The sequence below is a fragment of the Streptomyces sp. NPDC048411 genome (assembly GCF_040704695.1).
GTDB lineage: Bacteria > Actinomycetota > Actinomycetes > Streptomycetales > Streptomycetaceae > Streptomyces.
In genome coordinates, this window is record NZ_JBEZKL010000009.1 from 1 (window position 1) to 55,646 (window position 55,646).

Below are 55,646 nucleotides of genomic sequence, written 5' to 3' on the forward strand. Positions count from 1 at the left end.
GGTGGTCGGTGCGTGCGATCGGCGTGCGGTGTCGCAGGTCATGTGGCGGAGCCACCTGTCCTGCGGCGCCGTGCGGCGAGCGTGCGTGCCGGGCGCCGGGGCGCAGGCGGGGAACTCAGAACAGGCCCTAGGGGGAGGACTCGCAGGGCGTCGGGAGCCCACTCCCTATCGCGGGGGAAACCGTCAGGCCGTGGGCCCCGAACCCGGCGCAGGACACCAGTCCTGCGCCCCCACCGCCTGCCGTGCCTCGGCCACCACGTCGGGATCGGTGACGAAGTGGGTGTCCTGCTCGGCCGACGCACCCCCGGCGCCTAGCGGTACCCAGCCGCCGCCACGCCGGGGCAGCGCCCTGGTCTTGGCGGAGAGGTGGACGGCGGCGGCTCCGGCGGAGGTCAGGGCCGGGATGTCGGCGGGGCGCACCCCGCCGCCGGCCATCACCTGCACCCCGGGGGCGGCGGCGGCCATCGCGGCGATCGTCTCCAGCCCCTCGGCCGCGGCGGGGGCGCCGCCCGAGGTGAGGACCCGGGTGAGGCCGAGCGAGGGCAGCAGTGCGGCGATGGCCACCGGGTCGGCGGACTGGTCGATGGCGCGGTGCAGGGTGATGTCCACCGGGCGGCCCGACGCGCGGGCCGCTTCGGCGAGCCGGGCGACCGCCACGGTGTCCAGGGCGCCGTCAGCGGTCAGCGCACCGATCACCACACCGGAGGCGCCGGAGGCGATGACGGACCGCACCTCGGCGGCCATCAGCGCGATCTCCTCCGCGTCATGGACGAAGTCGCCGGGCCGGCACCTGACCAGCACCTGTACCGGCAGCCCCGCCGCGGCGACCGCCTCCACCAGGGCTGCCGACGGGGTCAGGCCGCCCAGCTCCAGGGCGGCGCAGAGCTCGACGCGGTCGGCACCGTTCTCCCGGGCGACGCGGGCGCCGGCCGGTGACGTGACGGCGATCTCCAGGGCGGGGCGTGCGGTCACTCGTCGTCCCCGGTCAGCGGCTGGTCGAAGGCGGGGATGATGCGGGCCGACAAGTCCGGGTCGGCCATCTCGCGGTCGAAGGGGAACATCGGGCGGCGGATGCGATGGTGGCCCAGGCGTACCAGGTCCTGGTCCACACCGCCGGGGGTGAGCGCCATCTTCCAGCCGACCGACATGTCGAAGAGCTCGGGCTCCAGGTAGCCGATCTTCACGATCACGATGTCGGCGCCGCGCGGGTCGAGGTCCAGGTCGGTGAAGTCATGCTCGTGGTGGTAGGGCTTGCGCAGCTTGGTGAGGATCGCGTACACGCTGCCGACCCGGATGACGACCTCGGTCTCGGCGTCGCGGTCGCCGTGCCGAATGGCGTGCACCACACCGGTCAGGGTGACGGGGCCCGCGTGCCGGTCGTCCACCTCGGCACCGGCGGTGACCGTGACGGTGGCGCCGACGCCGGCGGCGACGGCGGTCTCGACGGCAGCCGGTCCGGGCACCGAGGCATAGATGACGGTCGGGCCGTCGTCCTTCTGGAACTCCGGGCGGCTCAGCAGCCGGGTCAGGCCCCAGGTCACGTCGCCGGCGCCGCCTGCGGTCGGGTTGTCCCCGGTGTCGCTGATGAAGTACGGGCGCTGGTCGGAGGCCAGGGCCTCGTCCAGGATGCCGTCGAAGGTGCCGGTCGGGGCAACGAAGTCGAAGTCGTCGCGGGCCTTCCAGAAGCCCTGGGCCAGGCGCTCGGAACCGGCCGACACGGCAGCCCGGTCGGTGCCGGTAACCACCACCACGGCGCGGTTGCGCGGCTCGTCGGCCCAGGCGTAGCCGACCCAAATCGCGGCGTCGATCACGCCGTCCATGGCCTCGACCTCGTCCACGGCCGCGTACACGCTCCTGGCCGGCTCGATCCGGGTGGAGGTCTGCTCGCCGGCCAGCAGCACCGGCACCGGCACCCAGGCCTTGACCGGGCGGGGCGCGCCGGAGACCAGCAGGTTCACCAGGTTGCGGACGGCCCGCTCCTTGGTCTCCATGTGGTCCTCGTGCGGGGCCATCCGGTAACAGGTGATCAGATCGCTGCCGTGGACGAGTTCGCGGGAGACGTTGCCGTGCAGGTCCATCGAGGTGGAGATGATCACGTCGGGGCCGACGGTGGCGCGGATGCGCTCCAGCAGGACCGCCTCGGCGTCGTCGACGCCCTCCACGGTCATGGCGCCGTGGATGTCGTACCAGAGGCCGTCCGGCTTGGGCAGCGCGGCGAGCCGCTCGATCAGCTCGTCGGTCAGCTCGGCCCAGGCAGCGGCGGTGACGGTGCCGCCCGGCAGCGACTTGCCGACCAGGGCGCCGTGCCAGTCGGCCGCCTCGCGCAGTTCCTCACCGGGCGTCAGGAAGGGGTAGCGGTCCAGCACCTCGGCGCCGCGCGAGGGGTGGAACGCGGGGGCCTGGGTGCGGGCGGGAGAGAAGGTGGACGACTCGATGCCGAGCCCGGCGATGGCAATGACCGGACGGGCTGCGGCGGTGCGGGATTGCGGCATGGCTCCTCGTAGGGGATGGGGTGTCAGGCGTGGCGGGGCGCCGGGGCACGGAATTGGTCGGTGCCGACGACGTCGCCCAGGGCGAGGGCCAGGGCGCGCTGCAGGGCGAACTGCCCGGCGCCGACCAGTCCGGCATCGGCGCCCAGGCTGGCCCGCTCGATGGTGAGGTGTTCGGTGACCAGCGGGTGGCAGCTCTCGTAGAGCTGGCTGCGCACGGCGGCGACGAACGGCTCCAGGGTGGAGAGGATGCCGCCGAGATAGACGGCGTTCGGGTTGAAGAAGTTGACGTTGGCGGCGAGCACTTGGCCGAGGTAGTCGCCGGCCCTGCGGACCGCGCGGGTGGCCTCCGGGTCCGCGTCGATCGCCAGTCGGGCCACGTCCTCGGTGCTGCTGACGTCGGCCCCGCGCTCGCGCAGGATACGGACCAGGGCGGCGCCGGATGCCACGGTTTCCAGGCAGCCGGTGTTGCCGCAGGAACAGGGGATGTCGGCGCCGCCGTCGATCCGGATGTGGGTGATGTCACCGGCGGCGCCGGTGGCGCCCCGGTAGAGACGTCCGTCGGCAATGACGCCGGCGCCGATCGCCGAGCCGATCTTCACCATGATCGTCTGCCGGTGCCCGGCGGGCCGTACGGTGTGCTCGCCGACCGCCATGCAGTTGGCGTCGTTGTCCACGGCGGCCGGGACGCCGAAGCGGTCCTCCAGCCAGGCGGTGACCGGGAAACGGTTCCAGCCCGGCATCCGGGACGGCAGGACGACCGAGCCCGACGCGATGTCCACCGGCCCGGGCAGCGAGAGCCCGACTCCGCGCAGCCGGCCGCGGCCGTGCTGCTCGGCCAGCGCCTCCAGAGTCTCGGCAAGCCGGGGCAGGGCCGCCTCGGGACCGTCGGCGATCACGAAGGGGACGGTCGAGACGTCGGTGAGACCGCCGCCGGGCAGCACCACACCGATCCGGGCGTGCCGGCCGCCGAGGTCGGCGGCGACGGCGAACTCGTCGCTGCTTCCCAGCCTCAGCGTTTTGCGGGGGCGTCCGCCGGTGGAGGACTGGGTGCCCTCCTCGGCGATCAGCCCGCGCTCCACCAGATGGGCCACGGTGAGAGAGATGGTGGAGGCGGCGGCCCCCAGCAGTCCGGCGAGTTCGGCGCGTGACGAGGCCTGGCCCGATGCGACGAGTTCCAGGACCCGCGTGGCGAGGGCCGGGGTGCCTTTCGTGGCCTTGCGGTCCCATGCACTTATTTCAGTCATGTACGAAGTAACTTCCGCAACGGTGTGTGTGGCGAAGACAATACGCCCGCGCCTGGCACGGGGGAACAGCTTCGCGAAGGAAGTGGGCCGCCCCTGAAACCCTTTCAATCCACCCAAATGCACCCATTGGAGAGGAGCGATCGGGGCGATCGGGCTTTTGTCAGAGCGGTAGTAACTTACTTGTTACTAATTCTTGTTTGTTTCTTCGGCGCGTCCGTCGTTAGCTGTCGTGAACGCAGTGCCGGTCCCGGGACAGATACGGGTCCTTTCACTCTGAGGAGAGTCATGTTCCTTGCTCGCACGGCGAACAGCCGCCGCTGGGCCCTCGTCGCGGGCGCCGCTGTCACCGCGGGCGCTCTGCTGACCGGTTGTTCCGGCGGCAACACGTCCTCGTCCGCGTCCGGCTCGTCGGACACCATCAACTACGCGCTGCCGGCCAACTTCACGCCGAACTGGATCCTCCCGGTCGGCACCGCCGCGCACCTGAACACCAACAACTCCTCCATATCCCAGGCCGTCTGGGAGCCGCTGATCGCGTTCGACGGCTCCACCGGCAACGTCGGCTGGAACAAGGACAACTCGCTGGCCACCGCCGCCGACTTCGCCAAGGACAGCAAGAGCGTCACGATCACGCTCGGCAACCGGCACTGGAGCGACGGCAAGCAGATCACCTCCCGCGACGTGGAGTTCTGGTTCAACCTGGTCAAGGCCAACAAGGCCGACTGGGCCAGTTACAGCCCGGGCAAGGCGCCTGACAACTGGACCTCGCTGAAGATCGTCGACGACACGCACTTCACCATCACTTTCGACCGGGCGTACAACCAGCAGTGGATGCTCGCCAACGAGTTGAGCATGATCCGCCCGATGCCGCAGCACGTCTGGGGCAAGACCAGTGACTCGGGCGCCGTGTCGGACCTCGACCGCACCACCGCGGGCGCCAAGAAGGTCTGGACGTACCTGAACGACGTTGCCAAGAAGATCTCCGGCTACGCCACCGACCCGCTCTGGAAGACGGTCAGCGGCCCGTACACCATCAAGTCGTTCTCCACGGCCGGCAAGGTCGAGCTGACCGCCAACGCCAAGTACGACGGCGGCGGCAAGGCCAACATCAAGAACGTGAACCTGCTTCCGTTCACCACCACGGACGCCGAGAAGAACGCTCTCCGGGCAGGCACGGTCGACTACGGCTACATCAACGCCACCGACCTCAGCCAGGAGTCGTCCTTCACCTCCAAGGGCTACACGGTGAAGCCGTGGTCCGGCTGGGCCATCACCTACATGCCCTACAACTTCAACAACCCCACCATGGGCCCGGTCTTCAAGCAGCTCTACGCCCGCCAGGCGATCCAGATGTCGGTGGACCAGACCACCCTCTCCAAGGTCGTCTTCAACGGCACCGCGGTCCCCACCTACGGCCCGATCCCGCAGGGCCAGGATTCGTCCTTCGTCTCGTCGGAGCAGAAGAACAACCCGTACCCGTTCTCCACCACCAAGGCGAGGAAGCTGCTGACCAGCCACGGCTGGACCGAGCAGAACGGCACCATGGTGTGCACCAGCCCGGGCACCGGCGACAGCCAGTGCGGCGCCGACGTGGACAAGGGCACCAAGTTCCGGATGCAGGTGCTCTCGCAGTCCGGTTCGACCGTGACCGACAACATGATGAGCGCTCTGCAGTCGTCGTTCGCCAAGACCGGCATCGACTTCACCATCAAGACCGCACCGGTCAACTCGGTCCTCTCGCAGGCCGGCCAGTGCACGGCCGACCAGGCCGGCTGCAAGTGGCAGCTGTCGTTCTTCGGTACCGCGGGCAGCTGGTACTTCCCGGCCTACCCGAGCGGTGACTCCCTCTTCGCCACCGGCGGCGGCTCCAACTTCGGCAGCTACTCCAACCCCGCCGTGGACAAGCTGATCACCCAGACCACCACCTCCTCCTCCAACGAGGCGGTGCAGAAGTACAGCGCCGCCCTGGCCAAGGACCTCCCGGTCATCTGGCTGCCGGAGCCGGACTACCAGGTCTCCGTGGTCAAGAAGGGCCTGGGCGGCTTCGCCCAGGACTCGCTTGCCAACTTCCACCCGGCCATGTGGAAGTGGACCACCAAGTGAGCCCGGTCGGTGACCGCGCGTTCCACTGAGCCGAAGCGACCGGAAAACACATGAGTACTTCCTCGTACCTGATCAGGCGGGTCCTCCAAGCCGTCGTGGTGATCGTCATCGTGACGATCGTGGTCTTCGGTCTGCTGCACGCCCTGCCCGGGGGTCCCGCTCGCGGGATCCTCGGCCCGCAGGCCACGGCGCAGCAGATCACGTCCTTCAACCACGAGCAGGGCCTCGACAAGCCACTCCCCGTGCAGTACTTCTACTACCTGAACCAGCTGCTGCACGGCGACCTCGGCACCTCGTACACCCTCAATGAGCCGGTCTCCCAGCTCATCACCGAGCGGCTGGGCAAGACCCTGGTCCTCACCGCCCTGTCGGCGATCGTCGGCCTCGTGCTGGCCATCCCACTGGGCATGTGGCAGGCCGTCCGGCGCAACAAGCCCGTCGACTACGTCATCACCACGCTGAGCTTCATCGCCTACTCCACACCCGTGTACTTCCTCGGGCTGATCCTGGTGCTGGTGTTCAGTCAGGCGCTGCCGTGGTTCCCGTCCCAGGCCCCGCAGGGGGACACGCTCGCCCAGGTGCTCTCCGACCCGCAGGCGCTGGTGCTGCCGGTGATCGCCGGTGCCGCCTCGATGATCGCGGTGTTCAGCCGCTACATGCGGGCGGCCACCCTGGAGAACCTCTCCGAGGACTACGTCAGGACGGCGCGGGCCGGCGGCTCCCGCTCCCGCGCCATCCTGTGGCGGCATGTGTTCCGCAACTCGCTGACGCCGGTGATCGCCATGCTCGGCTACTACGTGCCGGTGCTGTTCGGCGGCGCCCTGGTGGTCGAGCAGCTCTTCAACTACCCCGGCATGGGCCTGCTCTTCTGGACCGCCGCGCAGTCCTCCGACTACCCGGTGCTGCTGGGCTGTGTGCTGGTCATCGCGATCGCCACGGTGGTCGGCACGCTGCTCGCCGACATCGTCCAGCGGATCATCGACCCCCGAGTGAAGGCAGGCCGGGCATGAGCGCCGTCATCCAGCCGGGCCAGGCGTCCGGCACGGCCACCGCCGCCGCTGCGGTCTCCGGCTCCCGGCTCGCCGTCCGGCGCTTCCTGCGCAACCGGCTCGCCGTGGTCGGGCTCGGCGTCGTGGTCTTCTTCTTCCTGTTCTGCTTCGTCGGTCCGCTGGTGTACTCCACCGACCAGACCCACACGATGCTCCAGCAGGTCAACCTCGCCCCCAGCGGTTCGCACTGGCTCGGCACCGACGCGGTCGGCCACGACGAGCTGGGCCGGCTGATGTACGGCGGCAAGGTGTCGCTGATCGTCGGCCTCGCCGCGGGCATCCTGGCCACCGTCATCGGCACCCTGTGGGGCGCCGCCGCCGGCTATGCGGGCGGCTGGATCGACGCGGTCATGATGCGGATCGTGGACGCGGGGATCGCCATCCCGGCGCTCTTCATCCTGCTGGTGGTTTCGGCCATCACCACCCCGGGCCTGACCGGGCTGATCGTCATCCTGGGCTTCGTCTCCTGGCTGGTGCCGTCCCGGCTGATCAGGGCCGAGACGCTGACCCTGAAGAACCGCGACTACGTCCTGACGCTGCGGGCCATCGGCGGGACGCACACCCGGGCGATCACCCGGCACATCCTGCCGAACTCGGTCTCGACCGTCATCGTCGCGACCACCTTCCAGATCGCCGACGCCATCCTGCTGGTCGCCTACGTCTCCTACCTGGGCCTGGGCGTCCAGCCGCCCGCCACCGACTGGGGCGGCATGCTCTCGGCCGGTCTCACCGCCGCCTACTCCGGCTACTGGTGGCTCATCCTGCCGCCGGGCCTGGCCATCATCCTGGTGGTCTGGGCGTTCAACGCGATCGGGGACGGACTCCGCGACGCATTCGACGTGAGGGGACGCGGATGACCGCCACCCAGGGCTCCGCCGCCCCGTCGGCCGGGCCGATTCTCGAACTCGACGACCTCGGCGTCATCTTCACCACCGAGACCGGCGAGGTGCCGGCCGTCCGGAACGTCTCCCTGCACGTCAGCCCCGGCGAGACGCTCGCCCTGGTCGGCGAGTCGGGCTCCGGCAAATCCACCATCGCGCTGGCCGCGATGGGCCTGCTGGCCGGCAACGCCCGTACCACCGGCTGCGCCACCATCGCCGGCACCCAGGTGGTCGGTGCCCATGAGGCCGACCTGGCGGCGCTGCGCGGCCGGACCGTCTCCATGGTGTTCCAGGAGCCGGCCACCGCGCTGGACCCGCTGACCCGGATCGGCAAGCAGATCGCCGAGGTGATCCGCAACCACCGAGAGGTGTCCGCCAAGGACGCCGCAGCCGAGGCCGTCGAACTCCTCCGCAAGGTCGGCATCCCCGAGCCGGAGAGGCGGGCCACCGCCTACCCCTTCCAGCTCTCCGGCGGACAACGCCAGCGGGTGGTCATCGCCATGGCCATCGCCAACGAGCCCGCCCTGCTGATCGCCGACGAGCCGACCACCGCGCTGGACGTCACGGTGCAGGCCGAGATCCTCGACCTGCTGCGCCGGCTCGCCGTCGAGACCGGCACCGGCGTCCTGCTGGTCACCCACAACATGGGCGTGGTCGCGGACTTCGCCGACCGGGTCGCCGTGATGTACCACGGCGAGATCGTGGAGACCGGGCCGGTCGAGGACGTGCTGCTCCGCCCGTCCCACGACTACACCAAGCGGCTGCTGGCCGCGGTGCCCCGGCTGTCGGTCGCCGAGGCGGGCCGGCCGGCGGCGCCGGCCGCCACCACCCGCCCGGACACCCAGCCAGTGGTCGAACTCCGCGACATCTCCGTGGTGTTCGGCCGTGGCAAGGGCGCCGTGCGGGCTCTGGACGGGGTCTCGCTCGCCGTCCACGCCGGGGAGACCCTGGGCCTGGTGGGCGAGTCGGGCTCCGGCAAGTCAACGGCTTCCCGGGTCGCGCTCGGTCTGATCCCGCCGACTTCCGGCACCGTCTCGCTGTTCGGCACCGACCTGGCCGGCACCCGGTCCCGGGCCCGCCGGGCACTGCGGGCCGGTATCGGTGTGGTCCTCCAGGACCCGGTGGCCTCGCTGGACGCCCGGATGACGGTCGGCGAGTGCATCGCCGAACCGCTCAGGGTGCACCGCCGCGAGCTCTCCGCCAAGGACCGCCAGAGCAAGGTCGCCGCCGTCCTCGACCGGGTCCGGCTGCCGCGTGAACTCGCCCGGCGCGCCCCACGTGAGCTGTCCGGCGGTCAGCGCCAGCGGGTCAGCCTGGCCCGCGCCCTGGTCCTGGAGCCCCGGCTGCTGGTCGCCGACGAGCCCACCAGCGCGCTCGACGTGAGCGTGCAGGAGGCGGTGCTCGAAGTGATCTCCGAGCTCCAGGACGAGCTGGGCTTCGCCTGTCTCTTCGTCTCCCACGACCTGGCCGTCGTACAGCACTTCGCCCAGCGCGTCGTGGTGATGCGGGCCGGCCGGGTCGAGGAGCAGGGCGCCACCGGCGCGACCCTGCTGCACCCGGAGACCGACTACACCCGCCGGCTGCTGGCCGCCGTGCCGGTGCCCGACCCGGTGATCCAGCGCGGCCGCAGAGCCGAACGCCTGGCCACCCTCGCGGCCGGCCGGACGGAGGCCCAGGGATGAGCGCCCATGACCGTACGCTCTTCGCCGGAGTGGACATCGGCGGCACGACCACCCAGGTGGTGCTCTGCGACGAGGACCTGACCGTGCTGGACCGCGCCGAGGTGGCGACCCCGGCGGCCGACGGCGGCCAGGCCATGATCGGCGCGGCCCTGGGCGCGCTGGCCCCGCTGCTGGAGCGCACCCCCGGCCGCCTCGCCGGTGGCGGGGTCGGCGCAGCCGGCCTGGTGGACTCCGCCACCGGCCGCATCCTGGTGGCCAGTGACTCTTTCACCGGCTGGGCCGGCTTCGCGGTGACGGATGCCGTCGAGGAGGCGCTGGGCGTCCCGGTCTTCCTGGACAACGACGTCAACGCCTTCCTCTACGGGGAGGTGTCCGGCGGCGCCGTGCGCGGCGAGTCGGACGTCCTCGGGATGACCCTGGGCACCGGGGTCGGTGGCGCGCTGTGGACCGGCGGCGCGCTGTTCACCGGGCCGCACGGCGCGGCCGGCGAGATCGGGCACATCCCCGGCTTCGGTGATCTGCTCTGCTCGTGCGGCGGCCGGGGCCATCTGGAGACCCTGGCCTCCGGCCGTTCCATCGGCGCCCGTTACGCGGACCGCACCGGCCGCCGGCTGACCGCCCGCGAGGTCGCACAGGCCGCCGGCCGCGGTGACCAGGACGCCCTCGCGGTGTACCGGGCCGCCGGTGCCGGAATCGCCCGGGCGATCGTAATGACGGCCGGCGTCGTGGACATCACCACGGTGGTGGTCGGCGGTGGGGTCAGCCGCGCCTGGCCCCTGCTGGAACCCCTCATCCTGGAGTCGCTGGCCGCCGACCCTCCGGTCAGCGGCCACCCGGTCCGGCTGGTCAGGGCAGCCCTGGCTGCCGACGCGGTACCGGTCGGCGCCGCGGCCCGGGCCCGACGGGAGCTGGCGGCGAAGGTCGGGGTCTGAGGGCGCCCGGCCGAAACCGGCGAGCCGCGGATCAGGGCCGCCGTCGTCGAGGCCAAGGGCCGGCAGTCCTGACCACAGGATGTACGAAACGGGCCGGTGTCCGCCGCGGGGTGCGGACACCGGCCCGCAGCCCTTCCACGTGACCGACCCCACCCCCCACTGCGTCAAAACTCCCGCAACAATGAAACCGTGATCACTTCGCCGCCACGGAGCACCCACCGACGCGCCGAGCACGCTTCGACGCCGTACGTCGACCTGTCGCGCGCCGAGTGGAGCGCCCTGCGCGACAAGACGCCTCTGCCGCTGACCGCCGACGAGGTGGAGCAGCTGCGCGGGCTCGGGGACGTCATCGACCTCGACGAGGTACGGGACGTCTACCTGCCACTCTCCCGCCTCCTCAACCTCTACGTCCAGGCCACCTCCGGCCTGCGCGGCGCCCTGAACACCTTTCTCGGGGACGCGGGCAACGGCCACGGCGAGCAGCGGGGCACCCCGTTCGTCATCGGCGTCGCCGGCAGCGTCGCCGTCGGCAAGTCCACCAGTGCCCGTATCCTCCAGGCGCTGCTCGCCCGCTGGCCCGAGCACCCCCGGGTGGAGCTCGTCACCACGGACGGGTTCCTGCTGCCGATGAAGGAGCTCCGGGCGCGCGGGTTGATGTCGCGCAAGGGGTTCCCCGAGTCGTACGACCGGCGCGCCCTGACCCGTTTCGTCGCCGACATCAAGGCCGGCAAGGACGAGGTGACGGCGCCCGTCTACTCGCACCTGATCTACGACATCGTGCCGGGCGAGCGGCTCACCGTACGCCGCCCCGACATCCTGATCGTCGAGGGCCTCAACGTGCTGCAGCCCGCGCTCCCCGGCAAGGACGGCCGCACCAGGGTCGGGCTCGCCGACTACTTCGACTTCAGTGTGTACGTGGACGCGCGCGCCGAGGACATCGAGACCTGGTACCTCAACCGCTTCCGCACGCTGCGCGAGACGGCCTTCCAGAACCCGTTCTCGTACTTCCGCAAGTACACCCAGGTCTCCGAGGAGGAGGCCATGGAGTACGCCCGCACCATGTGGCGGACCATCAACAAGCCCAATCTGCTGGAAAATGTGGCACCCACACGCGGCCGTGCCACTCTGGTGCTGCGCAAGGGCCCGGACCACAAGGTCCAGCGTCTCTCGCTGCGCAAACTCTGAGTCCCCCGAGCCTCCCCCGGAGTGTCCGCGTGCTGCATCTGCGCCTGATCGTCCCTCACGGCCGCACGGACGAGGTGGTGCACGTCGTGCAGCACACCGTCGGCGCCACGCATCTGGTGGTCATGCCCGGTGTCGCCCTCGACCCCGCGGGCGATGTCGTGACGTGCGACGTGGCGCGCGAGGCGGGCGACGAGCTGATCGCATCACTGCGCGAGCTCGGCATCGACGAGTCCGGCTCGATCAGCGTCGAGGAAACGGACCTGACGCTCTCCGCGCATGCCGACCGGGCCGAGGAGGAGGCGCCGGGCGAGGGCGCGGACGCGGTGCTGTGGGAGGAGCTGGCGGACGCGACCCACGAGGAGTCGACGCTCAGCGTCACCTACCTGGCGTTCCTCACGATCGCCACGATGCTCGCGGCCTGCGGTGTGATGCTGGACAACGCGATCCTGATCGTGGGCGCCATGGCGGTGGGCCCGGAGTTCGGGCCACTGGCCGGCATTTCCACGGCGCTGGTGCAGCGCGCCCCGCGGCTGGTGTGGCGGTCGCTGTGGGCGCTGGTCGGCGGGTTCGCCGTAGCGATGGTCCTGACGGCCGGGTTCGCCTGGATGATGAACAGCCTCGGGCTGTTCACGGAGGCGATGATCGAGGCGAAGCGGCCCAATACGGCGTTCATCTGGCAGCCGGACTGGATGTCGTTCGTGGTGGCGTTCCTGGCGGGTATCGGCGGGACGCTCTCCCTCACCTCTGCGAAGTCGGGGGCGCTGATCGGCGTCGCGATCTCGGTGACAACGGTGCCCGCGGCCGCCAATGCGGCGGTGGCCTTCAGCTACCAGGACCTTTCCCAGACGTGGGGTTCGGTGGGCCAGCTGGCGGCGAACCTCAGCGGGATCGTGCTCGCGGGCACGCTGACCCTGCTGGTCCTCAAGGCGCTGTGGGCGATGCACCGGCGTCGGATCCGGGCTGCCTGACGCGACGGCCCGGAGCCGGCGACCGTCCTTCGGCTGTCGCCCGGCACCGGCCGCACACGACGCCGCCCGGCGCCCCTCCAGGAGGAACACCGGGCGGCACCTCACCCTCGTACGGCGAAACCTCGCACGGCGAAGGTCACCCCAGGGCGGACTTCACCACGTCGGCCAGCCGCCCTGCCACCGACCGTGCCTGCTCGATGTCGGCCGCCTCGACCATGACCCGCACCAGCGGCTCGGTGCCCGACTGGCGCAGCAGTACGCGCCCGGTGTCGCCCAGCTCGCGCTCGGCCTCCTCGACCGCGGCGGCCAGCTCCGGGGAGGTGTCGACCCGGGACTTGTCGACGTCCGGGACATTGACCAGGATCTGCGGGAGCCGCTGCATGACACCGGCCAGGTCGGCGAGCGTACGGCCGGTGGCGACGACCCGGGCCGCCAGCATCAGGCCCGTCAGTGTGCCGTCACCGGTCGTGGCGTGGTCGAGGACGATGACATGGCCGGACTGCTCGCCGCCCAGCGCGTAGCCCTCCGCCTTCATCGACTCCAGGACGTATCGGTCACCGACGGCGGTCTGGACGAGGTGAATGCCCTCCCGCTCCATGGCGATCTTGAAGCCGAGGTTGGACATGACCGTGCCGACCACGGTGTCCTTGCGCAGCTGTCCGGCCTCGCGCATGGCGAGGGCCAGCACGGCCAGGATCTGGTCGCCGTCGACCTCCTCGCCCGAGGCGTCCACGGCGAGGCAGCGGTCGGCGTCGCCGTCGTGCGCGATACCGAAGTCGGCGCCGTGCTCGACGACGGCGATCTTCAGCAGCTCCAGGTGGGTGGAGCCGCAGCCGTCGTTGATGTTCAGGCCGTTCGGATCGGCCCCGATGGTGACGACCTCGGCGCCGGCCCGGGCGAATGCCTCGGGCGAGACCCGGGCGGCCGCGCCGTGCGCCTCGTCGAGGACGACCTTCAGCCCGTCGAGCCGGTTCGGCAGGACCGCGACGAGGTGGGCCACGTACCGGTCGAAGCCCTCGGTGTAATCCGTGACCCGTCCCACACCGGCACCGGTCGGACGCGCCCACGGCTCACCGGTGCGGTGCTGCTCGTAGAGCGTCTCGATCCGGTCCTCCAGCGCGTCGGCGAGCTTGTGACCACCGCGGGCGAAGAACTTGACACCGTTGTCCGGCATGGCGTTGTGACTGGCGGAGAGCATCACGCCGAGGTCGGCGCCCAGCGCGCCGGTGAGGTACGCCACCGCGGGGGTGGGCAGCACACCGACGCGCAGGACGTCCACGCCCGCGCTCGCCAGACCGGCCACCACGGCGGCCTCCAGGAACTCTCCGGACGCGCGGGGGTCACGGCCCACCACCGCGGTCGGCCGATGCCCCTCAAGGATGCCCGTCTCGGCGAGCACATGCGCCGCAGCGACCGACAGACCGAGCGCGAGCTCAGCCGTCAGGTCCGCATTGGCAACGCCGCGCACGCCGTCGGTGCCGAAGAGTCGTCCCACTGGTGTCCTCCGAAGATGCTCCGAAACCGAACTGCGAAAACAAAACACGTCATGACAGGCATGACCCAGAACGACGCAAGGCAACAAAGAACCGTGCCAAGCACGGCGGGCCTATGAACGTCTGATGCCGTTATACGCCTGTGGGTGCCAATAAACGAACGCCCCGGGGGCACAGGGAGTGCCTCCGGGGCGAACGTGTACAGCAGATGAGCAGGCGGATTAGCGCTTGCTGTACTGCGGAGCCTTACGGGCCTTCTTGAGACCGGCCTTCTTGCGCTCGACCGCACGGTCGTCGCGGGAGAGGAAGCCGGCCTTCTTCAGCGGGGCGCGGTTGTTGTCCACGTCCGCCTCGTTCAGCGCACGGGCGACACCGAGGCGCAGGGCACCGGCCTGACCCGAGACGCCGCCACCCGCGATGCGGGCGATGACGTCGTAGCGGTTGTCGAGCTCGAGCACCTTGAAGGGCTCGTTGACTTCCTGCTGGTGCACCTTGTTGGGGAAGTAGTCCTCAAGGGTGCGACCGTTGATCTTCCACTTGCCGGTGCCCGGAACGATCCGGACGCGGGCAATGGCGTTCTTGCGACGGCCAAGGCCGGCGGCAGGCTGCGGCTCGCCGAAGCGGGACGCCAGCGACTCGCTGGTGTACTCGCCCTCGACGGGAACCTCCGATTCGAAGGTGGTCACCTCGGCGTAGACCTCTTCGCCCTCGGTGCCCTCGATGGGGTTCTCAACAGTGGTCTCGGCCACGATTCTCCTCAGATCTTTCTTTACGTCTTAGGGGGAGGCCGGAACTACTGCGCGACCTGGGTGATCTCGAACGGGACCGGCTGCTGCGCAGCGTGCGGGTGCTGGTCGCCCGCGTAGACCTTGAGCTTCGAGAGCATCTGACGGCCCAGGGTGTTCTTGGGGATCATGCCCTTGATGGCCTTCTCGACAGCCTTCTCCGGGTTCTTGGAGAGGAGCTCGTCGTAACGCACGGAGCGCAGACCACCCGGGAACCCGGAGTGGCGGTACGCCATCTTCTGGGTCTTCTTGTTGCCGGAAAGGTGAACCTTGTCGGCGTTGATGATGATGACGAAGTCGCCCATGTCCATGTGGGGGGCGTAAATCGCCTTGTGCTTGCCTCGGAGGAGGTTCGCAGCCGTGGTGGCCAGACGACCCAGGACGATGTCCTGCGCGTCAATGATGTGCCACTGGCGCGTCACATCGCCGGGCTTGGGGCTGTACGTACGCACTTCGTAGCCTTCGCTTCTTCAGTGGATGAGGTCCAGACACATGGCACCCCTGAAGCGATCATGCAGCTGGGGCTCACAATGCCGGGAACGCTGCCCGTATGCGAGCCACTGGTAACTGCTCCAGAGAACCTACGTAAGGGCTCTTCGCGTGAGAACGACGAAGCCGATACGTATAACAACCCCCGACAGTACCCGCCCCGCCCGGGACGGGTCAAAACGCGCCGGCCCTAGCGCTCCCGCTCCACCCGCCGCTCGTCCCACACCGGCTCCGCCGTCTCCCGCACCACCCCGTCCGACCCGAACACCAGGTACCGGTCGAAGGACTTCGCGAACCACCGGTCGTGCGTGACGGTCATCACGGTCCCGTCGTACGCCTCGAGCCCGTCCTGCAGCGCCTCCGCCGACTCCAGGTCCAGGTTGTCCGTCGGCTCGTCCAGCAGCAGCGCCGTGGTTCCCGCCAGCTCCAGCAGCAGGATCTGGAACCGCGCCTGCTGCCCGCCGGACAGCTTCTCGAAGGGCTGGTCGCCCTGCCGCTCCAGTTCGTACCGGCGCAGTACGGACATCGCCCCGCCTCGGTCCTTCGCATGCTCCGTCCACAGGATCTCGACGAGCGTGTGCCCCATCAGCTCCGGATGGGCGTGCGTCTGCGCGAAATGCCCGGGCACGACCCGTGCACCGAGCTTCCACTCCCCCGTGTGCGCGACGGGTTCCCCGGCCAGCAGCCGCAGGAAGTGCGATTTGCCCGACCCGTTCGACCCAAGGACGGCGACCCGCTCCCCGTAGAAGATCTCCAGATCGAACGGCTTCATCAGCCCGGTCAGCTCCAGCCCCTTGCAGGTCACCGCCCGCACCCCGGTCCGGCCACCGCGCAGCCGCATCTTGATGTCCTGCTCGCGCGGCGGCTCCGGCGGGGGCCCGGCCTCCTCGAACTTCCGCAGCCGGGTCTGCGCCGCCTGGTAGCGCGAGGCCAGCTCGTGGCTGATCGACGCCGCCTGCCGAAGGCTGAGCACCAGCTTCTTCAGCTGGGCGTGCTTCTCGTCCCAGCGTCGCTTCAGCTCCTCGAACCGGGCGAACCGGTCCTTGCGGGCCTCGTGGTACGTGTCGAAACCGCCGCCGTGCACCCACACGTCGCTGCCCGCCGGACCGGGCTCCACGCTGACGATCTTCTCCGCCGCCCGGGACAGCAGCTCCCGGTCGTGCGAGACGAAGAGGACCGTCTTACGGGTCTCCTTGAGCTTCCCCTCCAGCCACCGCTTGCCGGGCACGTCGAGATAGTTGTCCGGCTCGTCGAGCAGCAGCACCTCGTCGGGCCCGCGCAGCAGCGCTTCGAGCACGAGCCGCTTCTGCTCACCACCACTGAGCGTGCGGACCTCGCGCCACTGCGCCTTCTCGTACGGGACGCCGAGCGCGGCCATGGTGCACATGTCCCAGACGGTCTCGGCCTCGTACCCGCGGGCCTCCGCCCAGTCGCTGAGGGCCTGTGCGTACGCCATCTGCGCGGCCTCGTCGTCGACGGTGAGGATCAGCTCCTCGGCCTTGTCGACGGCCTGCGCCGCCTCCCGGATGCGGGGCTGGGCGACGGAGACGAGGAGGTCGCGGACCGTACGTTCGTCCCGCACCGAGCCCACGAACTGCGGCATCACGCCGAGTCCGCCGCTCACCGACACCGTGCCGCCGTGCGGCTGGATCTCCCCGGACAGCAGCCGCAGCAGCGTCGTCTTCCCGGCGCCGTTCGCCCCCACGAGGGCGACGACGGCCCCGTCCGCGACCCGGAACGAAGCATCGCCGAGCAGCACCCGCCCGTCCGGTAGGTAGTACTCCAGGTGGCCTGCTTCAAGATGTCCCATGCACAGCATTGTCACGGCCCGCGAAGCCCTGGCCCAACCGGTTTATGCCTCCTCTAGGATTCGCCGCATGAGCTTTGGGCAAGGGGGGCCCTCCTGGGGGCCCGGAGGCAATCACACTCCGGACTGGGCAGCGCTGGCCGATGCATCCGCCGCGCGGAGCCGTCGCAAGAAATGGCTGATGGTCGGCGGCGGCGCCCTCGCCACCGCCGCGATAGCGGCGATCGTCGCCACAGCCGTCATCTCGACCAACAACAACGACGGCTCCACCGGCTCGGGCAAGAACGCGAGCCAGTTGCCGCGACCCGCCGATCTGCCGACCGACTCGGCGGAGCCCGAGCCGTCTTTCTCCACGGTGGCGCCTCCGCCCCCGCCGGACCCGAAGGACTACATATCCGATGTGAAGAAGGACAGGGCGCCGATCTCCGTCGACTCCTTCTACCCCGGCAGGAAGCTGACGATGGGCGACCGCGTCTACGTCAAGGGCGCCACGCACCGCACGACGAACTGCGCCGCGACCACCCAGGGCGCGCTCGGCTCAGTCCTCACGAACAACGGCTGCGACCAGGTCATCCGCGCCACGTACAGCAAGGCGGGGGTCGCCGTCACCGTCGGCGTCGCGGTCTTCGAGACGGAGGCGCAGGCCAAGAAGGCGGCGCAGCAGGCGTCCGGCGGTCTGGCGTCGCTGAGCGGTGCGGGCGTGCCGACCTTCTGCCGCGGTGGTTCCGTCTGCCGCCGCACCGCCAACTCGTACGGCCGTTACGCCTACTTCACCATCGGGGGCTTCACCAACGGCAAGAACGTCACCAAGGCCGACAAGAACGTCTTCGCGGTCGGCGACGACCTGACGGATTTCACGTTCCGTCAGATCCGCCACCGTGGCGAGGTCCAGGCCTCGGCGGCGGCGACCGCGCCCACCAGCTGACAGGACCGCAGGAGTCGGTGGCGGCCGCCGCGGGCTTCGCCGACCAGCCCCACCTCCTCGGGGCGGCCGGCACCCTCATCGGCCGCGCCCCGGCCTCGCTCGGACGCGTTGCCGCACCGGAACGTCACCGACAGGGCCGACGCACGGCGGCGACGCGCGCATCGAGGAGGTCCGGAGGCAGCGGACGGCACCGCCCCTCAGCAGCAGCCGCCCCCCGGCAGCGTCCGCACGTTGCGTGCTTCCTTGTTGCGCGCGGCGAGCAACTCGTCAGCCGGGTAGGCGACTTCCTCCAGCGTCAGCCCGTGCGGCCGCACCACGTGCACCCCCGGGTCCCGCACCCCCACCGCCAGCACCTGGGCCGGCCACGGGTCGGGGCGGCGCCCGTCCCCCACGAACAGCATGGCGCCGACCAGCGCGCGCACCATGTTGTGGCAGAAGGCATCGGCCTGCACGGTCCCCGTGATGACTCCGGACGCCTCGTCCCGTACCCAACTCAGCTTCTGCAGCGTACGGATGGTCGTCGCACCCTCGCGCTTCCTGCAGTAGGCGGCGAAATCGTGCTCCCCGACCATCCTGGCCGCGGCCGCGTTCATCGCGTCCACGTCCAACGGCCGGTCGTGCCAGAGCACATGTCCGCGAGTCAGGGGATCCGCACCGCCGGGCCGGTCCGAGATCCGGTACGCGTACCGCCGCCACAGCGCCGAGAAACGTGCGTTGAACCCCGCCGGAGCCTCGGCCACCCGCCAGATCCGTACATCGGGGGCCATCCGGCCGGCCAACCGACGCAGCAGCAGCGCACCGTGCTCGGCCCACACCTCGTCCGGCAGATCGACATGCGCGACCTGACCGCGGGCATGCACCCCGGCATCGGTGCGCCCGGCGACCGTCAGGTCGTACGTCCGCTCGGACCGCGTCACGGTACGCAGCGCGTCCTCGATCTCCCCCTGCACCGTGCGCCGCGCCGTCTGCTTCGCCCAGCCGGAGAAGTCCTTGCCGTCGTAGGCCAGGTCCAGCCGCACCCGCACGAAACCGGGCTCTACTTCGTCACTCACCCAACGATCCTCTCAAGCCTGAACGTACGGAACGGGCCCGCACCGCCCCGAAGGGTGATGCGGGCCCGTCCAGTGGTCTCAGAACGCTCAGGCGTCCTTGGACTCCGCGTCGGCCTCGGCCGGCTTGGCGTCCTCGACGACCTCGGCGGACTCGTCCTTCTTGAGGGAGTCCTCCTTGACCGCACGCTTCGTCGCGGCCTCGGCCTCACCGGTGGCCTGCTGCGCCACGGTCAGCGCCTCGACCAGCTCGATGACGGCCATCGGGGCGTTGTCGCCACGACGGTTGCCGATCTTGGTGATGCGCGTGTAACCACCGGGGCGGTTCTCGTAGCGCGGGGCGATCTCGGTGAAGAGCGTGTGCACGATGCTCTTGTCCGTGATCGTCTGCAGAACGAGGCGACGGTTGTGGATGTCGCCCTTCTTCGCCTTGGTGATCAGACGCTCGGCGACCGGACGCAGGCGGCGGGCCTTGGCCTCGGTCGTCGTGATGCGGCCGTGCTCGAACAGCGACTTCGCGAGGTTCGCGAGAAGCAGACGCTCGTGCGCGGCGCTGCCGCCCAGACGGGCACCCTTTGCGGGACGCGGCATGGTGTTTCTCCTTGTGTGCTGCACCGGCCGTATCAGGTACCGGTGTCAGTTCCCGTGAAGCGGCCGCCTCACGGAAGATCATGGGCCATCCGGACACCAACCAGGCCGATGAGATCAGTCATCGGCCAAAATCGAGCCCGTCGAGGGGGTCCCCCCATGCCCTTGAGGCCATGGGGGAGATTGAGGACAAAACCCTCACCCCGGTCCGGGGCGCCCGAAAAAACCAGGCACCCCAGCCGGAGGCGTACTAGTACTGCTCGGTCTCGACGAAGCCCGCGTCCGCGTCGTCGTCGGCGCCGAAGGCGTCGGCGGCAGCGGTCGGGTCGAATCCGGGCGGGCTGTCCTTGAGCGCCAGGCCCATACCGGCCAGCTTCGCCTTGACCTCGTCGATCGACTTCGCACCGAAGTTGCGGATGTCGAGCAGGTCGGCCTCCGAGCGCGCCACGAGCTCACCCACGGAGTGGATGCCCTCACGCTTGAGGCAGTTGTACGAACGGACCGTGAGCTCCAGCTCCTCGATCGGCAGCGCCAGATCGGCAGCGAGCGCGGCGTCCGTCGGCGACGGGCCCATGTCGATGCCCTCGGCGTCGATGTTGAGCTCGCGGGCCAGACCGAACAGCTCGACCAGGGTCTTACCGGCCGACGCCATGGCGTCACGCGGACGCATGGCCTGCTTGGTCTCGACGTCGACGATCAGCTTGTCGAAGTCGGTGCGCTGCTCGACACGGGTCGCCTCGACCTTGTACGTGACCTTGAGCACCGGCGAGTAGATGGAGTCGACCGGGATACGGCCGATCTCCTGGCCCGCCTGCTTGTTCTGGACGGCGGAGACGTAGCCGCGACCGCGCTCGACGGTCAGCTCCATCTCCAGCTTGCCCTTGCCGTTCAGGGTGGCGAGGACCAGGTCCGGGTTGTGGACCTCGACACCGGCCGGCGGGGCGATGTCAGCAGCGGTGACCAGGCCGGGACCCTGCTTGCGCAGGTACATCACGACCGGCTCGTCGTGCTCCGAGGAGACGACCAGCTGCTTGATGTTGAGGATGAGGTCGGTGACGTCCTCCTTGACACCCGGCACGGTGGTGAACTCGTGCAGGACACCGTCGATCCGGATGCTGGTGACAGCAGCGCCAGGGATCGAGGAGAGGAGCGTGCGGCGGAGAGAGTTACCGAGGGTGTAGCCGAAGCCCGGCTCCAGCGGCTCGATCACGAACCGGGAGCGGAACTCGTCGACGACCTCTTCGGTCAGCGACGGACGCTGAGCGATAAGCATGCTGTGGTCCTTCAGTCGTGGGCGCCCACTATTTGACGCCCCCAGATACTGACAAGGGTACGGGCGGCACGACCCGAAAGAGCCGTACCGCCCGGACCCGCGAGCTCTCCTACTTGGAGTAGAGCTCGACGATCAGCTGCTCCTGCACCTGGGTGTCGATCACCTGGCGCTCGGGCAGGGAGTGCACGAGGATCCGCAGCGTCGACGGCACGGCTTCGAGCCATGCCGGGACGGTGCGCTCGCCGGCCTCGGCCTGGGCCACCTGGAAGGGGGTCAGGGCCTTGGACTTCTGGCGGACCTCGATGACGTCGTTCACGGCGACACGGGCCGACGGGATGTCGGTCTTCGTGCCGTTCACGGCGATGTGTCCGTGACGCACCAGCTGACGGGCGTGGTCGCGGGACTTGGCGAAGCCGGCCCGGTAGATCACGTTGTCGAGGCGGGTCTCAAGGATGCGCAGAAGGTTCTCACCGGTCTTGCCGGTCTTCTGGTTCGCTTCCTTGTAGTAGTTCACGAACTGCTTCTCAAGGACACCGTAGATCCGCGAGCACTTCTGCTTCTCACGAAGCTGAAGAAGGTACTCGCTGTCCTTGGTGCGCCCGCGTCCGTGCTCACCCGGGGGGTAAGGACGGATCTCGATCGGGCACTTCGCGCTCTCGCACTTGCTGCCCTTAAGGAACAGCTTCTGCTTCTCCCGACGGCAACGCTTGCAGTCGGCCCCGGTGTATCGCGCCATTTTCCAGTTGTCTCCGTTGCTTCAGTGCGTCAGACGCGACGGCGCTTGGGCGGCCGGCATCCGTTGTGCGGAGTGGGGGTGACGTCCTGGATCGAACCGACCTCGAGGCCAGTGGCCTGGAGGGAGCGGATCGCGGTCTCGCGGCCGGAGCCGGGACCCTTGACGAAAACGTCAACCTTGCGCATGCCGTGCTCCTGCGCGCGGCGGGCGGCCGACTCGGCGGCCATCTGCGCGGCGAAGGGGGTGGACTTGCGCGAGCCCTTGAAGCCGACGTGGCCGGCAGAGGCCCAGGAGATCACGTTGCCCGAGGGGTCCGTGATCGAAACGATCGTGTTGTTGAACGTGCTCTTGATGTGCGCGTGGCCGTGAGCAACGTTCTTCTTTTCCTTGCGACGCACCTTCTTGGCTGCGCCCTGACGTCCCTTGGGGGGCATGTCTTTACTCCAGATGGAGAGGGGAGGTGATCGGTCCTACAGCGAAGACCGCTGGATGCTGCGACGGCCCGGGGATCCGGACTGCCGCAGTGCGTCCGCTGAGGACTACTTCTTGCCCGGCTTCTTCTTACCGGCGATCGCGCGACGCGGACCCTTGCGGGTACGAGCGTTCGTGCTGGTGCGCTGGCCGTGGACCGGCAGGCCGCGGCGGTGACGCAGACCCTGGTAGCAGCCGATCTCGACCTTGCGGCGGATGTCGGCCTGAATCTCGCGACGGAGGTCACCCTCGGTGCGGAGGTTGGCGTCCACGTACTCGCGGATCTTGACCAGGTCCTCTTCGGCCAGGTCGCGAACGCGCGTGTTCGGGTTCACACCCGTGGTGGCGAGGATCTCCTTGGACCGGGTGCGCCCGATACCGAAGACGTAGGTGAGGGCAACCTCCACGCGCTTTTCGCGCGGGATGTCAACACCTGAAACGCGTGCCATTGAATGGCTCCAGTTGTTATGTCGGGGGTCTTCCGCAATACCACTCCCGGCCGCCGACCGCTCCCGAAAGGGAAGCGATGGTACGTCCGGGTCCCCGGCCCCCGCCGGAGGTGTCGTCAGCCGAAGCTTGGACGGGCACTGCGTATGTACGTATTACGTGCGTCGCGCGAAGTGCTGCGAGATGCAGGGGGTCGTGCGTCAGCCCTGGCGCTGCTTGTGGCGCAGGTTGTCGCAGATGACCATGACCCGACCGTGACGGCGGATCACCTTGCACTTGTCGCAGATCTTCTTGACGCTCGGCTTGACCTTCATGGGATGTCAGGTTCTCCGGGTCAGTGCCACCACCCCGCCGCAGCAGGGCGCGGGCAAGATCTACTTGTATCGGTAGACGATCCGGCCACGCGTCAGGTCGTACGGAGAGAGCTCCACCACGACCCGGTCATCCGGAAGGATACGGATGTAGTGCATCCGCATCTTGCCGCTGATGTGCGCGAGGACCTTGTGACCGTTCTGGAGTTCCACCTTGAACATGGCGTTCGGGAGGGACTCGATCACGGTGCCCTCAATTTCGATGGCACCTTGCTTCTTGGCCACGCTTCGCCTTTCGAATCGGCTACCTTGATCGACTCTCTGCTCCGCATGCGGACACACGGATGCACAAGAGCCGACGAGTCAGTCTACGTCAGCGGACCCCAAAAGACGAATCCGTCAAGTTTGCCCACCGGAGGAGATCCTTAGACCGACCGGGGGCGCGTTCTCAGCGGGTGGGGCCCTCAGCCCAGCGGGTCCGGCGCGGCCTGGATCCCGTACTCCGCCAGTTTCGCGCGGCCGCAGTCGGGGGCCGTCAGGACCAGTGGGCCCTGCTCGGTCAAGGCGATCGAGTGCTCCCAGTGCGAGGACCAGGTGCCGTCGGTCGTGATGACCGTCCAGTTGTCCTCGAGCACCTCGGTCCGCGGCGTACCGAGCGAGACCATCGGCTCGATGGCCAGGCAGACGCCGGGAACCAGCTTGATGCCCTTGCCGCGCTTGCGCGCGACGTAGTTCAGCAGGTGCGGGTCCATGTGCATCTCGGTACCGATGCCGTGGCCGCCGTAGTCCTCGATGATCCCGTACTTGCCGGTGGCCGGACGCGGCTGGCGGCGGATGTAGGACTCGATCGCCTTCGAGATGTCGACGAGGCGGTTGTTCACCTTCATCGCCGCGATCCCGGCCCACATGGACTCCTCGGTCACCCGGGACAGCTCGATGAGCTCCGGAGCGTGACCGGTGCCGACGAACGCCGTGTACGCCGCGTCGCCGTGCCAGCCGTCCACGATCGCGCCGGCGTCGATGGAGATGATGTCGCCGTCCTTGAGGACGGTCTTCTCGTCCGGGATGCCGTGCACGACGACCTCGTTGACCGAGGCGCAGATGGTCGCGGGGAACCCGCCGTACCCGAGGAAGTTCGACTTCGCACCGTGGTCGGCGATCACCTTGCGTGCGACCTGGTCCAGGTCGTGAGTGGTGGCGCCGGGCACCGCCGCCTCGCGGGTGGCGGCGTGAATGGCAGCGACCACCAGCCCCGCCTCACGCATCTTCGCGATCTGCTCGGGGGTCTTGATCTGCACCATTGCGCGGCGCCTCTCTGCATCGAACGGGAACGGGTGTGCGGCGTACTCCACGATACGGCGCAAACAGTCGGCCGCGGCGCCCAAGGACGCCGCGGCCGTCTGTACAGGTGTTGCGCGTGTTCCTCAGTCCTCGCGGACCTTCTTGAGGGCTTCCATCGACCGCTTGGTCACGTCCTCGACCTTGCCGAGCGCCGAGATCGTCACCACCAGGCCCTGGGCCCGGTAGTAGTCGATGATCGGCTCGGTCTGGGTGTGGTAGACCTCGAGCCGGGTCCGGACCGTGTCCTCCGTGTCGTCGTCGCGCTGGTACAGCTCGCCGTCGCAGGCGTCGCAGACACCCTCGGTCTTCGGCGGGTTGTACGTCACGTGGAAGACGTGCGCACTGTCGTTGCGGCAGATACGCCGGCCCGCGATGCGCTTGACGACCTCGTCCTCGGGGACCTCCAGGTCGAGAACCGCGTCCAGCGTCACGCCCTCGCTCTTGAGCATCTCGTCGAGCGCCTCGGCCTGGCCCACGTTGCGCGGGAAGCCGTCGAGCAGGAAGCCGTTCACGGCGTCCGGCTGGGACATGCGGTCCTTGGCCATCGCAATGGTGACCTCGTCCGGCACCAGCTGCCCCGCGTCCATGTAGGCGCGGGCCCGCTTGCCAAGGTCAGTGCCCTGGCTGATGTTGGCGCGGAAGAGATCGCCCGTGGAGATGTGCGGAATCGACAGGTTCTTGGCAAGGTACGCAGCCTGCGTTCCCTTGCCGGCACCGGGCGGCCCGACGAGGACGATTCGCATCAGCGGAGGAACCCTTCGTAATTGCGCTGCTGGAGCTGACTCTCAATCTGCTTCACGGTCTCCAGACCCACACCCACGATGATGAGGATGCTCGTCCCGCCGAACGGGAAGTTCTGGTTGGCTCCACCGAAGCCTGCCAACGCCATCGTCGGCACGAGAGCGATCAGACCCAGGTACAGCGAGCCCGGCCAAGTGATCCTGTTGAGCACGTAGCTCAGGTACTCGGCAGTAGGTCGACCAGCCCGGATACCCGGGATGAACCCACCATACTTCTTCATGTTGTCGGCGACTTCCTCGGGGTTGAACGAAATCGCCACATAGAAGAAGGCGAAGAACACGATCAACAGGAAGTACGCCGTGATGTAGTACGGGTGGTCGCCCTTGACGAAGTTGTCCTTGATCCATGTGGCCCAGCCCGCAGTGGAGTTGGAGAACTGGACGATCAGGGCCGGAATGTAGAGCAGCGAAGAAGCGAAGATGACGGGAATCACACCCGCCTGATTCACCTTCAGCGGGATGTACGTGGACGTACCGCCGTACGACCTGCGGCCGATCATGCGCTTCGCGTACTGCACCGGGATACGGCGCTGGGCCTGCTCGACGAAGACCACGAGGGCCACCATGACGAAGCCGACCAAGATGACGGTGCCGAACTCGATCCAGCCGTCCGCCAGCTTGCCGCTCTGCTTGATGGCCCACAGGGAGCCGGGGAAGCTGGCAGCGATCGAGATGAACATCAGGATCGACATGCCGTTGCCGATGCCGCGGTCGGTGATGAGCTCACCGAGCCACATGACGGCAGCGGTGCCCGCGGTCATGGTGATCACCATGACGACGGTCGTGAAGATCGAGTGGTTCGGAACGATCTGGTCGGCGACCGGGCAGCCGCTGAACAGCGCGCCGCTGGTGGCGGTGGCCACCAGGCCGGTGCCCTGGAGGATGGCGAGCGCGACGGTCAGATAACGCGTGTACTGCGTGATCTTGGCCTGGCCGGACTGCCCCTCCTTCTTGAGCGCCTCGAGTCGGGGAATGACCACGGTCAGCAGCTGAAGAATGATGCTGGCCGTGATGTACGGCATGATGCCGAGCGCGAAGATCGTGATCTGCAGCAGTGCACCACCGCTGAACATGTTCACCAGGCCGAAGAGGCTGTTGTTGCCCTTGCTGGCCTGGTCAACACAGGTCTGGACGTTCTCGTAGCTCACTCCCGGTACCGGGATGTGCGCCCCGAGCCGGTAGAGCACGATGATGCCGAGCGTGAAGAGCAGCTTCTTGCGCAGGTCGGGCGTCTTGAACGCCCGGGCGAACGCGGTGAGCACGGTGCCTCCTGCGACCCCCGCGCAGAGCGAGAGGTGACGGTCTTGAGGATCGACAAATACGAAAGAGTCAAAGATTCCCGGACATGCGCCCAGGGGTTACCACAGCAACAGTGCACGCCACCTTACCGGCGACCATGCCCACCTAGGAACGACCAACCGGGGATGCCCCAAATAAGAGGCATCCCCGGTCGGATGTTCAAGCCATCGAGTTGTCCGAGTTGTCTCAGACGAGCTCAGTGACGGTGCCGCCGGCGGCGGCAATCTTCTCCTTGGCGGAGCCGGAGACGGCGTCAACCGAAACCTGCAGTGCCACGGAGATCTCGCCCTGTCCGAGGACCTTGACGAGGTGGTTGTTGCGCACCGCTCCCTTGGCGACCAGGTCGGCCACGGTGACCTCTCCACCCTCGGGGTAGAGCGTCGCGAGCTTGTCCAGGTTCACGACCTGGTACTCGGTGCGGAACGGGTTCTTGAAGCCCTTGAGCTTCGGGAGACGCATGTGGAGGGGCATCTGGCCACCCTCGAAGCGCTCCGGAACCTGGTAGCGGGCCTTCGTGCCCTTGGTGCCACGACCAGCGGTCTTACCCTTGGACGCCTCACCACGACCCACACGGGTCTTGGCGGTCTTGGCGCCCGGGGCAGGCCGGAGGTCGTGGGCCTTCAGCGGGTTGTTCTCCGCCATGTCAGTCGACCTCCTCAACCGTCACGAGGTGGCGGACGGTGTGAGCCATGCCGCGGAACTCGGGACGGTCCTCCTTGACAACCACGTCGTTCAGGCGCTTGAGCCCGAGCGAACGCAGGGTGTCGCGGTGGTTCTGCTTGCTGCCGATGTACGACTTCGTCTGCGTGATCTTGAGGCGAGCCATTACGCACCCGCTCCCGCACGTGCACGAAGCAGAGCCGCGGGGGCGACGTCCTCGAGCGGCAGACCACGGCGAGCCGCGATCTCCTCGGGACGCTGCAGGCCCTTGAGGGCCGCCACGGTCGCGTGCACGATGTTGATCGCGTTGTCGGAGCCGAGCGACTTCGACAGGATGTCGTGAACGCCGGCGCACTCCAGAACGGCGCGCACCGGGCCACCGGCGATAACACCGGTACCGGGGGAAGCAGGCTTCAGCAGGACGACGCCCGCAGCCTTCTCGCCCTGGATCGGGTGAGGAATGGTGCCCTGGATACGCGGAACCTTGAAGAAGTTCTTCTTGGCTTCTTCCACGCCCTTGGCAATGGCCGCGGGAACTTCCTTGGCCTTGCCGTAACCGACACCGACAGTGCCGTCACCATCGCCCACCACGACCAGCGCGGTGAAGCTGAAGCGACGACCACCCTTCACAACCTTGGCGACGCGGTTGATCGCGACAACGCGCTCAACGTACGCGGTCTTCTCGGCGGCAGCTGCGCCGCCGTCACGGCCCTTCCGGTCCCGCCGCTCGCCGCCACCGGCACCGCTTCCGCGGCGCTGGGGTCCAGCCATTGGATTTACCTCTCTCTGTTACGTCCGCTGTGCGTAGGAACCGGGGCTTAGAACTTCAGCCCGGCTTCACGGGCGGCGTCAGCCAGAGCGGCAATCCGCCCGGCGTACTGGTTACCACCGCGGTCAAACACGACGGCCTCGACGCCTGCGGCCTTGGCACGCTCAGCGACCAGGGCGCCGACCTGCTTGGCCTGGGCGCTCTTGTCACCCTCGCCGCCACGGATGGACACGTCCAGGGTCGACGCCGACGCGAGCGTGTGGCCCGCGATGTCGTCGATGACCTGAGCGACCATGTGGCGGTTGGAACGCGTCACGACCAAGCGCGGACGCTCCGGCGAACCGGAGATGTGCTTGCGGACGCGGATGTGGCGACGCTTGAGGGCGGCACGCTTGTAGGCGTCGCCCTTGGCGATCTTTACGCCGTATGCCATGGCTACTTACCAGCCTTTCCGACCTTGCGGCGGATGACCTCGCCGGCGTACTTGACGCCCTTGGCCTTGTACGGGTCAGGCTTCCGCAGCTTGCGGATCTTGGCCGCGGTCTCGCCGACCTTCTGCTTGTCGATGCCCTCGACGGTGAACTTCGTGGGGGACTCCACCTTGAAGGTGATGCCCTCCGGGGCCTCGATCAGGATCGGGTGGCTGTAGCCCAGGGCGAACTCCAGGTTGGAGCCCTTCGCCTGGACGCGGTAACCGACACCACTGATCTCGAGCGCCTTGATGTATCCCTGGGTCACACCGGTGATCATGTTCGCCACCAGCGTGCGGGACAGGCCGTGAAGGGCCTTGTTCTGACGCTCGTCGTTCGGGCGGACGACGTTCAGGACGCCGTCCTCACCCTTGGTGACCTCGATCGGCGCGGCAACGGTGTGCGTGAGGGTGCCCTTGGGGCCCTTCACCGCGACCGTACGGCCATCGATGGTGACGTCCACACCGGCGGGAACCTGGATGGGGAGCTTGCCGATTCGCGACATGAGCTATTCCTCCGTTCCCGACTACCAGACGTAGGCGAGGACTTCCCCACCTACGCCCTTCTTGCTGGCCTGCTGGCCGGTCAGGAGACCGTGGGACGTGGAGATGATCGCCACGCCCAGGCCGCCGAGAACCTTCGGCAGGTTGGTGGACTTTGCGTATACACGCAGACCCGGCTTCGAGATTCGCTTGATGCCGGCGATCGAGCGCTCGCGGTTCGGGCCGAACTTCAGCTCGAGGACGAGGTTCTTGCCGACCTCGGCGTCCTCGACCTTCCAGCCGGTGATGAAGCCCTCCTGCTGGAGGATCTCCGCGATGTGCGACTTGATCTTGCTGTGCGGCATCACGACGGAGTCGTGGTACGCCGAGTTCGCGTTACGCAGACGCGTGAGCATGTCTGCGATGGGATCAGTCATGGTCATGAATTGGCCTTCGGCCTCTCTCGCCGGGGTTTCCTGTATGCGCCATCCCTCTCCCCACTCAGTGGCGGGACGGGTGCGGTGCGGGGACCTACGGCGTAGTAAGTCGGTCCAGGGCGGCAGGCGCCCAACCCTTCAAGCCTACGGCATGAAGAGCCGGGCTCCTGCCGACCAGATGCTTACCGAGAGCTTCCGGGTAGTCCCAACGCCCAAAGGGCGAAGGAGATTTACCAGGAACTCTTGGTCACGCCCGGCAGCTCGCCACGGTGAGCCATCTCACGAAGGCACACGCGGCACAGGCCGAACTTGCGGTAGACGGAGTGGGGCCGGCCGCAGCGCTGGCAGCGGGTGTACCCGCGGACGCCGAACTTCGGCTTACGGGCGGCCTTAGCGATCAGAGCCTTCTTCGCCACGGTCAGTTCTCCTTGAACGGGAAGCCGAGGTGACGAAGGAGGGCACGACCCTCGTCGTCATTGGTCGCCGTGGTGACCACGGTGATGTCCATGCCCCGGACCCGGTCGATCTTGTCCTGGTCGATCTCGTGGAACATGACCTGCTCCGTGAGACCGAAGGTGTAGTTGCCACGGCCGTCGAACTGCTTCGGCGACAGGCCACGGAAGTCACGGATACGCGGCAGCGCGAGCGACAGCGTACGGTCCAGGAACTCCCACATCCGGTCACCGCGGAGGGTGACGTGGCAGCCGATCGGCTGACCCTCGCGCAGCTTGAACTGCGCGATGGACTTGCGGGCCTTGGTGACGGCCGGCTTCTGGCCGGTGATCGTGGTGAGGTCGCGCACGGCGCCATCGATCAGCTTGGAGTCGCGGGCGGCGTCGCCCACACCCATGTTGACCACGATCTTGACCAGGCCGGGGATCTGCATGACGTTCTCGTACGAGAACTCCTCACGCAGCTTGCCGGCGATTTCCTCGCGGTAGCGCGTCTTGAGACGCGGCGCAGTGGTGGCAGTCATCAGATGTCCTCACCGGTCCGCTTGGCAACGCGGATCTTGTTGCCCTCGTCGTCAAAGCGGTAGCCGACGCGGGTGACGACCTTCTTGCCGTCCTTCTCCACAACCAGCTGAACGTTGCTGACGTGAATCGGGGCCTCGGTGGTGACGATGCCGCCGGTCTGCGAACCGCGAGCCGTCTGACCGGCCTTGGTGTGCTTCTTGACCCGGTTGACACCCTCGACGAGGACGCGGTCCTGAGCGGGGTAGGCCACGACGACCTTGCCCTGCTTGCCCTTGTCCTTACCGGTGATGACCTGAACCAGGTCGCCCTTCTTGATCTTCATGCTTACAGCACCTCCGGCGCGAGCGAGATGATCTTCATGAACTTCTTCTCGCGCAGCTCACGGCCCACCGGGCCGAAGATACGGGTGCCGCGGGGGTCGCCGTCGTTCTTCAGAATGACGGCGGCGTTCTCGTCGAAGCGGATGTACGAGCCATCCTGACGACGACGCTCCTTGACGGTGCGAACGATGACGGCCTTGACGACGTCACCCTTCTTCACGTTGCCACCGGGGATCGCGTCCTTGACGGTGGCGACGATGACGTCACCGATGCCCGCGTAGCGGCGACCCGAACCACCGAGAACACGGATGGTGAGGATTTCCTTCGCACCCGTGTTGTCGGCGACGCGAAGTCGCGACTCCTGCTGGATCACGTCTATCTCCTGATCGTCTGCCGGTTCCCGGCGGGGTTCGAACCCTGAACGGGTCGAACCCCACCGAGCCTGGCGGAACTTGCCTGAGGGGAATGCCCCTCAGGAATTACTTGGCCTTCTCGAGGATCTCGACGACGCGCCAGCGCTTCGTCGCAGACAGCGGCCGGGTCTCCATGAGGAGGACACGGTCGCCGACGCCCGCAGCGTTCTGCTCGTCGTGAGCCTTCAGCTTGTTCGTACGGCGGATGACCTTGCCGTACAGGGCGTGCTTGACGCGGTCCTCGACAGCGACGACGACAGTCTTGTCCATCTTGTCGCTGACGACGAGACCCTCACGGGTCTTGCGGAAACCGCGGTCGGTGTTCGTCTCAGTCACAGTCTTCTCGCTCATCAGACGCTCTCCACCGTCTCGATGCCCAGCTCGCGCTCGCGCATCAGGGTGTAGATCCGGGCGATGTCCTTACGGACGGACTTGAGCCGACCGTGGTTCTCGAGCTGTCCGGTCGCCGCCTGGAAGCGGAGGTTGAACAGCTCTTCCTTGGCCTCGCGGAGCTTGTTGAGCAGCTCCTCGTTGCCCAGCTCGCGCAGCTCGGACGCCTTGGTTCCGGCCGACATCACGCCTCACCTGCCTCGCGCCGAACGATGCGGCACTTCATCGGAAGCTTGTGAGCAGCGCGGGTAAGCGCCTCACGAGCAATCTTCTCGTTCGGGTAGGACAGCTCGAACATCACCCGACCCGGCTTGACGTTCGCGATCCACCACTCGGGAGAACCCTTACCGGAACCCATGCGGGTCTCGGCGGGCTTCTTCGTCAGGGGACGGTCCGGGTAGATGTTGATCCAGACCTTGCCGCCACGCTTGATGTGGCGGGTCATCGCGATACGAGCTGCCTCGATCTGGCGGTTCGTCACGTACGCCGGGGTCAGCGCCTGGATGCCGTACTCGCCGAACGCAACCTGCGTGCCACCCTTGGACATACCGCTGCGCTTCGGGTGGTGCTGCTTGCGGTGCTTGACCCTACGGGGGATCAGCATTTCGGTCAGGCCTCCGTTCCGGTGCTCTCAGCCGGAGCAGCGGCGGCGGGAGCGTCGGCCTTGGGGGCCTCGGCTGCCGGCGCGGACTGCTGCGGCTTGCGACCGCGACCGCCACGCTCGCCACCGCGGCCACCGCGGCCGGCCGGGCGGTCAGCGCCGCCACGGGCCGGGCGGTTGCCTGCGCGGGCAGCAGCGTTCTCGGCGCGGACCTCGGCGATGTTCTTGACGTCGCCCTTGTAGATCCAGACCTTCACACCGATGCGGCCGAAGGTCGTCTTGGCCTCGAAGAAGCCGTAGTCGACGTTCGCGCGGAGCGTGTGCAGGGGCACGCGGCCCTCGCGGTAGAACTCCGAGCGGGACATCTCGGCGCCGCCGAGGCGGCCACCGCACTGGATCTTGATGCCCTTGGCGCCGGCCTTCATCGAGCTCTGCATGCTCTTGCGCATCGCACGACGGAAGGAGACGCGGGAGGAGAGCTGCTCGGCGACGGCCTGGGCCACCAGCTGAGCGTCCACCTCGGGGTTCTTGACCTCGAGGATGTTCAGCTGGACCTGCTTGCCGGTCAGCTTCTCCAGCTCGCCACGGATGCGGTCGGCCTCGGCGCCACGGCGACCGATGACGATGCCCGGGCGGGCGGTGTGGATGTCAACGCGGACGCGGTCGCGGGTGCGCTCGATCTCAACCTTCGAGATGCCGGCCCGCTCCATGCCCTTCGTCATCATGCGACGAATGGCGACGTCTTCCTTGACGTAGTCCTTGTACAGCTTGTCGGCGTACCAACGGGACTTGAAGTCCGTGGTAATGCCGAGTCGGAACCCGTGCGGGTTTACCTTCTGGCCCATTACCGGGTTCCTTCCTTGCTGCTGACGACCACGGTGATGTGGCTGGTCCGCTTACGGATCCGGTAGGCACGGCCCTGAGCACGCGGACGGAACCGCTTCAGGGTCGGGCCCTCGTCCACGTACGCCTCGCTGATGACCAGCGAAGAGGCGTCGGTGTGGTCGTAGTTGTGTGCAGCGTTGGCAATGGCGCTGTCCAGCACCTTGCCAACCGGCACGCTCGCGGCCTGCGGGGCGAAACGCAGGACCGCCTGAGCCTCCGTGGCATCCATGCCACGGATGAGGTCCACCACGCGGCGGGCCTTCATGGGCGTGACGCGGATGTACCGCGCCTGGGCCCTGGCTTCCATGGTTGTCCCTTCGGTGTAAGTCATAGTCGTTCCACTCCGCGGTTAGCGGCGCTTCGACTTCCGGTCGTCCTTGACGTGGCCGCGGAAGGTGCGAGTCGGCGAGAACTCGCCGAGCTTGTGGCCGACCATCGACTCGGTGACGAACACCGGGACGTGGATCTTGCCGTTGTGCACCGCGATGGTGTGACCCAGCATGGCCGGGACGATCATCGAGCGACGGGACCAGGTCTTGATGACGTTCTTGGTGCCTGCCTCGTTCTGTACGTCCACCTTCTTGATGAGGTGGCCGTCGACGAAGGGCCCCTTCTTGAGACTGCGCGGCATCTAAACCCGCTCCTAGCGCTTCTTGTTCGTCTTGCGGCGGCGGACGATGTACTTGCTCGATGCCTTCTTCGGCGAGCGAGTACGACCCTCCTTCTGACCCCACGGCGAGACCGGGTGGCGACCACCGGAGGTCTTGCCCTCACCACCACCGTGCGGGTGGTCAACCGGGTTCATCGCGACACCGCGGACGGTCGGGCGAACGCCCTTCCAGCGCATACGGCCGGCCTTGCCCCAGTTGATGTTCGACTGCTCGGCGTTGCCGACCTCGCCGATCGTGGCGCGGCAGCGGGCGTCGACCAGGCGGATCTCACCCGACGGCATACGAAGGTGGGCCATGGTGCCCTCCTTCGCCAGCAGCTGCACGGAGGCACCCGCGGAACGGGCGAACTTCGCGCCGCCGCCGGGCCGCAGCTCGATGGCGTGGATGGTCGTACCGACCGGGATGTTGCGCAGCGCCAGGTTGTTACCGGGCTTGATGTCGGCCGTCGGGCCGTTCTCGACCCGGTCGCCCTGCGTCAGTCCACGCGGGGCGATGATGTAGCGCTTCTCGCCGTCCGCGTAGTGCAGGAGCGCGATGCGCGCGGTGCGGTTGGGGTCGTACTCGATGTGCGCGACCTTGGCCGGCACGCCGTCCTTGTCGTGACGACGGAAGTCGATCACTCGGTAGGCGCGCTTGTGGCCACCGCCCTGGTGGCGAACGGTCACACGACCGGCGTTGTTACGGCCGCCCTTGCTGTGCAGGGGGCGGACCAGCGACTTCTCCGGCGTGGACCGCGTGATCTCGACAAAGTCGGCGACGCTGGAGCCACGACGGCCCGGGGTCGTCGGCTTGTACTTGCGGATACCCATTTCTCAGTCCTCGTCCGATTCCGGACGACTCGACCTCCGTCAGGAGGTCGGGCCGCCGAAGATGTCGATACGGTCGCCCTCGGCGAGGGTCACGATGGCGCGCTTGGTGTCAGCGCGCTTGCCGAAACCGGTCTTGGTGCGCTTGCGCTTACCCTGCCGGTTGATCGTGTTGACCCCGGTGACCTTGACCGAGAAGACCGCTTCCACGGCCTGCTTGATCTGGGTCTTGTTGGAGCCGGGCGCGACGATGAACGTGTACTTGTTCTCGTCGAGCAGCGCGTAGCTCTTCTCGGAAACGACCGGCTTGACGAGAACGTCGCGCGGGTCCGTGAAGGTCTTGCTGGTTACGGTCGCCTCGCTCATCAGGCGTCGCTCCCTTCGGTCTCATCGGCCTTGGGGCCAGACACGAAGGACTCGAAAGCGGCCTGGGTGAAGACCACGTCGTCGGAGACGATCACGTCGTACGTGTTGAGCTGGCCCGGCTCCAGGATGTGCACCTGGGGCAGGTTGCGGGCGGAAAGCCACGCGGCCTCGTCGGCGCGGTCGACGACCAGGAGCAGGTTCTTGCGCTCCGAGATCTTGCCGAGCAGCGTCTTCGCGGCCTTCGTGGAGACTGCACCGTCGACCACGCCGGTGACGACGTGGATACGGGAGTGGCGTGCCCGGTCGGAGAGGGCACCGCGCAGGGCGGCGGCCTTCATCTTCTTCGGGGTGCGCTGCGAGTAGTCACGCGGCTGCGGGCCGTGGACGACGCCGCCGCCGACGAACTGCGGTGCGCGGGTCGAACCCTGGCGGGCGCGGCCGGTGCCCTTCTGGCGGTACGGCTTGCGGCCACCACCACGGACTTCGCCGCGGCGCTTGGTCTTGTGCGTGCCCTGACGGGCAGCAGCCAGCTGAGCGACAACGACCTGGTGGATCAGCGGAACGCTGGTCTTCGCGTCGAAGATCTCCGCGGGGAGCTCGACGGTACCGGCCTTGACGCCTGCCGGCGAAAGGATGTCAATGGTGCTCATTACCTCAAGCCCCCTTGGCCGCGGTACGGACCAGGACGAGGCCGCCGTTCGGACCGGGGACTGCGCCCTTGATGAGGAGCAGACCCTTCTCCGCGTCAACCGCGTGGATGGTCAGGTTCTGGGTGGTGACACGCTCGTTGCCCATGCGACCCGCCATGCGCATGCCCTTGAAGACACGGCCGGGGGTGGCGCAGCCACCGATGGAGCCGGGCATACGGTGCACACGGTGGGCACCGTGGGACGCCTTGCCACCCTTGAAGTTGTGACGCTTCATCACACCGGCAAAGCCCTTGCCCTTGCTCTTGCCCGTGACGTCAACCTTGACGCCGGACTCGAACACTGCGGCAGTGACCTCCTGGCCCAGCGTGTACTCGCTGGCGTCAGGGGTGCGGAGCTCCACCAGGTGGCGGCGCGGGGTCACGTCGGCCTTGGCGAAGTGGCCCTTGAGGGGCTTGTTCACCTTGCGCGGGTCGATCTCGCCGAAGGCGATCTGGACCGACTCGTAACCGTCGCTGTCGTTGGTGCGGACCTGGGTGACGACGCAGGGCCCGGCCTTGACGACGGTCACCGGGACGACCCGGTTGTTCTCGTCCCAGACCTGGGTCATGCCGAGCTTCTCGCCCAGGACGCCCTTAATGTTCTTAGCCATCTCGCGCGTCACCTCAGAGCTTGATCTCGATGTCGACGCCGGCCGGCAGGTCGAGACGCATCAGCGAGTCAACCGTCTTCGGCGTGGGGTCGAGGATGTCGATGAGGCGCTTGTGCGTGCGCATCTCGAAGTGCTCGCGCGAGTCCTTGTACTTGTGCGGCGACTTGATGACGCAGTACACGTTCTTCTCAGTGGGCAGCGGCACCGGGCCTGCGACCGACGCACCAGTGCGGGTCACCGTCTCGACGATCTTCTTCGCCGAGGAGTCGATGACCTCGTGGTCGTAGGCCTTGAGCCGGATGCGGATCTTCTGTCCCGCCATGGCTACTAGTAGTCCTGTCTCTCGTAACGCTCTGGAACCCGGGGGTTCTCGAAACTCCTCCTCCGACCCACGCGGTCGGGCGTGTCGCATCCCCTCTACGCAGATCTCCCGAAGGATTTCCCAACCAAGGGGGTGCGGGCCGTGGACCGCGCTGTGCTCAATCAAGAGCGTCGGGGGTGGAACACCCACCGGGTGCCTGGTCGGCGCCCCACTTACGCTTCCCGAAAGATTCCCGTACGTCCGGCCCACATGGGCCGACGAGTACTGTGGGACTCGCTTCCGGTCCTCCCGGCGGGAGGCGCGCAGCATTGACACTCAACCGAGCAACCTGGTCAGTGTGCCATACGTGGCGGGAGCCTGGCCAATCCGGCCGAAGAGGTTACCCCGCGGGTGTTGCGTGTCAAACCGCGCCTCACCCAACGCCCTGCGCCGCGGCCGCGGGCGCCGCGGCCGACGCGCAGGCTCCGGCCGCGGCACTGGGGGTGCCCGGCGGGGACGCGGAGGCCCTCGGCCGGCTGACGGCCGTCGGGCAGTCGGGGGACGTCCGGCTCTCCGGCGTACTGGCCGCGCGACGACCGGCTGGACGCCGCACTGGCCGCCGGCGGGACCGTGGTGTGGGACGCGACCTCACTCGATCAGCAGCAGCGTTCCCTGGTGCACTCCGTCGCCCGGCGCCGGGACGCACTCGTCACCCACGCCGTGGTGCTCGTCGACGAGGACGAGCCGGCCCGGCGCGACGCCGCACGCGAGCACCCGGTGCCGCCCCGTGTCCTCGCCGCCCAGCTGCACCGCTTCGGCCCGCCGTATCCGGGCCAGGCGCACCGCACCTGGTACATCGGGGCGAGTGGGACCATCGAGGAGGAGGCGTAGCCGTGCGCACCAGCGAAGAGATCTACCACCGGGTGTGCTGGGACGCGCGCTTCGACCCCGCCCGTTTCGTGGTCGGGATCAGCCAGCGCGGCGCCCCGCCCGAGCGCATCCCGCTGCCCGCGTTCGTGCCGGGCGGCGAGATCCCCTGGCACCGGGTGCTGTTCTTCGAGGCCGACGGCGAGATCGTATGGAACCGGGCCACGGGCGTCGACCGGATCGACGACACGGACGCCGGGAGGGTGCGGGAGGCGCGCCGGCTGCGGGTGCCGTTCTTCACGGCCCGCACGCCGTACGCCTGGGACGGCGCCGACTGGGTCCCCGCGCGGACGCCCCGGGCTGCCGGGCCCGCGGGACGGCTGCGCGTACTGACCTGGAACACCCTGTGGGACCGCTACGACGCCGACCGCATCGGTACCGCCGTGCGCAGACCGCTGCTGATGACCGCACTGCGCGACGCCGACGCCGACGTCGTCGCGCTCCAGGAGGTGGAGCCCTCGCTGCTCACGCTGCTGCTCCAGGAGCCGTGGGTGCGTGAGACGTACACCCTGGGGACGGAGCCGGCCTCGCGGGACGTCGACGAGTGCGGTGTGCTGCTGCTGAGCAGGCTGCCCGTGCGGGAGGCCGGACACCACGCGCTCGGGCCGCACAAGGCGGTGGTCGCCCTCGTCGTGGAGACCGGCGCCGGGCCGGTCACGGTCGCCGCGACCCATCTGAGCAGCAACCACTCGGAGAACGGCGCAGAGCGGCGGGACGCCGAACTGACCCGGATCGCCGAGGGTCTGGCAGCCCTCGACGGCGACCTCGTCCTCATGGGCGACTTCAACGACGGCACCGAGGCGCCGGGCACGGTGCTCGGGATGCGCGACGTGTGGAGCGAGGCCCACGGCCCGGAGGACGCGACGCCGACGTTCGACCCGCGCGTCAATCCGCTGGCCGCGGTCTCCTCGCTGAGCGGGCGGGCGTCCCGGCTGGACCGGGTGCTGCTGCGCGCGGACGGGCTGCGGGTGCGGCGCGCCGAACTTCGCGGCGACGTCCCCACGGCCGAGGGCCTGTACGTCTCCGACCACTACGGCGTGCTGGCCGAACTGGCCCCTGTGGTCACGGAGAGCGCCGAGGTGCTGGACGTACCACCCACGGCCCGTACGGCACTGGCGTGGATCCCGCCGCAGGAGCTCTGGCCGCCGCTGCAGGCGATCCGGCGGGACCACGACCCGCAGATCCGCCGCTGGCCGCCGCATGTCAATCTGCTCTTCGGCTTCGTCCCCGAGTACACCTTCGAGCAGGCGGCCCCGTTGCTCGCCGCCGCAGCCGCCGCGTGTGCGCCCTTCGATGCGCGGCTGGCAGGTGTGCAGTGGTTCGGGCACCGCGAGGGGGCCACGGTGTGGCTGGACCCGGCGGCCGGGGGCGAGGAGCCGTGGGCCGGCCTGTGGGAGGAGCTGGTGCGGCGGTTCCCCACCTGTCGCGGCCACCACAGGGGCTTCACCCCGCACCTCAGCCTGGGTCGGACCACGGACCCGCACGCCCTGGCCGCCGAGTGCGGTTGGCGGCTCGATCCGATGCCGGTCCGGGTCGGGGAGCTGGCGCTGCTGTCGCGCCGTGGCGACGAGCCGATGCGGGTACGGGCGACGGTGGCGCTGGGCACGGGCGAGGTGCGCTGGGTACCGGACGCACAGTCGGCGGACGAGCCCTCCGCGCCCGGCCACGGGAACCCCGGCCCGGCCTCGGGTGGCGCCCACCCGGTCGCGGACGCCACCGGTGTCGTACGCCGCGTCCGCGAGGCACTCGCCGACGGGGTCGTCCATGTCGTCGGCTTCTGGCGCATGGGCTGCGCCCTGCCCGGCGCGGATCTGGATCTGGTGGCGGCGTTGCCGGGCGACGCCGAACTGACCGTCGTACGCGCCAAGTTGGCGGCGGCGCTGCCGGAGGCGGCGGACATCCGGGAGGTGACCGGAGCGCGGGTCCCCGGTCTGCGGACGGACGTCGGCGGCCTGCGCGTGGACCTGGTCGTGGTTCCCACCGGTCCGATGGACCCGGCCGATGCGGTGGAGCGCCGAGCGGAGTTGGGCGAGGCGGCGGCGGTCGCGCTCAGCGCGGTGAGCGACGCGGAGGCGGTGCTCACCCTGGCGGGCGACCGGCAGGACGCTTTCGCGCGACTGGCCCGGGAGGTCAAGGCGTGGGCGAAGGCACGCGGCCTGGACTCGGCGCCGTTCGGAGGACTTCCCGGCCTGGCGTGGTCCGTCCTGGTGGCCCGTACGGTCCGCGGGGCGGATGACCTCTCGCCCGACGTGCTGCTGCGGCACTTCTTCGTGACCTGGGCGACCTGGGACTGGCGCGTGCCGGTGGGTACGGCGGGACCGCGGGCACCGCAACGGCCGGTCACGATCACGACTCCGTCGGAGCCCGTACGCCCCTGTACCGACCAGGTCACGCCGGGCATGCGCGACCTGCTCACCCAGGAGCTGTTCCGCGCCTGGGAGCTGCTGGAGACGGACTCCCCCGGGCTGCTGTCGCCGCCGCCGCTGCACCGCCGCCACGCGGCCTGGGCGGTCGTGGCCGTACGCCCGGGACCGGACGAGGGCCGGGTGTACGGCCGAATGCGCGCTCTGCTCGGCGACCTGTCGGACATGGCCCCCGAGTGCCACGCCTGGCCCCGCCCGTTCGGCACGGACCCGGTCCGCTACGCGATCGGTCTCGGTCCGGTCCCTCCGGACCGCGCACTGGTCGAAGGGGTCGCGGAGCGCCGGCTGCGGGGACTCACCGGGGTCACGCTCACGCGCGTCGACGGCGGGGCCGTGCCGACCCTGCACTGACCGGACCGGGCGAGGACCCGATCGATGTCTTTGTGGTGCGCCGGTCCGGCGTGTAGCCGCGACAAGCGACGCGACCGCTCAGATCCCGTCTAATCTGCCGCGGGAAGCGGCACTGACCGGCTGCTTCGACGGAGTGAGCGGACGGAGCACGGGGCGTGAAGGATCAATTCGGCCTGGAACCGGGCCGTGCCGGGGTGCGGCGGCGCAGCGTCGTGGCGGCCGCCGCCGCAGCCGCCCTGATGGGCGTCGGCGCCTGTTCCGTATCGGCCCCCCGGCGCAGTGACCCCATGGCGGATCCGTCGCCCGGAATGGTGATCGGCGACGCGCGGCAGTCCCTGCTGATGCAGATCCTCGCCCACCCGGACGACGACCTGTACTTCATGAACCCGGACACCCAGCAGGCTCTGGACGCCGGGACCCCGGTGGTCTGTGTGTACCTCACCGCCGGTGAGGCCGTCGGCATCAACCTGATTCCCGGTGCACCGCGGCCCGCCGCCGACAAGGCGGCGTACTCCTCCGCCCGGCACCAGGGGCTCCGCCAGTCGTACGCGATGCAGCTCGGGCTGCCGATGTTCACCGCCTGGCAGAAGTCCGTCATCACGCCGGCGGACGGGCTCCGGGCCGAGATCAACACCCTGACGCACGGCGGGCGCCGGGTCGAACTGATCTTCCTCAATACGGCGATGCACACCGGTCGCGGCCGCCTGGGGCTGCCCAGCCTCTGGCACGACCGGGAGCTCGACCTACTCACCGTCGTCGCCGAGGGCTCACCGCTGAAGCGGGTGGGCTCGTACACGTACGACAAGATGATCAACGTCCTCGTCGGGCTCCTCGACCACTACCGGCCGACCCTCGTCCACACCATGGATCCGGACCCGGACATCCAGCACAGCACCGAGGCCGTCCGCCGCCGGGACAGCGAGCAGCCCGGCTACTCCGACCACCCCGACCACACCGCGACCGCCTCGTTCACCTGGGCGGCGCTGATCCGGTGGGTGGCCCGCGCCACCGGGGACGGTGGGCCCGTGCCGCGGTTCGTCACCACGGCGTACCGCGGCTACTACAACCGACACTGGCCGAAGAACCTGCCGTACCGCGTGCTGAAGGAGAAGGCGGCGCACCTCGTCCCGTACGGGGGCGGCGCCGACTGGCGGTGCGGGAACGTGGCGGGCTGCGGGGACTACAACGTGGGCGGCAACAGGCCGCTGACCAATCGGAAGGGCTGGGTCCGCTCCACCCATTACCGCTACCCGGGCCCCCGCCCCACCCTCGCCGCCGGAACGGACGGGCGGCTCACCGCGTACGGAGTCCTCGGACTGCGGGCGGTGCGGTGGCGCGAGAGCGCACCCGGCAGCGGGGTCTGGGACGATCCGTACGATCTCGGCGGCGGACCGCTGGCACCGGTGCTCGGCGGGGCGACGACGGCGGACGGCAGGCAACTGCTGTTCGGGCTGCGCTTCGCGGCGCTCGGCGGGCACGGGGCGGCCGACGAGCGGGAGATCGTGCTCCTCGAACAGGGCTCCCCGGCAGGCGCCTTCCGCGCCTGGCGGGGGCTGGGCAACCCGGAGCGGGACCAGGACCGCGGCCGCAGGATCGGCGTCCCGGTGGCGGTTACGGCGCCCGACGGGCGGGTCCATCTCTTCGTGCGGAACGCGGACAAGAGCGTGAGCACACGGGTGCGGGAACCGTCCGGGCAGTGGAGCGACTGGCGGGACATGGGCGGCGGGGAGGTCCAGGACGGACTGAGCGCCGTGGTGGACGGACAGGGCCTGGTCCATGTGTTCGCCGCCGGGCATTACGCGGTGCACCACTGGACGCAGGAGACACCCGGAGCCGAACTGACCGCCCATCCGCAGATCGACGGGGCGCCGGTGCCGGGCGACGGGCCGACCGCGCAGGTCGTCGCGGACGGGTCCGTGGAGCTGCTGTACCGGGCGGCGGCGCGGGCCGCACTGACGGTCGTCCGCGCGGGGGCGGCGGAGGAACGCACCGACTTCGACGGGTACGGGCCGGTGACCGTGGCCGGTTCGCCGTTCGGGCAGGTGCTGCTGGGCCGTACCGAGGAGGGCCGGATCCAGCTCCGTACCGGCGCGGGGCTTTCCGTACGCACCCGGGGACGGGTGGCGCTCGACGGTCCCGCGCTGTACGCGGGGGGCAGGGGGCGCGCGGCGGTGGTGGGGCTGGGGCCGGATGCCCGCCCCTGGTTCTGGCGTCCCCAGCAGGCATGACGACGCAGGTGGGCACCTGCCCGAAGGCAGCGGCTGACATCCTTTGAGACCAGCGACAACGTGACCGAGGTCGGAACCGTCGAGCCGCCTGAGGCGGTGCCGTCGAAGTCTGTGGACGACCAGCTGATTGACGAGCTGGTGGGCCATGCCCAGGGCCGGACCCGGCACCCGGACACGCCCCGAGGCCCCGCACCGCAGCGGGACGCCGTGAGCTGACCAGGGACACACGCGACGTCGTCACACGCCGAAGGGCCCCGGTCCACCGCTTGCGCGGCGGGCCGGGGCCCTTCTTGGTGCTCTGTGCGGAGCTACCAGGTCAGACAGTCAGGTAATTACTTGACGATCTTGGTGACCTGGCCGGCGCCCACGGTCCGGCCACCCTCACGGATGGCGAACTTCAGGCCCTCTTCCATGGCGACCGGCTGGATCAGCACGACGTTCATGACGGTGTTGTCGCCCGGCATGACCATCTCGGTGCCCTCGGGAAGGGTCACAACGCCCGTCACGTCCGTGGTACGGAAGTAGAACTGCGGGCGGTAGTTGTTGAAGAACGGGGTGTGACGGCCACCCTCGTCCTTCGACAGGATGTAGGCCTGGGCCTCGAACTCGGTGTGCGGCGTGACCGAACCGGGCTTGATGATGACCTGGCCGCGCTCGACGTCCTCGCGCTTGATGCCACGGAGGAGCAGACCGACGTTCTCACCGGCCTGGCCCTCGTCGAGCAGCTTGCGGAACATCTCGATGCCGGTGACCGTGGTGGTGGTCTTCTCCTGCTTGATACCGACGATGTCGACGGTCTCGTTGACCTTCAGGACACCACGCTCGATACGGCCGGTGACGACGGTGCCACGACCGGTGATCGTGAAGACGTCCTCGATCGGCATCAGGAACGGCTTGTCGACGTCGCGCTCGGGCTGCGGGATCGACTCGTCGACGGCCTTCATCAGGTCGAGGACGGTCTGGCCCCACTCCTTGTCGCCCTCAAGAGCCTTGAGCGCCGAGACCTTGACGACCGGCAGGTCGTCGCCCGGGAACTCGTACTCGGAGAGGAGCTCACGGACCTCGAGCTCGACGAGCTCCAGGATCTCCTCGTCGTCCACCATGTCGGCCTTGTTCAGGGCGACGACGATGTACGGAACGCCGACCTGGCGGGCCAGGAGCACGTGCTCCTTGGTCTGCGGCATCGGGCCGTCGGTGGCGGCGACCACGAGGATGGCGCCGTCCATCTGCGCGGCACCCGTGATCATGTTCTTGATGTAGTCCGCGTGACCCGGGCAGTCGACGTGCGCGTAGTGACGCGACTCCGTCTGGTACTCGACGTGCGCGATCGAGATCGTGATACCGCGCTGGCGCTCCTCAGGAGCCTTGTCGATCTGGTCGAAGGCCGAGGCCTCGTTCAGGTCCGGGTACGCGTCGTGCAGCACCTTGGTAATGGCGGCCGTGAGGGTCGTCTTACCGTGGTCAATGTGACCGATGGTGCCGATGTTGACGTGCGGCTTAGTCCGCTCGAACTTCGCCTTCGCCACTGGGTCCTCCTGTGGAGTGGTTCTGTACGCCTTGCTTCATCGGCGCCAGGTGATCTTTGCTGGGATGCCGGGGCCAGGGGCATTCACCGCATTGCTTGCGCTCTGCGACGAATGCCCCATCAGGCTCCGGTGACAAGCCTAAAGCGTGAGCTCGGGAGAGTTACTCGCCCTTGGCCTTCGCGATGATCTCCTCGGCGACGTTCCGCGGAACCTCGGCGTAGGAGTCGAACTGCATCGAGTAGCTTGCGCGACCCGAGGTCTTGCTGCGGAGGTCTCCGACGTAGCCGAACATCTCCGAGAGGGGCACGAGGCCCTTCACGACGCGAGCGCCGCTGCGCTCCTCCATGGCCTGGATCTGGCCACGGCGGGAGTTGAGGTCGCCGATCACATCGCCCATGTAGTCCTCGGGCGTGGTGACCTCGACGGCCATCATCGGCTCGAGGAGCACGGGGGACGCCTTGCGGGCACCCTCCTTGAACGCCTGCGAACCGGCGATCTTGAAGGCGAGCTCGGAGGAGTCGACCTCGTGGTAACCACCGTCGAGAAGGGTGACGCGGACGCCGACCATCTCGTAACCGGCCAGGATGCCGAACTGCATGGCTTCCTGAGCACCCGCGTCCACCGAGGGGATGTACTCACGGGGGATGCGGCCACCGGTGACCTTGTTGACGAACTCGTAGGACGCGTCGCCACCCTCGATGGGCTCAAGGGCGATCTGCACCTTCGCGAACTGGCCGGTACCACCAGTCTGCTTCTTGTGCGTGTAGTCGATGCGCTCGACGGCCTTGCGGATCGTCTCGCGGTACGCGACCTGCGGCTTGCCGACGTTCGCCTCGACGCGGAACTCGCGCTTCATGCGGTCGACGAGCACCTCGAGGTGAAGCTCGCCCATACCACCGATGATGGTCTGGCCGGTCTCCTCGTCGGAGTGCACCTGGAAGGACGGGTCCTCCTCGGAGAGGCGCTGGATGGCGACACCCAGCTTCTCCTGGTCACCCTTGGACTTGGGCTCGATGGCGACCTGGATGACCGGCGCCGGGAAGTCCATGGACTCCAGGATCACCGGGTTCTTCTCGTCGCACAGCGTCTCACCGGTGGTGGTCTGCTTCAGGCCCATGACGGCGATGATGTCACCGGCGCCCACCGACGCGATCTCCTCACGCTTGTTCGCGTGCATACGGTAGATCTTGCCGATGCGCTCCTTCTTGCCCTTGACCGAGTTCAGCACCGCGGTGCCGGCCTCGAGGCGACCGGAGTAGATCCGGACGAAGGTGAGCTTGCCGAGGTGCGGGTCGCTCGCGATCTTGAACGCCAGGCCGGAGAACGGCTCGTCGTCCGAGGGCATGCGCTTGACGACAACCTCGGGGTCCTTGACGTCGTGGCCCTCGATGGCCTCGACGTCCAGGGGGGAAGGCAGGTAGCGGACGACCGCGTCGAGCAGGGGCTGGACGCCCTTGTTCTTGAACGCCGTGCCACAGAACACCGGGGTGACGGTGACGGAGCCCGCGCCGCCCTTCGATGCGAGGGTGATCCGACGGATCGCCTCGTGCAGCTGCTCCTCGGTGGGCTCGACGCCCTCGAGGTACAGCTCCATCATCTGGTCGTCGTTCTCGGAGACGGCCTCGAGCAGCTTGCCGCGCCACTCCTGAGCTGCCTCGATGTGGGTGTCCGGGATGTCGACGGTGTCGTACATCTCGCCCTTGACGGCCTCTTCCGGCCACACAAAGGCCTTCATCGACACGAGGTCGACGACGCCCTTGAAGTCGGCCTCGGCGCCGATGGGGAGCTGCATGACGAGCGGGACCGCACCGAGGCGGTCGACGATCATGTCGACGCAGCGGTGGAACTCGGCACCCGTGCGGTCGAGCTTGTTGACGAAGCAGATACGCGGAACGCCGTAGCGGTCCGCCTGACGCCAGACAGTCTCGGACTGCGGCTCGACGCCCGCCACACCGTCGAACACGGTGACAGCGCCGTCGAGGACGCGGAGCGAACGCTCCACCTCGACGGTGAAGTCGACGTGACCCGGGGTGTCGATGATGTTGATGGTGTGGTCAACATCATTGAGCGGCCAGTGGCAGGTCGTCGCGGCGGACGTGATCGTGATGCCGCGCTCCTGCTCCTGCTCCATCCAGTCCATCGTGGCTGCGCCGTCGTGGACTTCACCGATCTTGTAAGAAACACCGGTGTAGAAGAGGATCCGCTCAGTGGTGGTCGTCTTGCCCGCGTCGATGTGGGCCATGATCCCAATGTTGCGGACCTTGGCCAGGTCAAGCGAAGTGGTGGCCATAAGGCTCAATCTTCTCTCGGTCTCGATGTGGGTAGCGACTACCAGCGGTAGTGCGCGAAGGCCTTGTTGGACTCGGCCATCTTGTGGGTGTCCTCGCGCTTCTTGACAGCAGCGCCAAGACCGTTGGAGGCGTCGAGCAGCTCGTTCATGAGGCGCTCGGTCATCGTCTTCTCGCGGCGGGCGCGGGAGTAACCCACGACCCAGCGCAGCGCGAGGGTGGCGGCGCGACCGGGCTTGACCTCGATCGGCACCTGGTAGGTGGCGCCACCGACACGGCGGGACTTGACCTCGAGCGAGGGCTTGACGTTCTCAAGCGCGCGCTTCAGCGTGATGACCGGGTCGTTGCCGGTCTTCTCGCGGAGGCCTTCCATGGCGCCGTACACGATCCGCTCGGCGGTGGAACGCTTGCCGTTGAGCAGGATCTTGTTGATCAGCGAGGTGACAAGAGGAGAACCGTAGACCGGGTCGATGATGACCGGGCGCTTCGGGGCGGGGCCCTTACGAGGCATTCTTACTTCTCCTTCTTGGCGCCGTAGCGGCTGCGGGCCTGCTTGCGGTTCTTGACACCCTGGGTGTCAAGGGAGCCGCGGATGATCTTGTAACGAACACCCGGCAGGTCCTTCACACGGCCACCACGCACGAGCACGATGGAGTGCTCCTGCAGGTTGTGTCCCTCACCCGGGATGTAGGCCGTAACCTCGATACCGGAGGTCAGACGCACACGCGCGACCTTACGGAGGGCCGAGTTCGGCTTCTTCGGGGTGGTCGTGAACACACGCGTGCAGACGCCGCGGCGCTGGGGCGAACCCTCAAGCGCGGGCGTCTTGTTCTTCTCGACCTTGTCCTGCCGGCCCTTCCGGACCAGCTGCTGGATCGTAGGCACTACTTCTCCGGTTTCTGTGTGCCGTTCGTGAAACTAACCTGGAACGTCACCGACCCACGCGGTCGGGTGTGTCGAATGCTGCGGACTCCCGCCCGAGGGCAGAAGAGGCACAGATCACGGTGGCCACTGACGGGCTCGCCGTGCGGTTGAGGACACGCACACGAGCCCAGGCACACCCCAGGCACAAGGTCTGAGCGTACCTACCTCACGGACTCCGGTCAAAACAAATGCTGTCCGCCGGGACACGCGGGACAGAGCGTTGCGTCCCGTTCACCACCTGGTGCAAACCAGTCGTTCCTCGCACATGCCCCGGTCACTTTCATCAGCCTCTCGCCCCACCGGTCGGCGGGGCGCGCCGAGGGGTACTCCCCTCGCTGACCACCCAAAAACTCCCGGCTCACCCTGGACGGCATGCGGGAGCACCAACTCCGTGATCCAGGCCCAGATGGACCCGGCCGGCCCGTCGCTCGGCAGTGACGGAGAGCTACGAGCGGGAGGGGCCGAAGAAGCTCGCTCCGCGGGTGCTGAGCGACGTTCCGAACCAGCGGCTTCCAGGTGGACCCCGTAGGACCCCGCGACGCCACAGCTGCCGCTGGACGCCCGGGCGGGGCCGTGCACGGGAGCGGCTGGACCGGTCGCACGGCCCCGCCACCGTCCGACGAGCCGCGGCACCCCGGCCCGGCTGCCCTCCAGCCACCCCGGCTGCCCGACCCGGCTGCACCGCCTGCGGCCCTGTCCTCAGCCCGGACGCCGACCCCGCACACGCCGAAGGGCGGCCACCCCGTACGCAACGGGGTGACCGCCCTTCAGTCGTTCAGACCTTCGAACGACTCGCTTACTGGTTGTACGGACCGTAGTCGTAGTCCTCCAGCGGAACGGCCTGGCCGGAGCCCGTGCCGAACGGCGAGTAGTCGATGTCGTCGTAGCCGACGGCCGAGTACATCGCGGCCTTGGCCTCCTCGGTCGGCTCGACCCGGATGTTGCGGTAGCGGGACAGGCCCGTACCGGCCGGGATGAGCTTACCGATGATGACGTTCTCCTTGAGGCCGATCAGGGAGTCCGACTTGGCGTTGATCGCCGCGTCGGTCAGAACCCTGGTCGTCTCCTGGAAGGACGCCGCCGAGAGCCACGACTCGGTGGCCAGCGAGGCCTTGGTGATACCCATCAGCTGCGGACGGCCGGAGGCGGGGTGACCGCCCTCGGTGACCACACGACGGTTCTCGGTCTCGAACTTCGACCGCTCGACCAGCTCGCCCGGCAGCAGCTCCGCGTCGCCGGACTCGATGATCGTCACGCGGCGCAGCATCTGCCGGATGATGATCTCGATGTGCTTGTCGTGGATCGACACGCCCTGCGAGTTGTACACCTTCTGGACTTCGCCGACCAGGTGGACCTGGACCGCGCGCTGACCGAGGATGCGCAGCACGTCGTGCGGGTTGGTGGCACCCACGGTGAGCTTCTGGCCCACCTCGACGTGGTCGCCCTCGCCCACGAGCAGACGGGCACGCTTCGAGATCGGGAACGCCGTCTCGTCGCTGCCGTCGTCCGGAGTGACGACGATCTTCTTGGTCTTCTCGGTCTCCTCGATGCGGATGCGGCCGGCCGCCTCCGAGATCGGGGCGACACCCTTGGGCGTACGGGCTTCGAAGAGCTCGACGACACGGGGCAGACCCTGGGTGATGTCGTCACCGGCCACACCACCGGTGTGGAAGGTACGCATCGTCAGCTGGGTACCGGGCTCACCGATGGACTGGGCGGCGATGATGCCGACCGCCTCACCGATGTCGACCAGCTTGCCGGTGGCGAGCGAGCGTCCGTAGCAGAAGGCACAGGTGCCGACCGCGGACTCGCAGGTCAGGACCGAACGGGTCTTGACCTCCTCGACGCCGGCGCCCACCAGGGCGTCGATCAGGACGTCACCGAGGTCGACGTTGGCAGGCGCGATGACCTTGCCGTCGACGACGACGTCCTCGGCGAGCATGCGGGCGTAGACCGAGGTCTCGACGTCCTCCGTCTTGCGGAGCACACCGTCCGCACCCTTGACAGCGATCTTCAGCTTGAGGCCACGGTCGGTGCCGCAGTCCTCCTCGCGGATGATCACGTCCTGCGAGACGTCCACCAGACGACGGGTCAGGTAACCCGAGTCGGCGGTACGCAGGGCGGTGTCCGCCAGACCCTTACGGGCACCGTGCGTGGAGATGAAGTACTCCAGAACGGTGAGGCCCTCACGGAAGGACGCCTTGATCGGACGCGGGATGGTCTCGTTCTTGGCGTTGGACACCAGACCACGCATACCGGCGATCTGACGCATCTGCATCATGTTTCCTCGGGCACCCGAGTCAACCATCATGAAGATGGGGTTCGTCTTGGGGAAGTTCGCGTTCATCGCCTCGGCAACCTCGTTGGTCGCCTTGGTCCAGATCGCGATGAGTTCCTGCGTGCGCTCGTCCTTGGTGATCAGACCGCGCTCGTACTGCTTCTGGACCTTCTCGTCCTGAGCCTCGTAACCCGCGACGATGGCCTTCTTGGCCTCGGGCACGACGACGTCGGAGATGGCCACCGTGACACCCGAGCGGGTCGCCCAGTGGAAACCGGCCGCCTTCAGGTTGTCGAGCGTCGCCGCCACGATGACCTTGGGGTAGCGCTCGGCCAGGTCGTTGACGATCTCGGAGAGCTGCTTCTTGCCCACCGAATAGTCGACGAACGGGTAGTCCTCGGGCAGCAGCTCGTTGAAGAGCGCGCGGCCCAGGGACGTACGCAGCCGGAACGTGTCGCCCTGCTGGTACTCCTGCTCGCCCTCCTCGGCGACCGGCGGCACCCAGCCACGCGGCGGGATGGTGCCCACCGGGAAGCGGATGTCGACCTGCGCCTGGAGCGACAGCTCGCCGGCGTCGAAGGCCATGATCGCCTCGGCCGTGGAACCGAAGGAACGGCCCTGGCCGATGACCTTGCGCTCCTCCTCGTCCGTGGTGAGGAAGAACAGGCCCAGCACCATGTCCTGGGTCGGCATGGTGACGGGACGACCGTCGGCCGGCTTCAGGATGTTGTTCGAGGACAGCATCAGGATGCGGGCCTCGGCCTGCGCCTCCGCGGAGAGCGGCAGGTGCACGGCCATCTGGTCACCGTCGAAGTCCGCGTTGAACGCGGTGCAGACGAGCGGGTGGATCTGGATGGCCTTGCCCTCGACCAGCTGCGGCTCGAAGGCCTGGATGCCGAGGCGGTGCAGGGTCGGTGCACGGTTCAGCAGCACCGGGTGCTCGGCGATGACCTCTTCGAGGACGTCGTACACCACGGTGCGGCCGCGCTCGACCATGCGCTTGGCCGACTTGATGTTCTGCGCGTGGTTCAGGTCGACCAGGCGCTTCATCACGAACGGCTTGAAGAGCTCCAGCGCCATCGCCTTCGGCAGACCGCACTGGTGCAGCTTCAGCTGCGGACCGACGACGATCACGGAACGCGCGGAGTAGTCCACACGCTTTCCGAGAAGGTTCTGACGGAAACGACCCTGCTTGCCCTTGAGCATGTCGCTCAGGGACTTCAGCGGGCGGTTGCCCGGACCGGTGACCGGGCGACCACGGCGGCCGTTGTCGAACAGCGCGTCGACGGCCTCCTGCAGCATCCGCTTCTCGTTGTTCACGATGATCTCGGGGGCACCGAGGTCAAGGAGACGCTTCAGGCGGTTGTTGCGGTTGATCACACGGCGGTACAGGTCGTTCAGGTCGGAGGTCGCGAAGCGGCCACCGTCCAGCTGCACCATCGGACGCAGGTCCGGCGGGATGACCGGCACGCAGTCGAGCACCATGCCCTTGGGACTGTTGCTGGTCTGCAGGAACGCGGAGACGACCTTGAGGCGCTTGAGCGCACGGGTCTTCTTCTGGCCCTTGCCGGTACGGATGATCTCGCGGAGGCGCTCGGCCTCCTCGTCGAGGTCGAAGGACTCCAGGCGCTTCTGCAGGGCAGCGGCACCCATGGAGCCGTCGAAGTACGTGCCGAAGCGGTCACGCAGCTCGCGGTAGAGCAGCTCGTCGCCCTCGAGGTCCTGGACCTTGAGGTTCTTGAAGCGGTTCCACACCTCGTCGAGACGGTCGATCTCGCGCTGCGCACGGTCGCGCAGCTGCTTCATCTCACGCTCGGCACCCTCGCGCACCTTGCGGCGCACGTCGGCCTTGGCGCCCTCGGCCTCGAGCTCGGCCAGGTCGGCCTCGAGCTTCTTGGCGCGGGCCTCCAGGTCGGAGTCGCGACGGTTCTCGACCTGCTGACGCTCGACGGAGACGTGCGCCTCCAGCGAGGGCAGGTCACGCGTACGGCGCTCCTCGTCCACGAACGTGATCATGTACGCGGCGAAGTAGATGACCTTCTCGAGGTCCTTCGGCGCGAGATCGAGCAGGTAGCCGAGGCGCGACGGGACGCCCTTGAAGTACCAGATGTGAGTGACGGGAGCGGCAAGCTCGATGTGGCCCATGCGCTCACGGCGCACCTTGGCGCGCGTGACCTCCACGCCACAGCGCTCACAGATGATGCCCTTGAAGCGGACACGCTTGTACTTGCCGCAGTAGCACTCCCAGTCCCGGGTCGGACCGAAGATCTTCTCGCAGAAGAGTCCGTCCTTTTCGGGCTTGAGCGTGCGGTAGTTGATGGTCTCCGGCTTCTTCACTTCGCCGTGCGACCAGGTCCGGATGTCGTCCGCGGTGGCAAGGCCGATCCGCAGCTCGTCGAAGAAGTTGACGTCGAGCACTTGTCGTCAATCCCTCTTTCGGGGTCGAGTCTCAATCAATGGTCTGAACGGGTCCGGGGAGAGCCGGCCGCCCCTGAGCGGGGCGGCCGACCAGCCCGTCAGACCTCTTCGACGCTGCTCGGCTCGCGCCGGGACAGGTCGATACCGAGCTCCTCCGCCGCGCGGAAGACGTCCTCGTCCGTGTCACGCATCTCGATGGACATGCCGTCCGAGGAGAGCACCTCCACGTTGAGGCAGAGCGACTGCATTTCCTTGATGAGCACCTTGAAGGACTCAGGGATGCCCGGCTCGGGAATGTTCTCGCCCTTGACGATGGCCTCGTAGACCTTCACGCGGCCGGTCACGTCGTCGGACTTGATCGTCAGCAGCTCCTGGAGGGCGTAAGCGGCGCCATATGCCTCCAGCGCCCACACCTCCATCTCACCGAAGCGCTGTCCACCGAACTGAGCCTTACCACCCAGCGGCTGCTGGGTGATCATGGAGTACGGACCCGTCGAGCGAGCGTGCAGCTTGTCGTCGACGAGGTGGTGGAGCTTGAGGATGTACATGTACCCGACCGAAACCGGGTCCGGGAACGGCTCACCGGAGCGGCCGTCGAACAGCTTGGCCTTGCCGGAGGGCTGGACCAGGCGGTCGCCGTCGCGGTTCGGGATCGTGGCCTCGAAGAGACCGGAGATCTCGTCCTCGCGCGCACCGTCGAAGACGGGGGTGGCGACGTTGGTGCCGGGGGCGACCTGGTCGGCGCCGATGGCCTGCAGGCGCTTGGCCCACTCGTCACCGAGGCCGGAGACGTCCCAGCCGCGGCTGGCGAGCCAGCCGAGGTGGATCTCCAGGACCTGTCCCGGGTTCATTCGGGACGGGACACCCAGCGGGTTGAGGATGATGTCGACCGGGGTGCCGTCCTCCAGGAACGGCATGTCCTCGATCGGGAGGATCTTCGAGATGACGCCCTTGTTGCCGTGACGGCCGGCGAGCTTGTCACCATCGGTGATCTTGCGCTTCTGCGCGACGTAGACGCGGACCAGCTGGTTCACGCCCGGCGGCAGCTCGTCGCCCTCTTCGCGGTCGAAGACGCGGACGCCGATGACCTTGCCGATCTCACCGTGCGGCACCTTCAGCGAGGTGTCGCGCACCTCGCGCGCCTTCTCACCGAAGATCGCGCGGAGCAGGCGCTCCTCGGGGGTCAGCTCGGTCTCACCCTTGGGCGTGACCTTGCCGACGAGGATGTCACCGGCGACGACCTCGGCACCGATACGGATGATGCCGCGCTCGTCGAGGTCGGCGAGGACCTCTTCGGAGACGTTCGGGATGTCCCGGGTGATCTCCTCCGGGCCGAGCTTGGTGTCGCGGGCGTCGACCTCGTGCTCCTCGATGTGGATCGAGGAGAGGACGTCGTCCTGCACGAGGCGCTGCGACAGGATGATCGCGTCCTCGTAGTTGTGACCCTCCCACGGCATGAACGCCACGAGCAGGTTCTTACCGAGCGCCATCTCACCGTTCTCGGTGGCCGGCCCGTCGGCGAGGACCTGGCCCTCGACGACCCGGTCGCCCTCGGAAACAACAACCTTCTGGTTGACCGAGGTGCCCTGGTTGGAGCGCGAGAACTTGGCGATGCGGTACGTGGTGTACGTGCCGTCGTCGTTGGTGACGGTGACGTAGTCCGCGGAGACCTCCTGGACGACACCGTCCTTCTCGGCCTTCAGGACGTCACCGGCGTCGGTGGCGCAGCGGTACTCCATGCCCGTGCCGACGAGCGGAGCCTCCGACTTAATCAGCGGCACCGCCTGACGCATCATGTTCGCGCCCATGAGGGCACGGTTGGCGTCGTCGTGCTCCAGGAAGGGGATCATCGCGGTCGCGACGGACACCATCTGGCGCGGCGAGACGTCCATGTAGTCGACCTCGGCCGGCGGCACGTAGTCGACCTCTCCGCCACGGCGGCGGACCAGGACGCGGGGCTCGGTGAAGCGCAGTTCCTCGGAGAGGGTCGCGTTCGCCTGGGCGATGACGAAGCGGTCTTCCTCGTCAGCGGTGATGTAGTCGACCTCGTCGGTGACCTGGCCGTCGACGACCTTGCGGTACGGCGTCTCGATGAAGCCGAACGCGTTGACACGTCCGTACGAGGCGAGCGAACCGATCAGACCGATGTTCGGGCCTTCAGGGGTCTCGATCGGGCACATGCGTCCGTAGTGGGACGGGTGCACGTCACGGACCTCGAAGCCGGCCCGCTCACGGGAGAGACCACCCGGGCCAAGTGCCGACAGACGGCGCTTGTGGGTGAGACCCGACAGCGGGTTGTTCTGGTCCATGAACTGAGACAGCTGGCTGGTGCCGAAGAACTCCTTGATGGAGGCGACGACCGGCCGGATGTTGATCAGGGTCTGCGGCGTGATCGCCTCGACGTCCTGGGTCGTCATGCGCTCACGCACGACGCGCTCCATACGGGCGAGACCCGTACGGACCTGGTTCTGGATGAGCTCGCCGACGTTGCGCAGACGACGGTTGCCGAAGTGGTCGATGTCGTCGGTCTCGACGACGATCGTCCGGCCGGACTCGCCGACCGTCTCGGTCTCCCCGGCGTGCAGCTTGACCAGGTACTTGATGGTCGCGATGACGTCGTCGGTGGTGAGCACCCCGGCGTCCAGCGGCTCATCGGCGCCGAGCTTCTTGTTCACCTTGTAGCGTCCGACCTTCGCGAGGTCGTAGCGCTTCGGGTTGAAGTAGAGGTTCTCGAGCAGCGTCTGAGCAGCCTCGCGGGTGGGCGGCTCGCCCGGGCGCAGCTTGCGGTAGATGTCGAGCAGCGCGTCGTCCTGGCCCTGAGTGTGGTCCTTCTCCAGGGTGGCGCGCATGGACTCGTACTCGCCGAACTCCTCGAGGATCTGCTCGGTGGTCCAACCGAGAGCCTTCAGGAGAACGGTCACGGACTGCTTGCGCTTGCGGTCGATGCGGACACCGACCATGTCGCGCTTGTCGATCTCCATCTCGAGCCAGGCACCCCGGGACGGGATGATCTTGGCGGAGAAGATGTCCTTGTCGGACGTCTTGTCGATGGAGGAGTCGAAGTAGACACCCGGCGAGCGGACGAGCTGCGACACGACGACACGCTCGGTGCCGTTGATGACGAAGGTGCCCTTGTTGGTCATGAGCGGGAAGTCGCCCATGAACACCGTCTGGGACTTGATCTCGCCGGTCTCGTTGTTGGTGAACTCGGCCGTGACGAAGAGCGGGGCGGCGAACGTGAAGTCGCGCTCCTTGCACTCGTCGATCGAGTTCTTCGGGGGCTCGAAGCGGTGGTCGCGGAACGTAAGCGACATCGACCCGGAGAAGTCCTCGATCGGTGAAATCTCCTCGAAGATTTCCTCCAGGCCGGACTTGGTGGGGACGTCTTGTCCACTGTCCAGAGCAGCCTCGACGCGAGCCTTCCAGGCGGCATTGCCGAGGAGCCAGTCAAAGCTCTCGGTCTGCAGCGCGAGGAGGTTCGGAACCTCGAGGGGCTCCTTGATCTTTGCAAAAGAGATGCGCAGCGGGGCGGTGCTGGCACCGTTGTTCGTATTCGCGGTCGAGGCGTTGCGCGAGGCGGCCAAGAGGGGGTCCTTCCGAGGGCTCGGACTCACTACGCGCGTACCGGTCCCAAGTTGGACACGGAGACAGAAATCCCAGGTCAGAGACGTTCGGTCATCGGTGCTCAAGCGTGGGCATGCCCCTGGTGACGGGCAGGAGGCAGCTAACAGGCAGCGCAAAGGGTCAGTGTAGCCAAACGGCACACTGATGTCCAGTCCGGGTTCTCAGAGACCCTCGTCACTCGCAACAGCTGTTCTCAACACCTATGAATCGCCCTCGCGCGGGATGCGCTCTTCTTTACTGCCCTCTTCGTCATCGATCCATGCCTCGAATTCGGATCGATGTGACGACGCGTCCTGAGAATTGCGCGCCGCGTGCGGTTCGTCAAGGCCCCCCTGCCAGGACAGAGCCGCCGTGACCGTCACCCGCCGCCCCTCGGCATCGGCCGACGGCTCAGAGAGGCGTACGGCGAAGATCACCATACTCGTCAACCGCGGAAGAGCAAGGCAACCGCCTCGGGTACGC

The 55,646-nt window shown here is 68.1% G+C and carries 57 protein-coding genes and 1 pseudogene; 12 read left to right on the plus strand and 46 right to left on the minus strand.

The features are described from left to right. Positions 1-183 precede the first annotated feature (183 nt). The 3 genes from AB0915_RS05410 to AB0915_RS05420 are packed head-to-tail and all read right to left on the minus strand — an operon-like array spanning position 184 to position 3,736. Positions 184-972, minus strand: a complete 789-nt coding sequence (locus tag AB0915_RS05410; protein ID WP_366689834.1) for a copper homeostasis protein CutC — start codon at positions 970-972, stop codon at positions 184-186. Next, a complete protein-coding gene (locus tag AB0915_RS05415; RefSeq protein WP_366689835.1) occupies positions 969-2,492 on the minus strand; it encodes a M81 family metallopeptidase in 1,524 nt (507 codons plus the stop codon). The genes AB0915_RS05410 and AB0915_RS05415 overlap by 4 nt, the downstream gene beginning before the upstream one ends. Positions 2,493-2,515: 23 nt before the next feature. Beyond that, entirely contained in the window at positions 2,516-3,736 is a 1,221-nt protein-coding gene (locus AB0915_RS05420; protein WP_366689836.1) for an ROK family protein, read from the minus strand. Positions 3,737-4,021: 285 nt separating this feature from the next. Between AB0915_RS05420 and AB0915_RS05425 the strand changes: the two genes are divergently transcribed. From AB0915_RS05425 to AB0915_RS05455, 7 genes are all read left to right on the plus strand, one after another. Continuing rightward, positions 4,022-5,839, plus strand: coding sequence for a peptide ABC transporter substrate-binding protein (locus tag AB0915_RS05425; RefSeq protein ID WP_366689837.1), 1,818 nt, complete (start codon positions 4,022-4,024; stop codon positions 5,837-5,839). A 50-nt stretch (positions 5,840-5,889) separates the two neighbouring features. Beyond that, complete coding sequence (locus tag AB0915_RS05430; RefSeq protein ID WP_366689838.1) at positions 5,890-6,849, plus strand: ABC transporter permease; 960 nt, start codon at positions 5,890-5,892, stop codon at positions 6,847-6,849. Further along, positions 6,846-7,745, plus strand: a complete 900-nt coding sequence (locus AB0915_RS05435) for an ABC transporter permease (protein WP_366689839.1) — start codon at positions 6,846-6,848, stop codon at positions 7,743-7,745. The genes AB0915_RS05430 and AB0915_RS05435 overlap by 4 nt, the downstream gene beginning before the upstream one ends. After that, the gene (locus tag AB0915_RS05440) at positions 7,742-9,451 is read left to right on the plus strand and encodes an ABC transporter ATP-binding protein (protein WP_366689840.1); all 1,710 of its coding nucleotides are present in this window, start codon (positions 7,742-7,744) and stop codon (positions 9,449-9,451) included. The genes AB0915_RS05435 and AB0915_RS05440 overlap by 4 nt, the downstream gene beginning before the upstream one ends. Further along, complete coding sequence (locus AB0915_RS05445; protein ID WP_366689841.1) at positions 9,448-10,383, plus strand: ROK family protein; 936 nt, start codon at positions 9,448-9,450, stop codon at positions 10,381-10,383. The genes AB0915_RS05440 and AB0915_RS05445 overlap by 4 nt, the downstream gene beginning before the upstream one ends. Positions 10,384-10,572: 189 nt before the next feature. Then, the gene (gene coaA, locus AB0915_RS05450) at positions 10,573-11,568 is read left to right on the plus strand and encodes a type I pantothenate kinase (protein WP_366689842.1); all 996 of its coding nucleotides are present in this window, start codon (positions 10,573-10,575) and stop codon (positions 11,566-11,568) included. Between the two features lie 29 nt (positions 11,569-11,597). Next, on the plus strand, positions 11,598-12,536 hold the full coding sequence (locus tag AB0915_RS05455; RefSeq protein WP_366689843.1) for a DUF389 domain-containing protein: 939 nt from the start codon (positions 11,598-11,600) through the stop codon (positions 12,534-12,536). A gap of 136 nt (positions 12,537-12,672) precedes the next feature. Here AB0915_RS05455 and glmM read toward each other — a convergent pair whose 3' ends face one another. From glmM to AB0915_RS05475, 4 genes are all read right to left on the minus strand, one after another. Next, positions 12,673-14,031 (minus strand): phosphoglucosamine mutase, encoded by a 1,359-nt coding sequence (gene glmM, locus AB0915_RS05460; RefSeq protein WP_366689844.1) that lies wholly within the window; start codon positions 14,029-14,031, stop codon positions 12,673-12,675. A gap of 219 nt (positions 14,032-14,250) precedes the next feature. Next, positions 14,251-14,778 carry a 30S ribosomal protein S9 gene (gene rpsI, locus AB0915_RS05465; RefSeq protein WP_358861585.1) on the minus strand — a complete coding sequence of 176 codons (528 nt, stop codon included), beginning with the start codon at positions 14,776-14,778 and terminating at the stop codon, positions 14,251-14,253. A gap of 44 nt (positions 14,779-14,822) precedes the next feature. Further along, positions 14,823-15,266: a 50S ribosomal protein L13 gene (gene rplM, locus AB0915_RS05470; protein ID WP_018960214.1), complete on the minus strand. Its 444-nt coding sequence runs from the start codon at positions 15,264-15,266 to the stop codon at positions 14,823-14,825. A gap of 227 nt (positions 15,267-15,493) precedes the next feature. Next, on the minus strand, positions 15,494-17,122 hold the full coding sequence (locus AB0915_RS05475) for an ATP-binding cassette domain-containing protein (protein WP_366689895.1): 1,629 nt from the start codon (positions 17,120-17,122) through the stop codon (positions 15,494-15,496). Positions 17,123-17,180: 58 nt separating this feature from the next. Here AB0915_RS05475 and AB0915_RS05480 point away from each other — a divergent pair, with 58 nt between their 5' ends. Next, on the plus strand, positions 17,181-18,035 hold the full coding sequence (locus AB0915_RS05480; RefSeq protein WP_366689845.1) for a hypothetical protein: 855 nt from the start codon (positions 17,181-17,183) through the stop codon (positions 18,033-18,035). 197 nt (positions 18,036-18,232) lie between these two features. Here the strand turns inward: AB0915_RS05480 and truA are convergent, their stop codons facing one another. The 32 genes from truA to rpsJ all read right to left on the minus strand — a co-directional run bounded on the left by truA (position 18,233) and on the right by rpsJ (position 36,218). Continuing rightward, complete coding sequence (gene truA / locus AB0915_RS05485) at positions 18,233-19,087, minus strand: tRNA pseudouridine(38-40) synthase TruA (protein ID WP_366689846.1); 855 nt, start codon at positions 19,085-19,087, stop codon at positions 18,233-18,235. Positions 19,088-19,174: 87 nt separating this feature from the next. Continuing rightward, a complete protein-coding gene (gene rplQ, locus AB0915_RS05490) occupies positions 19,175-19,675 on the minus strand; it encodes a 50S ribosomal protein L17 (protein WP_266982582.1) in 501 nt (166 codons plus the stop codon). Between the two features lie 247 nt (positions 19,676-19,922). After that, positions 19,923-20,945: a DNA-directed RNA polymerase subunit alpha gene (locus AB0915_RS05495; RefSeq protein ID WP_024755423.1), complete on the minus strand. Its 1,023-nt coding sequence runs from the start codon at positions 20,943-20,945 to the stop codon at positions 19,923-19,925. Positions 20,946-21,054: 109 nt separating this feature from the next. After that, positions 21,055-21,681, minus strand: a complete 627-nt coding sequence (gene rpsD / locus AB0915_RS05500) for a 30S ribosomal protein S4 (RefSeq protein WP_366133251.1) — start codon at positions 21,679-21,681, stop codon at positions 21,055-21,057. A gap of 29 nt (positions 21,682-21,710) precedes the next feature. Then, complete coding sequence (gene rpsK, locus AB0915_RS05505; protein WP_003956432.1) at positions 21,711-22,115, minus strand: 30S ribosomal protein S11; 405 nt, start codon at positions 22,113-22,115, stop codon at positions 21,711-21,713. Positions 22,116-22,220: 105 nt separating this feature from the next. Continuing rightward, entirely contained in the window at positions 22,221-22,601 is a 381-nt protein-coding gene (rpsM, locus tag AB0915_RS05510) for a 30S ribosomal protein S13 (RefSeq protein ID WP_018519286.1), read from the minus strand. Positions 22,602-22,799: 198 nt separating this feature from the next. Continuing rightward, complete coding sequence (gene rpmJ, locus AB0915_RS05515) at positions 22,800-22,913, minus strand: 50S ribosomal protein L36 (RefSeq protein ID WP_003956441.1); 114 nt, start codon at positions 22,911-22,913, stop codon at positions 22,800-22,802. 60 nt (positions 22,914-22,973) lie between these two features. Beyond that, the gene (gene infA, locus AB0915_RS05520; RefSeq protein ID WP_003956442.1) at positions 22,974-23,195 is read right to left on the minus strand and encodes a translation initiation factor IF-1; all 222 of its coding nucleotides are present in this window, start codon (positions 23,193-23,195) and stop codon (positions 22,974-22,976) included. Positions 23,196-23,374: 179 nt separating this feature from the next. Continuing rightward, positions 23,375-24,211 (minus strand): type I methionyl aminopeptidase, encoded by an 837-nt coding sequence (map, locus tag AB0915_RS05525; RefSeq protein WP_358856907.1) that lies wholly within the window; start codon positions 24,209-24,211, stop codon positions 23,375-23,377. Positions 24,212-24,334: 123 nt separating this feature from the next. Continuing rightward, positions 24,335-24,994: an adenylate kinase gene (locus AB0915_RS05530; protein ID WP_366689847.1), complete on the minus strand. Its 660-nt coding sequence runs from the start codon at positions 24,992-24,994 to the stop codon at positions 24,335-24,337. Beyond that, positions 24,994-26,313, minus strand: a complete 1,320-nt coding sequence (gene secY / locus AB0915_RS05535) for a preprotein translocase subunit SecY (protein WP_358856905.1) — start codon at positions 26,311-26,313, stop codon at positions 24,994-24,996. Before secY ends, AB0915_RS05530 begins: the two co-directional genes overlap by 1 nt. Positions 26,314-26,536: 223 nt before the next feature. After that, positions 26,537-26,992, minus strand: a complete 456-nt coding sequence (gene rplO, locus AB0915_RS05540) for a 50S ribosomal protein L15 (protein WP_037688017.1) — start codon at positions 26,990-26,992, stop codon at positions 26,537-26,539. Position 26,993: 1 nt separating this feature from the next. Next, positions 26,994-27,176 (minus strand): 50S ribosomal protein L30, encoded by a 183-nt coding sequence (gene rpmD / locus AB0915_RS05545; protein WP_030914154.1) that lies wholly within the window; start codon positions 27,174-27,176, stop codon positions 26,994-26,996. Further along, the gene (rpsE, locus tag AB0915_RS05550; protein ID WP_030914151.1) at positions 27,176-27,781 is read right to left on the minus strand and encodes a 30S ribosomal protein S5; all 606 of its coding nucleotides are present in this window, start codon (positions 27,779-27,781) and stop codon (positions 27,176-27,178) included. The genes rpmD and rpsE overlap by 1 nt, the downstream gene beginning before the upstream one ends. Positions 27,782-27,828: 47 nt before the next feature. After that, on the minus strand, positions 27,829-28,212 hold the full coding sequence (gene rplR / locus AB0915_RS05555; RefSeq protein ID WP_030914149.1) for a 50S ribosomal protein L18: 384 nt from the start codon (positions 28,210-28,212) through the stop codon (positions 27,829-27,831). A gap of 2 nt (positions 28,213-28,214) precedes the next feature. Then, complete coding sequence (gene rplF, locus AB0915_RS05560; protein WP_366689848.1) at positions 28,215-28,754, minus strand: 50S ribosomal protein L6; 540 nt, start codon at positions 28,752-28,754, stop codon at positions 28,215-28,217. A gap of 21 nt (positions 28,755-28,775) precedes the next feature. After that, positions 28,776-29,174 (minus strand): 30S ribosomal protein S8, encoded by a 399-nt coding sequence (gene rpsH, locus AB0915_RS05565; protein ID WP_037688013.1) that lies wholly within the window; start codon positions 29,172-29,174, stop codon positions 28,776-28,778. Between the two features lie 224 nt (positions 29,175-29,398). Beyond that, positions 29,399-29,584 carry a type Z 30S ribosomal protein S14 gene (locus AB0915_RS05570; protein WP_003948630.1) on the minus strand — a complete coding sequence of 62 codons (186 nt, stop codon included), beginning with the start codon at positions 29,582-29,584 and terminating at the stop codon, positions 29,399-29,401. Between the two features lie 2 nt (positions 29,585-29,586). Beyond that, complete coding sequence (gene rplE / locus AB0915_RS05575) at positions 29,587-30,144, minus strand: 50S ribosomal protein L5 (protein ID WP_037688009.1); 558 nt, start codon at positions 30,142-30,144, stop codon at positions 29,587-29,589. Then, a complete protein-coding gene (rplX, locus tag AB0915_RS05580) occupies positions 30,144-30,467 on the minus strand; it encodes a 50S ribosomal protein L24 (protein ID WP_351786066.1) in 324 nt (107 codons plus the stop codon). Before rplX ends, rplE begins: the two co-directional genes overlap by 1 nt. 2 nt (positions 30,468-30,469) lie before the next feature. Further along, the gene (gene rplN, locus AB0915_RS05585; protein WP_003966950.1) at positions 30,470-30,838 is read right to left on the minus strand and encodes a 50S ribosomal protein L14; all 369 of its coding nucleotides are present in this window, start codon (positions 30,836-30,838) and stop codon (positions 30,470-30,472) included. Positions 30,839-30,944: 106 nt separating this feature from the next. Beyond that, entirely contained in the window at positions 30,945-31,229 is a 285-nt protein-coding gene (gene rpsQ / locus AB0915_RS05590) for a 30S ribosomal protein S17 (RefSeq protein ID WP_030977953.1), read from the minus strand. Further along, complete coding sequence (gene rpmC / locus AB0915_RS05595) at positions 31,229-31,453, minus strand: 50S ribosomal protein L29 (protein ID WP_014047786.1); 225 nt, start codon at positions 31,451-31,453, stop codon at positions 31,229-31,231. Before rpmC ends, rpsQ begins: the two co-directional genes overlap by 1 nt. Next, positions 31,453-31,872 (minus strand): 50S ribosomal protein L16, encoded by a 420-nt coding sequence (gene rplP / locus AB0915_RS05600; protein WP_072485538.1) that lies wholly within the window; start codon positions 31,870-31,872, stop codon positions 31,453-31,455. Before rplP ends, rpmC begins: the two co-directional genes overlap by 1 nt. Positions 31,873-31,877: 5 nt before the next feature. Further along, positions 31,878-32,714: a 30S ribosomal protein S3 gene (gene rpsC, locus AB0915_RS05605; protein ID WP_037688007.1), complete on the minus strand. Its 837-nt coding sequence runs from the start codon at positions 32,712-32,714 to the stop codon at positions 31,878-31,880. Continuing rightward, on the minus strand, positions 32,714-33,061 hold the full coding sequence (gene rplV / locus AB0915_RS05610; RefSeq protein WP_004571827.1) for a 50S ribosomal protein L22: 348 nt from the start codon (positions 33,059-33,061) through the stop codon (positions 32,714-32,716). The genes rpsC and rplV overlap by 1 nt, the downstream gene beginning before the upstream one ends. A gap of 42 nt (positions 33,062-33,103) precedes the next feature. Beyond that, positions 33,104-33,385 (minus strand): 30S ribosomal protein S19, encoded by a 282-nt coding sequence (rpsS, locus tag AB0915_RS05615; RefSeq protein WP_003966956.1) that lies wholly within the window; start codon positions 33,383-33,385, stop codon positions 33,104-33,106. 12 nt (positions 33,386-33,397) lie between these two features. Beyond that, positions 33,398-34,234: a 50S ribosomal protein L2 gene (gene rplB / locus AB0915_RS05620; protein ID WP_266982598.1), complete on the minus strand. Its 837-nt coding sequence runs from the start codon at positions 34,232-34,234 to the stop codon at positions 33,398-33,400. 39 nt (positions 34,235-34,273) lie between these two features. Continuing rightward, positions 34,274-34,597: a 50S ribosomal protein L23 gene (gene rplW / locus AB0915_RS05625; protein ID WP_037688005.1), complete on the minus strand. Its 324-nt coding sequence runs from the start codon at positions 34,595-34,597 to the stop codon at positions 34,274-34,276. Continuing rightward, the gene (gene rplD, locus AB0915_RS05630) at positions 34,597-35,247 is read right to left on the minus strand and encodes a 50S ribosomal protein L4 (protein WP_366133247.1); all 651 of its coding nucleotides are present in this window, start codon (positions 35,245-35,247) and stop codon (positions 34,597-34,599) included. Before rplD ends, rplW begins: the two co-directional genes overlap by 1 nt. Positions 35,248-35,251: 4 nt before the next feature. Continuing rightward, entirely contained in the window at positions 35,252-35,896 is a 645-nt protein-coding gene (rplC, locus tag AB0915_RS05635; RefSeq protein ID WP_030914132.1) for a 50S ribosomal protein L3, read from the minus strand. A 13-nt stretch (positions 35,897-35,909) separates the two neighbouring features. Beyond that, the gene (gene rpsJ / locus AB0915_RS05640) at positions 35,910-36,218 is read right to left on the minus strand and encodes a 30S ribosomal protein S10 (RefSeq protein ID WP_003948644.1); all 309 of its coding nucleotides are present in this window, start codon (positions 36,216-36,218) and stop codon (positions 35,910-35,912) included. A gap of 573 nt (positions 36,219-36,791) precedes the next feature. Here rpsJ and AB0915_RS05645 point away from each other — a divergent pair. The 4 genes and pseudogenes from AB0915_RS05645 to AB0915_RS05660 all read left to right on the plus strand — a co-directional run. Next, positions 36,792-37,088 (plus strand): annotated as a pseudogene (locus AB0915_RS05645) (AAA family ATPase); the annotation flags it as partial. 2 nt (positions 37,089-37,090) lie between these two features. Further along, on the plus strand, positions 37,091-39,898 hold the full coding sequence (locus AB0915_RS05650) for a poly(A) polymerase (RefSeq protein WP_366689849.1): 2,808 nt from the start codon (positions 37,091-37,093) through the stop codon (positions 39,896-39,898). Between the two features lie 239 nt (positions 39,899-40,137). After that, positions 40,138-42,126 (plus strand): PIG-L family deacetylase, encoded by a 1,989-nt coding sequence (locus AB0915_RS05655; protein ID WP_366689896.1) that lies wholly within the window; start codon positions 40,138-40,140, stop codon positions 42,124-42,126. Positions 42,127-42,186: 60 nt separating this feature from the next. Further along, positions 42,187-42,342 carry a hypothetical protein gene (locus AB0915_RS05660; protein ID WP_366689850.1) on the plus strand — a complete coding sequence of 52 codons (156 nt, stop codon included), beginning with the start codon at positions 42,187-42,189 and terminating at the stop codon, positions 42,340-42,342. Positions 42,343-42,458: 116 nt separating this feature from the next. On the opposite strand, the gene tuf is transcribed toward AB0915_RS05660, so the two are convergent. The 7 genes from tuf to AB0915_RS05695 all read right to left on the minus strand — a co-directional run bounded on the left by tuf (position 42,459) and on the right by AB0915_RS05695 (position 55,603). Next, a complete protein-coding gene (tuf, locus tag AB0915_RS05665; RefSeq protein WP_266358734.1) occupies positions 42,459-43,652 on the minus strand; it encodes an elongation factor Tu in 1,194 nt (397 codons plus the stop codon). Between the two features lie 160 nt (positions 43,653-43,812). Further along, positions 43,813-45,942: an elongation factor G gene (fusA, locus tag AB0915_RS05670; protein ID WP_366689851.1), complete on the minus strand. Its 2,130-nt coding sequence runs from the start codon at positions 45,940-45,942 to the stop codon at positions 43,813-43,815. A 38-nt stretch (positions 45,943-45,980) separates the two neighbouring features. After that, a complete protein-coding gene (rpsG, locus tag AB0915_RS05675) occupies positions 45,981-46,451 on the minus strand; it encodes a 30S ribosomal protein S7 (protein WP_030977935.1) in 471 nt (156 codons plus the stop codon). Positions 46,452-46,453: 2 nt separating this feature from the next. Then, positions 46,454-46,825 carry a 30S ribosomal protein S12 gene (gene rpsL / locus AB0915_RS05680; protein WP_003948652.1) on the minus strand — a complete coding sequence of 124 codons (372 nt, stop codon included), beginning with the start codon at positions 46,823-46,825 and terminating at the stop codon, positions 46,454-46,456. Between the two features lie 835 nt (positions 46,826-47,660). Next, a complete protein-coding gene (locus tag AB0915_RS05685) occupies positions 47,661-51,560 on the minus strand; it encodes a DNA-directed RNA polymerase subunit beta' (RefSeq protein WP_358856900.1) in 3,900 nt (1,299 codons plus the stop codon). Positions 51,561-51,658: 98 nt separating this feature from the next. Next, complete coding sequence (gene rpoB, locus AB0915_RS05690) at positions 51,659-55,144, minus strand: DNA-directed RNA polymerase subunit beta (protein WP_366689852.1); 3,486 nt, start codon at positions 55,142-55,144, stop codon at positions 51,659-51,661. 240 nt (positions 55,145-55,384) lie between these two features. Next, the gene (locus AB0915_RS05695) at positions 55,385-55,603 is read right to left on the minus strand and encodes a hypothetical protein (RefSeq protein WP_366689853.1); all 219 of its coding nucleotides are present in this window, start codon (positions 55,601-55,603) and stop codon (positions 55,385-55,387) included. Positions 55,604-55,646: the final 43 nt, after the last annotated feature.

What these genes read in the sequence shown, in the direction of transcription:
- AB0915_RS05415 (WP_366689835.1), bottom strand. Translation starts at nt 2,492, where the DNA reads ATGCCGCAATCCCGCACCGCCGCAGCCCGTCCGGTCATTGCCATCGCC.
- AB0915_RS05420 (WP_366689836.1), bottom strand. Translation starts at nt 3,736, where the DNA reads ATGACTGAAATAAGTGCATGGGACCGCAAGGCCACGAAAGGCACCCCG.
- AB0915_RS05425 (WP_366689837.1), top strand. Translation starts at nt 4,022, where the DNA reads ATGTTCCTTGCTCGCACGGCGAACAGCCGCCGCTGGGCCCTCGTCGCG.
- AB0915_RS05430 (WP_366689838.1), top strand. Translation starts at nt 5,890, where the DNA reads ATGAGTACTTCCTCGTACCTGATCAGGCGGGTCCTCCAAGCCGTCGTG.
- AB0915_RS05435 (WP_366689839.1), top strand. Translation starts at nt 6,846, where the DNA reads ATGAGCGCCGTCATCCAGCCGGGCCAGGCGTCCGGCACGGCCACCGCC.
- AB0915_RS05440 (WP_366689840.1), top strand. Translation starts at nt 7,742, where the DNA reads ATGACCGCCACCCAGGGCTCCGCCGCCCCGTCGGCCGGGCCGATTCTC.
- AB0915_RS05445 (WP_366689841.1), top strand. Translation starts at nt 9,448, where the DNA reads ATGAGCGCCCATGACCGTACGCTCTTCGCCGGAGTGGACATCGGCGGC.
- AB0915_RS05475 (WP_366689895.1), bottom strand. Translation starts at nt 17,122, where the DNA reads ATGCTGTGCATGGGACATCTTGAAGCAGGCCACCTGGAGTACTACCTA.
- AB0915_RS05480 (WP_366689845.1), top strand. Translation starts at nt 17,181, where the DNA reads ATGAGCTTTGGGCAAGGGGGGCCCTCCTGGGGGCCCGGAGGCAATCAC.
- rplQ (WP_266982582.1), bottom strand. Translation starts at nt 19,675, where the DNA reads ATGCCGCGTCCCGCAAAGGGTGCCCGTCTGGGCGGCAGCGCCGCGCAC.
- AB0915_RS05495 (WP_024755423.1), bottom strand. Translation starts at nt 20,945, where the DNA reads ATGCTTATCGCTCAGCGTCCGTCGCTGACCGAAGAGGTCGTCGACGAG.
- rpsD (WP_366133251.1), bottom strand. Translation starts at nt 21,681, where the DNA reads ATGGCGCGATACACCGGGGCCGACTGCAAGCGTTGCCGTCGGGAGAAG.
- rpsK (WP_003956432.1), bottom strand. Translation starts at nt 22,115, where the DNA reads ATGCCCCCCAAGGGACGTCAGGGCGCAGCCAAGAAGGTGCGTCGCAAG.
- rpsM (WP_018519286.1), bottom strand. Translation starts at nt 22,601, where the DNA reads ATGGCACGCGTTTCAGGTGTTGACATCCCGCGCGAAAAGCGCGTGGAG.
- rpmJ (WP_003956441.1), bottom strand. Translation starts at nt 22,913, where the DNA reads ATGAAGGTCAAGCCGAGCGTCAAGAAGATCTGCGACAAGTGCAAGGTG.
- map (WP_358856907.1), bottom strand. Translation starts at nt 24,211, where the DNA reads ATGGTGCAGATCAAGACCCCCGAGCAGATCGCGAAGATGCGTGAGGCG.
- AB0915_RS05530 (WP_366689847.1), bottom strand. Translation starts at nt 24,994, where the DNA reads ATGCGAATCGTCCTCGTCGGGCCGCCCGGTGCCGGCAAGGGAACGCAG.
- rplO (WP_037688017.1), bottom strand. Translation starts at nt 26,992, where the DNA reads ATGGCGGAGAACAACCCGCTGAAGGCCCACGACCTCCGGCCTGCCCCG.
- rpmD (WP_030914154.1), bottom strand. Translation starts at nt 27,176, where the DNA reads ATGGCTCGCCTCAAGATCACGCAGACGAAGTCGTACATCGGCAGCAAG.
- rpsE (WP_030914151.1), bottom strand. Translation starts at nt 27,781, where the DNA reads ATGGCTGGACCCCAGCGCCGCGGAAGCGGTGCCGGTGGCGGCGAGCGG.
- rplR (WP_030914149.1), bottom strand. Translation starts at nt 28,212, where the DNA reads ATGGCATACGGCGTAAAGATCGCCAAGGGCGACGCCTACAAGCGTGCC.
- rplF (WP_366689848.1), bottom strand. Translation starts at nt 28,754, where the DNA reads ATGTCGCGAATCGGCAAGCTCCCCATCCAGGTTCCCGCCGGTGTGGAC.
- rpsH (WP_037688013.1), bottom strand. Translation starts at nt 29,174, where the DNA reads ATGACCATGACTGATCCCATCGCAGACATGCTCACGCGTCTGCGTAAC.
- rplE (WP_037688009.1), bottom strand. Translation starts at nt 30,144, where the DNA reads ATGACTGCCACCACTGCGCCGCGTCTCAAGACGCGCTACCGCGAGGAA.
- rplX (WP_351786066.1), bottom strand. Translation starts at nt 30,467, where the DNA reads ATGAAGATCAAGAAGGGCGACCTGGTTCAGGTCATCACCGGTAAGGAC.
- rpsQ (WP_030977953.1), bottom strand. Translation starts at nt 31,229, where the DNA reads ATGAGCGAGAAGACTGTGACTGAGACGAACACCGACCGCGGTTTCCGC.
- rpmC (WP_014047786.1), bottom strand. Translation starts at nt 31,453, where the DNA reads ATGTCGGCCGGAACCAAGGCGTCCGAGCTGCGCGAGCTGGGCAACGAG.
- rplP (WP_072485538.1), bottom strand. Translation starts at nt 31,872, where the DNA reads ATGCTGATCCCCCGTAGGGTCAAGCACCGCAAGCAGCACCACCCGAAG.
- rpsC (WP_037688007.1), bottom strand. Translation starts at nt 32,714, where the DNA reads ATGGGCCAGAAGGTAAACCCGCACGGGTTCCGACTCGGCATTACCACG.
- rplV (WP_004571827.1), bottom strand. Translation starts at nt 33,061, where the DNA reads ATGGAAGCCAGGGCCCAGGCGCGGTACATCCGCGTCACGCCCATGAAG.
- rpsS (WP_003966956.1), bottom strand. Translation starts at nt 33,385, where the DNA reads ATGCCGCGCAGTCTCAAGAAGGGGCCCTTCGTCGACGGCCACCTCATC.
- rplB (WP_266982598.1), bottom strand. Translation starts at nt 34,234, where the DNA reads ATGGGTATCCGCAAGTACAAGCCGACGACCCCGGGCCGTCGTGGCTCC.
- rplW (WP_037688005.1), bottom strand. Translation starts at nt 34,597, where the DNA reads ATGAGCGAGGCGACCGTAACCAGCAAGACCTTCACGGACCCGCGCGAC.
- rplD (WP_366133247.1), bottom strand. Translation starts at nt 35,247, where the DNA reads ATGAGCACCATTGACATCCTTTCGCCGGCAGGCGTCAAGGCCGGTACC.
- rplC (WP_030914132.1), bottom strand. Translation starts at nt 35,896, where the DNA reads ATGGCTAAGAACATTAAGGGCGTCCTGGGCGAGAAGCTCGGCATGACC.
- rpsJ (WP_003948644.1), bottom strand. Translation starts at nt 36,218, where the DNA reads ATGGCGGGACAGAAGATCCGCATCCGGCTCAAGGCCTACGACCACGAG.
- AB0915_RS05655 (WP_366689896.1), top strand. Translation starts at nt 40,138, where the DNA reads ATGGGCGTCGGCGCCTGTTCCGTATCGGCCCCCCGGCGCAGTGACCCC.
- fusA (WP_366689851.1), bottom strand. Translation starts at nt 45,942, where the DNA reads ATGGCCACCACTTCGCTTGACCTGGCCAAGGTCCGCAACATTGGGATC.
- rpsG (WP_030977935.1), bottom strand. Translation starts at nt 46,451, where the DNA reads ATGCCTCGTAAGGGCCCCGCCCCGAAGCGCCCGGTCATCATCGACCCG.
- AB0915_RS05695 (WP_366689853.1), bottom strand. Translation starts at nt 55,603, where the DNA reads ATGGTGATCTTCGCCGTACGCCTCTCTGAGCCGTCGGCCGATGCCGAG.